Raw genomic sequence first — 54,966 nt, 5'->3', positions numbered from 1 at the left:
CCAGGACCCGCCGAGCACCCGCAACGGGTCCCGCCCGCACCACCAGGCCCCGAGGGCGACCACGAGCACCCCGGCCCCGCGCACGGCGGCGAACACCCCGAGGGCGCGGAGTGCGGTGGGCGCGGCGCCCGCGCGCACCTCCGGCGGCCGTGCGGGGGCAGTGCCGACCGTCGGCGTCGTCACCATGGGGAGACCCTATGAGGACGAGGCCCCGAAGCCCGTTCGGCCACGCTCTCCGTCCCCGGGTTCGCCCGGAACGAGGCCGCGGGGACGGGGCCACCTCACGCGGGCGGTGGGACCTCACGCGACGGCGGTGCCTTCGAGCTCGACCAGTTGGCCCGGGATCGCCAGGCGCGTCACCCCGAGCATCGTGGTGGTCGGCGCGCCCCGTTGGTCTCCCTGGTGCTCCTGCCGCGCCGGGGCGGTCGGCTCACCGCGGACGCTCTGGCCCGCGAGCTGGAGTTTTCCACCCGCACGGTGGTGCGCGACATCGAGGCACTGTCCGCGGCCGGCGTCCCGGTCTACGCCGAGCGCGGCCGGCACGGCGGGTTTCCCCTGTTGCCCGGTTTCCGGACCGCGCTCACCGGGCTGACCGGACAGGCCGACGCGGACGGCCTGCCGCGGCTGGAGGTGACCTTCCAGGACGCGCGCCACGCCGAGTGGGCCCTGTGGCAGCACGCCCCGCACGCGGAGGTCCTGGCCCCGCAGTGGCTGCGCACCGCCCTGCACGACCGCGCCGCCGCGATCACCGCCCGCTACGGCGGGTCCTCCCCCGTCCGCGATCCCTGATCGGCTCGGTCGGCCTCGGTCGCGCTCGGTCGTCCTCGTCGCGCTCAGCCGGCCAGGTGTCGCAGTCGATCGGCCGCCTCGTGGAGGACCTCGTCCTTCTTGCAGAAGGTGAAGCGGACTTGGCTGCGGCCGGCGTCCGGATCGTCGTAGAAGACGGAGTTGGGGATGGCCACCACCCCGCACCGCTCGGGCAGGGCGCGGCAGAAGGCGTAGGCGTCCTTCTCGCCGAAGGGGGTGATGTCGGTGGTGATGAAGTACGTGCCCTGGGGCTGGTGGACCTCGAACCCGGCCGCCCGCAGGCCGTCGCCGAGCAGGTCGCGCTTGCGTTGCAGGTCGGCGCGGAAGCCGTCGAAGTACGCGTCCGGCAGCCGCAACGCCTCGGCGATCGCGTACTGGAAGGGGCCCGCGCTCACGTACGTCAGGTACTGCTTGGCGGTCCGGACCGCGGCGACGAGCGGGCCGGACGCCGTGACCCAGCCGACCTTCCATCCGGTGAAGGAGAACGTTTTGCCGCTGGAGGAAATGGAGACGGTCCGCTCGCGCATGCCGGGGAAGCCGGCGATCGGGACGTGCGCGGCGCCGTCGAAGGCCAGGTGTTCATACACCTCGTCGGTGACGACGAGCAGGTCGTGTGCGACGGCGAGCGCGGCGATGGCGCCCAGTTCCTCGGTGGTGAGGACCGTGCCGGTCGGGTTGTGCGGGGTGTTGAGGAGCAGGAGGCGCGTGCGCGGGGTGATCTTGGCGCGCAGCTCGTCCAGGTCCGGGCGGAAGGAGGGGGCGCGCAGGGTGAGCGGGACGCGCGTCGCGCCGGCCATCGCGATGCAGGCGGCGTAGGAGTCGTAGAAGGGCTCGAAGGCGATCACCTCGTCGCCGGGCTCCAGGAGCGCCAGCATGGTGGCGGCGATGGCCTCGGTGGCGCCGGCGGTGACCAGGACCTCGCTGTCGGGGTCGAAGGACAGCCCGTAGAAGCGCTGTTGGTGCTCGCAGACGGCGGCGCGCAGTTCGGGGACGCCTGGGCCGGGCGGGTACTGGTTGCCCTTCCCGTCCCGCAGCGCGCGGACGGCGGCCTCGCGGATCTCCTCGGGGCCGTCGGTGTCGGGGAAGCCCTGGCCCAGGTTGATCGCGCCCGTCGCGGTCGCCAGCGCCGACATCTCCGCGAAGATCGTCGTACCGAGTCCGTCCAGCCGTCGGTTCAGCAGTGGCCTGGCGCTCATGTCTCCACCGTTCTCACTCGGGTACCCGTCGATTCTCCGGGGACCATCCTGGCCCATGGCGGGCCGTCGCCCCAGGCCGTCCCGGGGTCAACCTCTGGAGTTGCTCAAGTGTGCTTTGGCCGGAGTGGCCTGCGGGCATCACCCCGGCACGCGGGCCGCGGGGGTCCCGCTCCCCGGGAGACCGGGGTGTCGGAGAGGGGTGAGGAGACATGGTCCTTGCCGTGGTTTTCGTGGCGGTGGTGGCGGGGGCCGTCATCTGGATCGCCAAGCACTTCGGTGGTGGTGGCGGTGGCGGCGGGTCGTCCTCGGGCGGCTGGTGGGCCGGCGGCTCGGGTTCGTCCTCGTCCTGCGGCTCGTCGTCCAGCTCGTGCGGCTCGTCGTCCAGCTCCTGCGGCTCGTCCAGCTCGTGCGGTTCGTCCTCGTCCTGCGGTGGCGGTGGCTGCGGGTCCAGCTGACACTGGTACGAGGTGCCCGGACCCACCGGGACGTGTCGCGAGCTGGGACAACTTCCCTCGTACGTCTACTTGTTCGGGCCGGCGTTACGGCGTACGGGCGGCATGTTGTTGAACACGTGAACTGTGTAGCCCCCGGGGGGATGTAAACCCCGTCAAGTTGGGTAAAAACGCTGTGAGTGCCGTGCCTTTCATGATTCCCTCGGTTGAGTAGACCAGTCCTCGGACCTCCCTGGACTTCCTGTGGACCCGTGCCGGTGTCCCCCCACCCGTTGACTACCGCTGGCGGGCCCCGGCCCATCTCCCTCGCGCGTTTGCGGAGCCGACTCATGCTCACGACCCTCCAGACCACTTACACCGACACGCGTGCCGCCGATCTCGCCTGGGCCCTGGGTCGCGATCGGCTGCCCGCCCTGGCCGTACTGAACCTCCAGCTCGACGACGCCAAGGTGGAGTTGCGCCTGCTCGGGGCCTCCCACCAGGTGCTCTTGGAGGAGGGCGAGGTCCTGTGCTCCGAGACCGTCGCCTGCATGCCCGGCAGCAGCACACCGCTGCCGCTGGGCGTGGCCAAACGGGTGGGCGACTGGGAGTACGAGTTCGCCGCGCGGGTCGAGACCCTGTCGCAGGGCTCGTTCGCCGGGCGCGCCCAAGAGCTGCTCGCGCTGGTCGCCGATCACCCGAACGGGCTCGCCGGGACCTTCCCGGGCAGCCCGCACGCCTTCACCGCCCTCCTCGCCCAGCGTTGCGAGGGGCAGGTGCGGTGGCGGACCTGGCACGCCTACCCGCAGGAGGGCCAGTTGGTGGCCACCCGCACCCGGGTGGGCGTACGGATGGGCGCCCCGGTCTGACGTCGGGTCCGGCGCCGGGGTCCGTGGCGGGCCCGACGGCCGGTCGGGGGGCTCCGGGGCGCCCGGGGTGTCCTCCGGCTCGCGGGGTTGCGGGTCGATTACGCCAACTGGCGGGATCAGTGCGCCACTTGCACCCATGTGGGTGACAGGGTGTGGGTGGGTGGTGACGTACGGTTCGCTTCATGATCGACCGTTCCGCCCCCCGCGGGGTGCTCCCGGCGCCGGAGCCGCAGGGTGCGAAGACCGCCTCGGCCGGCCTCCCCGTACCGCCCCGGACCGGCCGGTTCCTCGTGCTGGCCACCGTGTTCGTGTGCGCGGCCTGCGGGCTCGTATACGAACTGGAGCTGCTCGCGCTCGGCTCGTACCTCATCGGGGACTCCGTCACCCAGGCGTCCGTCGTGCTGTCCGTGATGGTCTTCGCCATGGGCGTCGGCTCCCTCCTCGCCAAACGGCTGCGCCGCCGCCCCGCCTTCGGCTTCGGCGCCATCGAGGCGGGGCTCGCCCTGCTCGGCGGGTTCTCCGCCATGGCCCTGTACGCGAGCTTCGCCTGGCTGGGGGAGTCCCGACCCGCGCTGGTCGGGTTCTCCTTCGCGATCGGCGTGCTCATCGGCGCGGAGATCCCGCTGCTGATGGTCCTCATCCAGCGCATCCGCAGACAGGACGCGGGCGGGGCGGTGGCGGACCTCTTCGCCGCGGACTACGTCGGCGCCCTGGTCGGCGGGCTCGCCTTCCCCTTCCTGCTGCTCCCGGTGTTCGGCCAGCTCACCGGCGCCATGCTGACCGGCACCGTCAACGCGGCCGTCGGGGGCGGGCTCGTCCTGTGGCTGTTCCGCCGCGACCTCAGCCGACGCTGCCGCTGGTTGCTCATCGCCGCGAACGTCTTCGTCCTGGCCGTCCTCGCCGCCGGGACCGTCCTGGCCGACGACTTCGAGCGCGTCGCCCGCACCGCCGTCTACGGGGGCGAGGTGCGGGTCGCCGTGCAGACCGGGGTGCAGGAGCTGGTGATGACCGGCCCGCCCACCGGCTCCCCCCGCTCCCTCGACCTCTACCTCGACGGCCGGCTGCGGGTCAGCGGCTACGACGAGTACCGCTACCACGAGGCCCTGGTCCACCCCGCGATGACCGGCCCGCACCGCCGCGTCCTGGTCCTCGGCGGCGGCGACGGGCTCGCCGCCCGCGAGGTGCTCCGCTACCGGGACGTCGACTCCGTCACCGTCGTCGAGCTCGATCCGGGCGTGGTGCGCCTGGCCCGCACCGACCCGATGCTCTCCGCGCTGAACGGGCGGGCCTTCGAGGACCCCCGGCTCGTCGTCGTCACCGAGGACGCCTTCCACTGGCTGCGCGGCCCCGCGGCCCGGGACCGCTTCGACGTCATCGTCTCCGACCTCCCCGACCCCGGGATCACCCCGAGCACGAAGCTCTACTCGCAGGAGTTCTACGGGCTCGCCGCGCGCGCCCTGAACCCGGGCGGCCGGCTCGCGGTCCACGCGGGGCCCCTGACCACGCGACCGCGTACGTACTGGACCGTCGAGTCCACCCTCGGCGCGGCGGGCCTGCTCACCACCCCCTACAGCGCGGGCGGCCGTCTCTCGGGCTTCGCCGCGGGCCCCGACCGCACCCCCGGCGGCGACACCGCCGTCCCCCCGCAGGACTGGGGCTTCGTCCTCGCCGCCCGCGACCGGGCCCCCGAGCTGCGGGTGGACCGCGACACGCCCGCCCTGCGCGCCGTGTCCACGCGGGCTCTCCAGGACGCCGCCCGTGACGCCGCCCGGGTCCGCCCGGCCGCACTGCCGCCCTCCACGCTCCCGCACCCCCGCTACTCCTGAGCGCTCCGGGCGGCCGGGTCCCGTCGTGGCCGTGTGCAGGGGTGGCCCGCCTCGGTAGGCTCGACCACATGGAGCATCAGGTGTTCGTTCCGGTAGCCGCAGAAGACCTCCGCGCAGTGCTGCGCGACCCCGCCCGGGTGGCCCGCCTGGTTCCCGGGCTCCAGCAGGACGCCGACACCGCCGCCGGGCCCCTCGCCGGCCGGCTCAAGGTGCGCGTCGGCGGCCACACCGTGACCTACCGGGGAGCCCTCACCGTCTCCGAGCCGGAGCCCGGCCGCTTCACCGCCGAGGGCGAGGGCGTCGAGGTGCGCGGCAGCGGGGCCGTGAAGTGCTCCGTCGGGCTGCTGCTCGTCCCGCACGAGGACGGGACGCGGTTGGAGTTCACCGCCGGGGCCACCGCCGACGGGCGCGCCGCCGGCTTCGACCCCGCGGCCACCGCCACCGCCGTCCGTCGCCTGCTGGACCGGCTCGGGGGGAACCTGGGCGTCGCCGCGACCGCCGGCGCCGAGGCGGAGGCCGACCCCGTCGCGCAGGCCGAGGAGGCCGAGGAAGCCGCCGGGAAGGGCCCGACCGCCGGGCCGGACTCCGGGGAGGAGGTCACCGAGGTCACCGCCTCCGTCTTCGAGACCGACGTGCCGCCCCCGTCCCTCGACCCTTTCCTCGCCGACGAGTTGGAGGCCCTCCCCGCCCCGGAAGGGCCCGCCCGCCCCCCGGCCGAGGCCGCACACGCCCGCCGCACCATGATCGGTCGCAGCGCCGAGGAGGTCGACCACGCGCCGCCGCGCGGCCGTTACGCCCCGGTCCCGGCCCCGTCCGCCGGGTCCGCCGGGGGCGGGATGCGCTGGGTGGCACCGGCCGCGGCCCTCGCGGTGGCCTCGGCGGTCGTCGTCGGACGGGCGTTGCGCCGACGGCGCTGACCCGCCGTAGGGTCGCCGTATGACCACGCGACTGAGCGCCGGCGGCGCCGAACTGACCATCGACCAGGAAAACGGCTGCCGGATCAGCAGTCTGCGCATCGACGGCACCGAGCTGCTGCGCCAGGGACCGCACTTCGGGGCCTTCCCGATGGTCCCCTGGTGCGGGCGCACCGAGAACGGACGGTTCCGCGACGGCGCCACCGTCCACCAGTTGCCCCTGAACCACCCCCCGCACGCCATCCACGGCTTCGCCCGCGACGCCGCCTGGAAGACCGCCACGGTGACCGACACCGGGGCGGCCTTCACGTACGACCTGGTCGATCCCTGGCCCTACGCCGGTCGGGTGACACAGGTCTTCGAGCTGTCCGAGCACGCGCTGACGATCTCGCTGGGCGTGGAGACGTACGAGGACTCCTTCCCGGCCCAGGCGGGCTGGCACCCCTGGTTCAACCGGGTCCTGGTCACCGACGGGGCCGAGGCGCAGATCTCCTTCGACCCGTCCTGGCAGGAGGAGCGCGGCGAGGACCACCTCCCCACCGGCCGCCGCCTCGAGCCGACCGCGGGCCCCTGGGACGACTGCTTCGGCATGCCGCACGGGGTCGACGTCACCCTCAGCTGGCCCGGGACCCTGGAGCTGCGGGTCACCAGCCGGGCCGAATGGGTGGTCGTCTACGACGAGCAGCCCGAGGCCGTCTGCGTGGAGCCGCAGTCCGGCCCCCCGAACGGTCTGAACAGCCTTCCGCAGCTGGTCACGCCCGTGGACCCGCTCGAAGTCTCCACGACGTGGACCTGGAAGCGGCTCGTCTAGGGTCCGGGGTCGGGCCTTGGGCCGGGTCCGGGGTCGGGCCTGTGGTCGGGTCCGGGGCCGCCCGGGTGGCGCCGCGTCGTCGCCCTCGTCGCCCTCGTCGAAGGAGTGGGCGGGCCGCAATTAAGCTCAGCGTCATGACTGACGTACGCGATGCGCTTTTGCAGCAGATCAAGGACAAGGCCGTCGTGCACGGCAAGGTGACGCTCTCCTCCGGCATGGAGGCCGACTACTACATCGACCTCCGCCGGGTCACCCTCGACGGCGAGGCCGCCCCGATGGTCGGGCAGGTCATGCTCGACCTCACCGCCGACCTGGACTTCGACTGCGTCGGCGGCCTGACCCTGGGCGCCGACCCGGTGGCCACCTCGATGCTGCACGCCTCCGCCGCGCGCGGGCAGCGCCTGGACGCGTTCGTCGTCCGCAAGGCCCAGAAGGCGCACGGCATGCAGCGCCGCATCGAGGGCACCGACGTGAAGGGCAAGCGCTGCCTGGTCGTCGAGGACACCTCCACCACCGGTGGCTCCCCGCTGACGGCCGTCGAGGCCGTCCGCGAGGCGGGCGGCGAGGTCGTCGCCGTCGCCACGATCGTGGACCGGGGCGCCACCGGGGCCATCGAGGGCGCCGGTCTGACCTACCTCACCGGCTACCAGCTGGGCGACCTCGGCCTGTCCTGAACCACGCCGTCCGACGCGGCCGGTCGCATGACCGGCCCGCGTGACCGGCCCGCGCGGCCGTCTCACGTAGCCGTCTCGAATGGCGGTCACCCCTGAGGTCGAGCGGTGGACGGGGCGCGGTGGAGCCGGCTGCGGCACAACTGGTGACGAAGGTCCCCGGAAGTCCTGGATCCGGTCCTGACCTGGCCTTTTCCGAGAGGGCGGAGTGTTTCACGTGAAACACTCCGCCCTCTTGCGTCGGTATCGGGTGCCACGCGGGGTGGAGTGTCGCGCGGAGTCTGGAAGGATAGGCGCGACGGTGACGTCGCCCCCAGGTCAGGGCCCGCAATAAGCACACTCCCCGCACATCCAAGGAGCGGACAGATGCCCATCGCAACCCCCGAGGTCTACAACGAGATGCTCGACCGGGCGAAGGCAGGCAAGTTCGCCTACCCGGCCATCAACGTGACCTCGACCCAGACCCTGCACGCTGCGCTGCGCGGCTTCGCGGAGGCCGAGAGCGACGGCATCATCCAGATCTCCACCGGTGGTGCGGAGTTCCTGGGCGGCCAGTACAAGAAGGAAATGGTCACGGGCGCGGTCGCCCTGGCCGAGTTCGCGCACATCGTCGCCGCCAAGTACGACATCACGGTCGCGCTGCACACGGACCACTGCCCCAAGGACAAGCTGGACGGTTACGTCCGCCCGCTCCTGGAGGTCTCCGCCGAGCGCGTGGCCCGTGGCCTGAACCCGCTCTTCCAGTCGCACATGTGGGACGGCTCCGCCGAGACCCTGGCCGACAACCTGGCCATCGGCCAGGAGCTGCTCGCCAAGGCCGCCGCCGCGAAGATCATCCTTGAGGTCGAGATCACCCCGACCGGTGGCGAGGAGGACGGCGTCACCCACGAGATCAACGACGAGCTGTACACCACCGTCGACGACGCGCTGCGCACCGCCGAGGCCCTCGGCCTGGGCGAGAAGGGCCGCTACCTGCTGGCCGCCTCCTTCGGCAACGTGCACGGCGTCTACAAGCCGGGCAACGTGGTCCTGCGTCCGGAGCTCCTCAAGGACCTCCAGGCCGGCGTCGGCGAGAAGTACGGCAAGTCCTCGCCGTTCGACTTCGTCTTCCACGGCGGTTCGGGCTCCACCGCCGAGGAGATCGCCACCGCGCTGGAGAACGGCGTCGTGAAGATGAACCTCGACACCGACACCCAGTACGCCTTCACCCGCCCGGTCGCGGACCACATGTTCCGCAACTACGACGGTGTCCTGAAGGTCGACGGCGAGGTCGGCACCAAGTCCACCTACGACCCGCGCACCTGGGGCAAGCTCGCCGAGGCCGGCATGGCCAAGCGCGTCACCGAGGCCTGCGGCAACCTGCGCTCCACGGGTACCCGGCTGAAGTAGTCCGCGAAGGATCCGAAAAGGGGTCCGTCGGTCCGTCACGGACCGGCGGACCCCTTTTCGGTTCGCCGGCGGCTCCCGCAGTGGCGCACCGGCCCCGCACCCTCCCTTGACCCCTCGTCGGGCGGAACCTAGGTTCAAGATCGACGAGGATGGAAAACACCTGGTCGGACGGGGGCGGCGGAATGCGCGGGGGCGACGGGGACGGGGACGACACGGGGGACGACGGGGGCGGCGGACCGCACCGGACGGCCCCGCCCGACGGCGCGCTCGCCGTACTGGAGCTGCTCGCGGCGGCGGCCCCGCAGAGCGCCTACGACACCCTCGTGGCCCGGGCCCACGCCACCGGAGCCGACGAGGCGGCGCTCGCCCCGCTGCACCGGGCGGTGGAGCTGGCCCGCTCGGTACGGGCCCGCGCGAGCCGCGGCAAGCAGCACGCGGCGGCCCTGACCGCCCTCGTCGACACCGCGCACGACCTGACCTCCCCGTACGACATCGACGGGCTGCTCCGACTGATCACCCGCCGCGCCCGACGCCTCCTCGGCTTCGACATGGCCTGGCTGTCGCTCTCCCGCCCGGACGGATCCGCGTACGTCCGCACCAGCGAGGGCGAGACCACCGCGCTGAACGTCGGCCTCGAACTGGGCACCGGCCGGGGTCTCGGCAGCATCGCCCAGGCCCGCCGCTCCCCGGTCTGGACCGCCGACTACCTCGCCGACCCGGCCATCCCGCACGCCCCCGGCATCGACTCCGTCGTGCGGGCCGAGGGGCTGCACGCGATCATCGCGGTGCCGCTGCGGCGCGGCGACTCCACCCTCGGCGCCCTCTACGGGTCCGACCGCGCCGTACGGCAGTTCACCCCCGACGAGATCGGCGTCATGCTGTCCCTCGCCGACCTCGCGGCCGTCGCCATCGAGAAGGCCCGCCTGCTGGAGCAGACCCGCGAGGAGGTCGCCGCGCTGGAGGCCCAGGGCTCGCGCACCCGCAGCGCCCTCACCCGGGTCCGGCACCGGTGGGAGTGCCACGCCCGGTTGGCCGGGCTGGTCCTCGACGGGGCCGGCCTGGCCACCCTCGCCCGCGCCACCGCCGACGCGCTGGACGGGGTGGTCCAGGTCCGCGACCCGGGCGGGCGGCCCCTCACCGCCACCGGGGAACTGCCCGAACTGGACGAGGAGTCGGTGGCGAAGGTGGCCCTCCAGGCGCTCACCGACCGGCGCCCCGTCCGACTGCCGGAGGGCGGCAGCGGGGACGCGGGCCCGGACGGGAGCCGGGAAGGGGGCGGGAGCGGCGGTGCGGACGGCGGGGGCGGCCTGTGGCTGGCGCCCGTCCTCGCGGGCGCCGAGGACCTCGGGGCGCTGCTGCTGCGGGCGTCGGCCCCGCTCGCGGAGGAGGACGTACGGCTGCTGCGCCTCGCGGCGCAGTCCGTGGCCTCCCTGATGCTGATCCAGCGGGGCGCCGCCACCGCCGAGGGACCCGTCCACGACGAGCTGCTCGCCGAGCTGCTGGAGCGGCCCCACTCGGTCGACCCGCAGCTGCTGGAGCGCGCCCGGCGGATCGGCATCGACCTCGACCGTCCGCACGTGGTGGTCGTCGCCCGGCCCGAGGGCGCAGACCTGGCCAAGGCCGCCGCCTGGGCCTCCTCGTACGCGTACCGGACGGGCGGCCTCAAGGGGGTGCGCCGGGGCTGCGTGGTCCTGGTGCTGCCCGCCGGCGACGCCTCCGCCACCGCCCACCGGGCCTCCGCGGAACTGTCCCCGCTGCTCGGGCACCCCGTGTCCACCGGCGCCGCCGGCCCCACCGCCGAACCGGGGGACATCGCCCGGGTGTACGCCGAGGCCATGCGTTGCCTCGACGCCCTGACCGCCCTCGACGGGGTCGGCGGCACGGCCTCCCTGGCCGAACTGGGCTTCGTCGGCCTGCTGCTGTCCGCCGACCACGACGTCGACTCCTTCGTCGCCGCGAGCATAGGCCCGGTCCTGGAGTACGACGCCGAGCGGCTGACGGAGCTGACCCGCACCGTCGAGGCGTACTTCGCCTCGGGCGGCAGCCCCACCCGCGCCGCCCAGGTCCTGCACGTGCACCCCAACACGGTCTCCCGCCGGTTGGAGCGCATCGCCGGACTGCTCGGCCCCCGTTGGCAGGAGCCCGCGCGGGCGCTGGAGATCCAGATGGCGCTGCGCCTGCGCAAGGCCCGCGCGGTCCTCCACGACCGCCGCGCCGACGGCTCCCCGCGTACGGGCGGCGCCCCGGCAGGCGCCCGTACGGAAGGAGCCGCCCGGACGGATCAGGCCTGAGCGCCCCGCGCACCCTCGCCGGCGCCGGCTGCGGGGCCGGTGAGGGCGCGGGCGGCGTGCGCGACCGAGGCCAGGGTGAGGTGCCGGTGCCAGCCGGGCAGCGCCCGCCCCGCGAAGTCGCGCAGGCCCGCCTCCCGCCCGCTGTGCTCGGCGGCGAAGCCGACCCGCAGCCCCTGCTTCGTCAGGCGCAGCAGGGGCCCCACGGGCAGCCGTACGAGGTCGGTGAGCCACATCCGCGAGGGCGCGCGGAGCGGGTCCGCCCACTCGCCGACCAGCAGCAGGTGGCGCCGCCGCGCCGGCGAGGGGTCCGGCATCATCACGCGCACCGCCACCGCGAGGGTGCCGCGGTGGCGGCCCCCCGGGTGCGCCGCGCCGGGATCGGTCCACTCCACCGGGGTGCCGAGCCCCTTCACCGCTTGGAGGACCTCCCGCGCACCGCGGACGCCGGCGCCGTAGCCGGGCAGGGCCGGGTCGGTGACCAGCAGCGGGGTGGAGCCGGCCGCGCGGGCGATGACGGGCAGCCCGGCCGCGGCGAAGCGGTTCATCGTGGAGCGGGTGCCGATCCCCCGGACGTCGAGGACCACCGGCCGGGGCGCGTTGCCGCTGCCGAGCACCGTCTCGATGACGGCCCCGACCGCGGACTCCTCGTACGCGGACGGGCCGGCCGGAGCCTCGCCCTCGGGCGGGACCCGCGTGGCAGGGAGGAACATCCGCCACCCGACCGGCGTCACCAGGGCGGGTGAGGCGAACCAGGTCCCGAAGGCCTGCTGCCCCCGGAACATCTGTCCCCGGTGCGGATCGAAGCGGTGCGCCACGCCCACCGAGTGCTCCCCGCCCTTGGGGATGGCCAGCGGCTGCGCCACCCAGGCGGTCTGCGGGGCGGCGCGGGCTCCCAGGTATCCGGCCAGGGCGGCGCGGATCGGCTCCCAGTCCCAGGTGGAGCCGGAGATGAAGTGGTGCATGCTCTGCTCGGTGGCCGTCCCGCCGACCTGCCCGGCGATCCCGCGCATCGACTTGCGGCCCGGGAGCGCCAGCAGCCCCCGGACGTACTGCCGGCCCTTCTCCCGCTGGTCCTTGCGGCGCAGGGAGGCCAGGACGACGGAGCACAGCTCGTCGGCCACGGCGACGAGGTCCGCCTCCGCTCCGGTGGCCGTTCCCGTCGCTCCCGCCTGCCCGGACCGTCCCGTCTGCCCTGCCTGCCCGGCCTGTCCCGCCTGCCCGGACCGTCCCGTCTGTCCCGCCCGTGTGTTCGTCCCCGCGTCCACCCTCGTGTCCGTACCCGTCCTACTGCCCATGATCGTTCCCACGACATGCCCCCTCGGCGTGCTTCGAATGCCCCCCAACCGTCCGTCGCCGACCCCCCGCCCGGGGAGGTGTTCCGGCCACCGGACCCGGTCGAAAGGTGGTGGCCTCCCCACAACCCGGCCCGCGTCCGGCCATGCGTCCCTCCGGCGGGTTCCCCACCCGTTCGGGCACGCCGCCGCCGTGAGGGCACACTGAACCCATGTCGATTCACCAGAACCTGCTCGGGGGCCCCGCCCCCACCCACCTGCCCGACGAGCCCGGCCCCCGCGAGGCCCTCGCCGCCGGCACCGACCCGGCCGAGGTGGCCGCCGCCCACCCGACGTCCTCCCTCGCCTGGGCCGCCCTCGCGGACCGGGCCTTCGCCGCCGGGAGCACCGTCGAGTCGTACGCGTACGCCCGTACGGGCTACCACCGCGGCCTCGACTCGCTGCGCCGCGCCGGCTGGAAGGGCCACGGCCCGGTGCCGTGGGAGCACGAGCCCAACCGCGGCTTCCTGCGCGCCCTGCACGCCCTGGCCCGCGCGGCCGGCGCGATCGACGAGAAGGAGGAGTACGAGCGCTGCTCGACCTTCCTGCGGGACTCCTCCGCGACGGCGGCGGACACCCTCGCGTAGGGGACACGCTCGGGTAACCGTCGTCCGGCTGCCCTAGAGGGGTTCCGGATCCCCTGTTTATGATGCGAGCAGGGGACCGGGGCTCCACTTACCTCACCGGAAGGAGCGGACCGCTACCCGGAAGCACGTGTCGAGGAGACAGAAATGTCGCAAGCCCTTGATGCCTCCGGAGCCGGTTCGGACACCCCGAACCTCGACTTCGCCGGCACCACCCCCTACGAGGACTACGTCCAGGCCGACGTCCTCACCCACCTCCAGCACCTGCGCTCGGACGACCCCGGCGAGATGGTGTTCCTCGTGACCACCCAGGTCATGGAGCTGTGGTTCACGGTCATCGTCCACGAGTGGGAGACCGCCGCCCGCGCCCTGCGCGAGGACGACATCCCCGTCGCGATGGACGCGCTGAAACGATCCCTCCGCGAGCTGGAGGCCCTCAACGCCTCTTGGCGCCCCCTGGCCCAGCTCACCCCCGGCCAGTTCAACTCCTACCGTTCGGCGCTCGGCGAAGGTTCAGGCTTCCAGTCCGCGATGTACCGCCGGATGGAGTTCCTGCTCGGCGACAAGTCGGCCTCGATGCTGGTCCCGCACCGCGGCGCCCCGCGCGTCCACGGCGAGCTGGAGAAGGCCCTCCAGGAGCCCAGCCTCTACGACGAGACCCTGCGCCTGCTCGCCCGTCGCGGCCTGCCCGTCCCGCCCGAGGTCCTGACCCGCGACCTGGCCCTGCGGTACGAGCCCTCGCCCGCGGTCGAGGCCGTCTGGACGGGCCTGTACGCCGAGCCCGCCGGCGACCAGGGCGACCTGCACCGCCTCGGCGAGGTGCTGACGGACGTCGCCGAGCTGGTCTGGCGCTGGCGCAACGACCACCTCGTCGCCACCCGACGCGCGATGGGCGCGAAGACCGGCACCGGCGGCTCCGCCGGGGTGGCCTGGCTGGAGAAGCGCGCCACGAAGAACGTCTTCCCCGAGCTGTGGACGGCGCGCAGCTATGTCTGACGCGACCGCGAACCGGGTCGGGACACCCGCGCGGGCCGCCGACTCGGCCGACTCGGCCGACTTCGCCGGCCTCGCCGCACGCGCCGCCCGCCTCGACGCCGAGGACGGCCTCGGCAAGCTGCGCGAGCGCTTCGCCCTCCCCGAGGACCTCGTCTACCTCGACGGCAACTCCCTCGGCGCCCTTCCGGCCGCCGTACCGGGCGCCGTGGACGACGTCATACGCCGCCAGTGGGGCGAACTGCTCATCCGCTCCTGGGACGAGAGCGGCTGGTGGACCGCCCCCGAGCGGATCGGCGACCTCCTCGCCCCGCTCGTCGGCGCCGCCGCCGGCCAGGTGACCGTCGGGGACTCCACCAGCGTCAACCTGTTCAAGGCGCTGGTCGGCGCCGCCCGGCTGGCGGCCCCCGGCCGCACCCGGATGCTCGTCGACGCCGCCACCTTCCCGACGGACGGCTACATCGCCGCCTCGGCCGCCCGGATGACCGGTCTGGAGGTCGTCCCGGTCGAGCCGGGCGAGGTCCTCGGCGCGCTCGGCGACGACACCGCCGTGGTGCTGCTCAACCACGTCGACTACCGTTCCGGCCGCCTCCACGACCTGCCCGCCCTCACCGCCGCCGTCCACGCGGCCGGTGCGCTCGTCGTCTGGGACCTGTGCCACTCCGCCGGCGCCCTGCCGGTCGGGCTCGACGCGCACGGGGTCGACCTCGCGGTGGGCTGCACGTACAAGTACCTCAACGGCGGCCCCGGCGCCCCCGCCTACCTGTACGTGGCCGCCCGCCACCAAGACGCCTTCGACTCGCCGCTGCCCGGCTGGAACAGCCACGCCGAGCCCTTCGCGATGACGCCGGAGTACGTGCCCGCCCGGGGCGCGGCCCGGGCGCGGGTCGGGACGCCGGACATCCTGTCCATGCTGGCCCTGGAGGCGGCCCTCGGCGTGTGGGAGGGGGTGCGGATCGAGGAGGTCCGCGCCAAGTCCCTCGCGCTGACGGACTTCTTCCTGGAGTGCGTGGCCGCGTACGTCCCGGCGGGGAAGGTCGAGGCCGTCACCCCGCGGGAGCACGGGGAGCGCGGCAGCCAGGTCTCGCTGCGGTGCGCGAACGCCCGCGAGGTCATGGCCGAGCTGATCGCGCGCGGGGTCGTCGGGGACTTCCGGGCCCCCGATGTGCTGCGTTTCGGGTTCACCCCGCTGTACGTCGGATTCGCCGACGCCGAGCGCGCGGCGCGCACTCTGGGTCACATTTTCGGGTGACGGGGGCGCATTAGGCAGCGAAACGTCACTGCGACCGGCGGGCGGGGCTACGGCCCCGCCCGCCCTCGTACGGGCCCGTCCCGGCGGTTGGCGGCGGGTTCCGGGCTGATACGGTCCCGCTCTGCCGGATGACCGGAACAACCGGAACATCTGTCCCCGCTGTCCCACGCGTTACCCGAGAGGTTGGCCCGATGACGGACCCCGCAGTCGAACGGGACGCCGCCGAGGCCGCCTCGGCCTTCGCGCACCCCCCGGTGGCTCCGGACGCGAGCGCCTCGTACGGGGAACACCCCGACCAGGTCGTCGACTTCTACGCCCCGCGCGGGGACCCGGCCGGTCCGGCGCCGCTGGTCGTCCTGCTGCACGGCGGGGCCTGGCGGGCCCCCTACGACCGGCACCACGTCACCCCCTTCGCGGACTTCCTGGCCCGGCGGGGTTTCGCGGTGGCCAACGTCGAGTACCGACGCGGGAGTTCGCTGCCGCACCAGGGCGCCGGCGGCCCGGTGGCGGGACGCTGGCCGGAGACCTTCGACGACGTCGCCGCCGCCATGGACGCCCTGCCGCGCCTGGTCACGGCCGCCTTCCCCGCCGCCGACCCGCACCGCACGGTGGTCACGGGGCACTCCGCCGGCGGCCACCTCGCGCTGTGGGCCGCCGCCCGGCACGTCCTGCCGGCCGGCTCCCCGTGGAGGCTGCCTTCCCCGCCGCCGCTGCGGGGCGTGGTGGCACTGGCCCCCATCGCGGACTTCGCGGTGGCGGAGGAACTCGACGTCTGCGGCGGCGCGTCCGCGCAGCTCCTGGGCGGACCGGAGCACTGGGCGGCCCGCCTCCCGCACGCCGACCCCGCCGCCCTCCTCCCGACGGGCATCGCCACCGCCGTGGTCCAGGGGCGCGAGGACATCGTGGTCCCGGAGGCGGTCGCGGAGTCGTACGTGGCCGCTGCCGCGAAGGCGGGCGAGATGGTCGGCCTGACCCTCCTGGACGGGGTCGGTCACTTCCCGCTGATCGACCCGGCGGCGGACGCCTGCGCGGTGGTCTGCGAGGAGATCTCCCAGCTGGCCTGGTAGAGCCCGACGGCGCGGTGCAGGAGCAGCGCGTGCACGAAGCGGGCCTCGTGGGTGGGCGGACACCGCCAAGCGAGCGGCCAAGCCCCGTCGAGGCACGGCACGGGCAGGTACGTGGTCCGCCGGGGGCCCGAGGTGAGCCGGGTGAACCCGGGCGGCCACATCCGGTACTGGGCGGACCCGACCGGGATCAGGAAGTAGACCGGCCGCCGCCCGTTGCTCTGCTCAAGGATCGGCCCGGGGTCACCCCCTGTGAGCATGACGAGGAGATCGGCGAGATCCCTTCCCATGTCACCGTCCACACGTAGCGCGTCAAACAGCACCCCGGCCTTGCGGATGGCGACCCCGTCGGCCGGAACCCAGCTGGGGGCGGGGGAGTTGGGGGCGTCACTTTCAGTGTTCATGGGTCAAGGGTGGTGGGCCGGCACTACCGTTTTCCAGGGCGTGGACTCAAGGGCTCTGAATGGTAGAAACTCGGGCTGCGCTGGTCGTGTTCGGTTGAGTTCGGTTGAGTTCGAGGGTGATCCGATGGCGAAGTCGGCGAACAAGGAATCGGCGGGGGGCGCGGCCCGGCTGGTGGCGCATTTGGTGAAGGCGTTCCGTGAACGGGAGCGGCTGACCCAGAAGGAGTTGGGCGGCCTGTTGGGTTACTCGGCGGCGGCGGTCAGCGCGGTGGAGACGGGTGCGCAGCCCGCAAGCGACGAAATGTTGGTTGGCCTGGAGGCCAACATCGGTGCGGGTTTGGGTGTGTTCGAGGCCGCTCGCGAGCTGGTCCGACTGGACAAGTACCCGGTGCAGTTCCAGGGCTACATCGCTTTGGAAGAGAAGGCCCTGACCTTGTCGGTGTACGAGCCTCACGTGATCAACGGGCTGTTCCAGACGAGGGAATACGCCCATGCCCTCATCGCCGGCGGTTATCCCGTCCTGTCGGATCATCGGGTCGAGGAGCTGGTCGAGGCCAGGATGGATCGCACGGCGCTTTTCGAACGGGATCCCGTGATGCTCATCGAGCTGATCCTGGACGAGTCGGCGCTGGCGCGGGGCATCGGCTGCGCCACCGTCATGGGTGCCCAGCTGACGCGTCTGGCTCACCTGGGTAGGCGCCGCAACGTCACCGTCCAGGTTCTGCCGCTCGAATGCGGCTTCTCGGGCGAGCATGCCGGCGCCCGTGGAGGAATGACGCTCCTGGAAACCGCTGAACACGAACGGCTCGTCTACATGGAAGCCCAGGACGAGAGCCTCGTGATCAGTGACCCGGCCAAGGTGAGCATGTATTCACAGCGGTATGCGAAGATCCGCGCACAGGCCCTTGGTCCACGTGAATCGTTGGGCCTCATCGAGCGGTTGGCGGGAGAGCGACAATGATCACCCCCCTGCGGTGGTTCAAGTCCAGCTACAGCAGCGACGCGGGCGGCCAATGCGTCGAGGTCGCCTATACCTGGCGGAAGTCGAGCCACAGCGACTCCAGCGGCGGCGCGTGCGTCGAGATCGCGGCCTGTCCCCACGCCGTCCACGTCCGGGACTCCAAGAATCCCGGGCCCACCCTCAGCCTCGCCCCCGCCGCGTGGGCGGGCTTCGCCGGGTGGGCGGCGGGGTCGTAGGTCCCGGGCCGGGTGTCAGTTCTTGGGATCGGTCGGCTTGTGGCCCGGGTAGACGTGGTCCGGGGCCACGATGGAGGTGACCGCCTCGCCGAACAGGGTGCTCGGTTCCTGGCCGCCGACCGTGACGTCGGTGTTCAGCTCGATCACCATCGTGGCATCGGCCTCGGGGAGGTAGACGGTCAGGGTCTCGTAGCCGGGGATCGACCCGTTGTGGCCGATCCAGCCCTGGACGTTGAAGATGCCCAGGCCGTAGGAGGCGCCGGGGATGACCCCGATGGGCTGTGTCTTCAGGCGCTCGGCCTGGGTCGCGGGCTTCAACAGGGTGCCCGTGGCGACGGTCTTCGCCCAACTGCGCAGGTCATGGAGGTTGGAGATCATCGCTCCGGCGGCCCAGGCCCAGGACGGGTCCCAGTTCGTGGAGTTCACGATCTTCCCCGAGAGGCTCTGGTTCGTGTAGCCCTGCGGGTGCGGGTCGGGGTACTGCTTGCCGGTCGGGAACAGGGTGCCGCCCAGGTTGGCCGGCACGAGGACGTCCTGGTTGATGACCTCGCGCAGCGGCCGGCCGGTGATCTTCTCGATCACCAGGCCGAGCAGGATCAGGTTGGTGTTGGAGTACTCGAACTTGGCGTCCGGAGCGAAGTTCACCGGGTGCTTGAAGGAGTACGCGAGCAGGTCCTTCGGCGTGAAGACGCGGTCGGGGTTCGTCAGGAGGGCCTTGTCGAAGGCGGGGTCCTCGCTGTAGTTGAAGAGCCCGCTGCGCATGCCCGCCAGCTCCCGCAGCGTGATCTTGTCGCCGCTCGGGACGCCGGAGACGTACTTTCCGATGGGATCGTCCAGGCCGACCTTCCCCTGGTCGACCAGCTGGAGCAGGGCCGTGACCGTGAACGTCTTGGTCTCGCTGCCGATGCGGAAGTTCAGGTCGGTCTTCATCGGTGCGCCGGTCGCCTTGTCGGCCACGCCGAAGGCCTTCACGTAGCTGCCCTTGCCGGGGGCCCACAGGCCCACGACCGCGCCCGGGACCTTGGTCTCGCGCAGGGTCTTGGCGATGGCCGCGTCCAGCTTGGCCTTGACGGCCGGCGTCAGCTCGACGAACCCGTTGTCGGCGGACGGTGACGGAGTGGCGGCCGCGTATGCGGCGCTCGCGCCCAACGGGGTGATGAGGGCGGTCGTCGCGGCGGCAGCCACGCAGGCCCGGCGCAGACGTACGAGGGTTGGGTTCACCGCACAGCCTCCTGTCGTCCGGGGGAGCCGGAAGGCACTTCTCAGGCTAGGGCCGAGTGGGTGAAGGCGCGCGTCGGCCCCGTGGCCTCTCGGCGGGCACGCCGAAGGGGCGGGACGCGTGGGCGTCCCGCCCCTTCGGGGGTGTGCGGTGGGGCCTGGTGCCTAGAGGAACGAGTTGATCTCGATCGTCTCGGTGCGGCCGGGGCCGACGCCGATGGCGGAGATCGGGGCGCCCGACATCTCCTCCAGGGCCTTCACGTACGCCTGGGCGTTCTTGGGGAGGTCCGCGAAGGTCTTGGCCTTCGTGATGTCCTCGGACCAGCCCGGGAGGGTTTCGTAGATCGGCTTCGCGTGGTGGAAGTCGGTCTGCGAGTAGGGGAGCTCCTCGACGCGCTTGCCGTCGATCTCGTACGCGACGCAGACGGGGATCTCCTCCCAGCCGGTCAGCACGTCCAGCTTGGTGAGGAAGAAGTCCGTCAGGCCGTTCACGCGGGTCGCGTAGCGGGCGATCGGGGCGTCGAACCAGCCACAGCGACGGTCGCGGCCGGTGGTCACACCGCGCTCGCCACCGATGCGGCGCAGGGCCTCGCCGTCCTCGTCGAACAGCTCGGTCGGGAACGGACCCGCGCCGACACGCGTGGTGTAGGCCTTGAGGATGCCGATGACGCGGCTGATCTTCGTCGGGCCGACGCCCGCACCGGTGCAGGCGCCACCGGCGGTCGGGTTCGAGGAGGTGACGAAGGGGTACGTGCCGTGGTCGACGTCGAGCAGCGTGCCCTGGCCGCCCTCGAAGAGCACGACCTTGTTCTCGTCGAGCGCGTTGTTGATGATCAGGGTGGTGTCGGCGACGTAGCCCTTGATCTGCTCCGCGTACTGGAGCATCTCCTCGACGATCGCGCCGGCCTCGATCGCGCGGCGGTTGTACAGCTTCGTGAGGAGCTGGTTCTTGCCCTCCAGCGCCGCTTCGACCTTCTGGGTGAGGATCGACTCGTCGTAGAGGTCCTGGATCCGGATGCCGACGCGGTTGATCTTGTCCGCGTAGGTCGGGCCGATGCCGCGACCGGTCGTGCCGATCTTCCGCTTGCCGAGGAAGCGCTCGCCGACCTTGTCGAGGGTGACGTTGTACGGCGTGATGACGTGCGCGTTACCGCTGATCAGCAGCTTCGAGGTGTCGATGCCGCGCTCGTTCAGGCCGCGCAGCTCGGAGAGCAGGACGGCCGGGTCGACGACGACACCGTTGCCGATGACCGGGGTGCATCCGGGGGAGAGGATGCCGGAAGGGAGAAGGTGCAGCGCGTACTTCTGGTCGCCCACGACGACCGTGTGGCCGGCGTTGTTGCCACCCTGGTAGCGCACTACATAGTCAACGGATCCACCGAGCAGGTCGGTGGCCTTTCCCTTGCCCTCGTCACCCCACTGAGCTCCGAGCAGCACAAGAGCGGGCACAGGCGTACACCTCTTCCGGATGGGGCATGTCCAAGGTCAGGGGGCGTACGACGATGTACACCGCAGGCTGAGCCGTCGGACCGGGTGCCCCGGAATAGACGAAGGCCCTGGCGCAATAGCGCAAGGGCCTCTTGCACAAAGATGCTACCCGAGGAAGGACCGAGGTGTCGGCTCCAGAGCCCGCCATGAGCCAAGCGGGTGCGCCGGTAGGCGGCCTGCTCGTGCTCGTCGACCCGGTCGCCCGCCGTCTTGACGGCGAGTCCGTGCGAATCGCGAAGGATGTGTTGTCAGCGGGGGCATCGGCGAAAATCTGCCTTCCCGATTCGCAGGAGGAATTCGCGCGGGCCCTCGCCCGCCGGGGCCATCGTCGGCCCGTGATCGTGGGTGACGATCGGGCGCTGGTGCGCGCCGTGGGCCTGCTGCACCGGGAACGGGGGCTCGGGGAGGCGACCGTCTCGCTGGTTCCGGTGGGGCCGGTGGCCTCCCTGTCACTGGCCCGGTCGCTCGGCGTGCCGCTGTCGGCGGTGCTGGCCGCGCGCGCCGCCCTGGACGGGATCCCGCGGCCCTTGGACCTCCTCGTGGACGACAGCGACGGGGTGGTGCTGGGCGGGCTGCGGATCCCGCGGCTGCCGCGCTCCGCGCCGCCGTCGCGCTGGGGCGGGACGTACCGCTCCCTGCTGCGCACGCTGCGGCCCGAGCCGGAGGCGTTGGCGTACCGGCTCCGGGTGGAGGCGGACGGGGTGGTGCTGGTGGACCTGGACCAGCCGGTCGAGGACGTCGCCGTACGGACCGGGCAGGGCGGCGGCGCCGTGGAGGTCGTCGTCCGGGTGGCGGGATCCGGACCGCTGACGGGGCGGGCCGAGGTCGTGACGGTGTCCGGGTCGGACTTCCGCTACCGCGCCGACCACGCCCCGGCCGGGCCCGTGCGCAGGCGTACGTGGACCCGGCGGGCGGGGGCGTGGTCGCTGACACTGCCGAAGGAGACGACCTGGCCGTCCTGACCCGGCCGGTTCGACCCGGCTGTTTTGACCTAGCGCGAGGCGGCGAGGTCCGTGGCCGCGGCTTCGATCAGGTCGGTGACGGGGCCGGGCTGTGAGGCCAGGGAGGCGTGCGAGGCGTCCAGCTCGATGGTCTTGCGGGGGTTGATCCGTTCGGCCATCATCCGCTCGGTGTCCGGGTGGATCATGCGGTCGGCGGTGGACACCTGGTACCAGGAGGGCTTCGCGCGCCAGGCGGGCTCGCCGGTGACCGGGTCGCCGAAGGTGGAGCCGAGCGGGGCCTTCTGGGTCACGGCCATGACGCGCGCCTCCTCCTCGGAGAGGTCCTGCGCGAAGCTCTCGCGGAAGACGTCCCGCCCGATCCAGAGGTAGCCGTCGGAGTCCGGGGCGATGTTCGCGAAGGCGGCGGGCGGGCGCTGCTCGCTGAGGGCGCCGGGGCTCTCGTCGGTGTCGGGGGCGAAGGCGGCGATGTAGACCAGGCCCGCCACGTTCGCCAGGGTGCCCGCCTGGGTGATGACCGCGCCGCCGTAGGAGTGGCCGACCAGCAGGACCGGTCCGTCGATCTGGCGGACCATCTTCCGGGTGCGCTCGGCGTCGTCCGCGAGGGAGGTCAAGGGATTCTCGACGGCGTGGAGGTCCTCGAAGCCGCGTCGGTGGAGTTCGGTGATCACCTTGGCCCAGTGGGCGGCGCCGCCCCAGAAGCCGTGGACGAGGACGATGGCGGGCTTGGACGTGTCGGCCATGACGGGCCTTTCTCGGAGGGGGCTCGGAGGAGACACGGAGGGGGCTCGGGGGGCCGGGCATCGAGCGGGTCAGGGGCGGGCGCAACGGATCTGGCGGTGTCGGGTCGGGCGTCGGCGGGTCACATGGGTTCGAGGACGGACAGGACGTTCCCGGCCGGGTCCTTGAACCAGGCGATGGTCGGCCCCCTCGGGTCGCGGACGACGCCCTTGTCGTCGGTGCCCTCGGCGAACGCGGGGTACCGCTCGAAGTCGACCCCGCGCGCGGTCAGCGCGTCGACCGCCGCCGCGACGTCGGGCACGGGGAAGTTCAGGATGGTGAAGCTCGCGGGCGCGTGGTCGTCCTTCGGGTACACCAACACCGTGGTGTCGCCCGCGAGGTGCAGGAGGAGCATGCCGTTCTCCTCGGAGACGCGCAGGCCCAGGGTGTCGCCGTAGAACGCCTTGGCCCTGGCGATGTCGTTCACCGAGAACCCGCTGAATGCCTTGGTGTCTTCGAACATGACCGGTCCTTCGACATGTCGACCTGCGGGGACCCCTCCTTCATCGTCCCCCCGGGGCCGGCACCCGTCGAACGGACGGGACGGCCTGGGCGCACGTCGAGGAGACCCCGGGCGCCGTGGAGTTCCGCGACACCGAACTCTGCGACGCCTCGGCCGCCACCGGCCCGCGTTACGGCAGGTCGAGGTCGAGGTCGAGGGTGGCTCGGTGGACGCGCCAGCGGTCCATCATGAGGAGCATCTCGCCCTGGAGGAACTCGAAGAACGCCGCAGTCTCCGCGACCCGCGCCCCCGCCGGAGTGCCCTCGCCCAGGCCGGCCGCGCCGTCGCGCAGGGTCTTCTCCCAGAGGGTGAGCACCTGGTCCCGGCGGGTGAAGGTCTCGTACCAGAGCTCGTTGTGCAGGACGTAGCGGTCGCGGCGGGAGCCCGGCTCGCGCTCCCGGCTGACCATGTTGACCTGCGTCAGGTACGCCACCGCGCCCGAGACCGCCGCCGGGCTGATCCGGAGCGATCCGCCCAGCTCGGCCGAGGTCATCGCTCCGCCGTCACTCGCGAGGAGCCGTGCGAAGACCCGGGCCGCCATGCGCTGCATGCCCGCCTCGGTGAGCTGCGCGGCGAACCGCTCCACGAAGCGGGAGACCGCTTCCTCGTCCCGTACGTCCATTGCTTCCGCCACCCCACCGACTCTACGCCAGACTTCACATCCTTCCCGACCTTCATAATTTTGTGAAAGTAGCGTACGTTCGGAAGCATGACGAAGGCCATCAGCGTCGCCGGACTCCACAAGTCGTTCGGCCGCGCGTCCGCTCTGAACGGGCTCGATCTCGACGTCGCCCCCGGCGAGGTGCACGGCTTCCTCGGCCCCAACGGCTCCGGCAAGTCCACCACCATCCGGATCCTCCTCGGCCTGCTGCGCGCCGACGCGGGAACCGCCACCCTGCTCGGCGGCGACCCCTGGGCCGACGCCGTCTCCCTCCACCGCCGCATCGCCTACGTGCCCGGCGACGTCACCCTCTGGCGCAACCTCTCCGGCGGCGAGGTCATCGACCTCCACGGGCGGCTGCGCGGCGGACTCGACCCGGCCCGGCGCGCCGAGCTGATCGAGCGGTTCGAACTGGACCCGACCAAGAAGGGCCGTACGTACTCCAAGGGCAACCGGCAGAAGGTCGCCCTCGTCGCGGCCTTCGCCTCCGACGCCGAACTGTTCGTCCTCGACGAGCCCACCTCGGGCCTCGACCCCCTCATGGAGGAGGTCTTCCAGAGGTGCGTCACCGAGGCCCGCGACGCCGGCCGGACCGTCCTGCTCAGCTCGCACGTCCTGAACGAGGTCGAGACCCTCTGCGACCGGGTCAGCATCATCCGCGCCGGCCGCACCGTGGAGAGCGGCACCCTCGCCGAGCTGCGCCACCTCACGCGTACGGTCCTCACCGCCGAGCTGTCCGCGCCGCCGAACGGCCTCGCGCGGCTGCCCGGCGTGCACGACGTGGACGTGCGCGGGCTGCGCGTCAGCCTCCGGGTCGACGCCGGCGCACTGGACGCCGTACTGCGCTCCCTGACCGCCTCCGGCGTCCGCTCGCTGACCTCGACCCCGCCCACGCTGGAGGAACTGTTCCTGCGGCACTACGCGCAAGGGGCGCGGCCATGAGGGGAACTCCGCTCGCCGGGACCGGCGCCCTGCTGCGCTTGGCCCTGCGCCGCGACCGGGTGCTGATCCCGGTGTGGGTGCTCGCCACGGCGGGACTGGTGGTGAGCATGCCCCGCTCGCTCGGAGCCGTCTACGGGACCGCCGCCGAACGGGCCGCCACCGCCGTTTCCATGAACGCCAACGGCTCCATGCGCGCCCTGTACGGGCCCGTCTTCGGGGATTCCCTCGGCGCCCTGACCGCCTGGCGCATCGGCGTCTACGGGGCGCTGCTCGCCGCCGTGACCGGCCTCACCGTGGTCGTACGGCACACCCGCGAGGAGGAGGAGAGCGGTCGTCAGGAACTGCTCCGCGCCGGTGTGGTGGGGCGCGCGGCCCCGCTCACGGCCGCGCTGCTGGCCGCCCTCGTGGCCGAGTCGGCCCTCGCGCTGCTCGTGGCCGGCGGGCTCGCGGGTCACGGCGCGGCCGGGGCGCTCGCGCTGGGCGCGGCCATCGGGGGCGCCGGGCTGGTCTTCGCGGGGGTCGCGGCCGTCGCCGCGCAACTGACGGAGAGCGCCCGGGCCGCGAAGGGGCTCACGGCCGCCGCGCTGGGCGCCGCGTACGTCCTGAAGGCGGCCGGGGACGCGGGCACGCCCGGCGGGGAGTCGGCCCTGACCCGGCTGTCGCCGCTGGGCTGGGTGGAGTACGTACGGCCCTTCGCCGGCGAACGCTGGTGGGTGCTCGCCCTGTTCGCCGCCGCCGCGACGGTCTCGACGTGCGCCGCGTACGTCCTCGCGGGACGCCGGGACCTCGGCATGAGCTTCCTGCCGGCCCGGCCCGGTCCCGCCGTCGGACGCCTCGGGTCGGCGGGCGCGCTGGCCCGGCGGCTCCAACGCGGCGGCCTCCTCGGCTGGAGCGCGGCCTTCCTCGCCGCCGGGACCGCCTTCGGGAGGATGGCGAGCGGGGCCGCCGAGGTGGTCGGCGGCAACGAGAAGACCCGTCGGATCATCGAGCGGATGGGCGGCCAGAGCGGGCTCACCGAAGCCTTCCTCGCGGCCATGGCCGGGCTGTTCGGGCTGGTCGCCGCCCTGTACGTGGTCTCCTGCGCGCTGCGCCCGTACGCCGAGGAGACCTCCGGGCGCGCCGAGCCGCTCCTCGCGGGCCCCGTGGGGCGGCTGCGCTGGGCCGGCGGGTACCTCGCCGTCGCCTTCGGGGGCTCCGCGCTGATCCTGGCGGTGGCCGGGGTCGGGCTGGGGCTGGGCCACGGTTCCGCCGTCGGCCCGACGATCGGGGCCTGCCTGGCGCAACTCCCGGCGGTGTGGACGGTCGGGGCCGTCACCGTCCTGCTGTACGGGCTCGCCCCGAGGCTCGCGCCGGCGTCCTGGGGCGTGGCCGGGGTGCTGCTGGCCCTCGGCTGGGTCGGCCCGGCCCTCGACCTCCCCCGGGCGGCGCTGAACCTCTCGCCCTTCGCCCACCTGCCCAAACTCCCGGGCCCGGCCGGTCCGGACTGGACCGTGCTGCTCGCCCTGACGGCGGTGGCCGCGGTCCTCACGGCGGCCGGTCTCGCCGCGCTGCGCCGCCGCGACCTCGCAGGGTAGACCGGCCCGCACGGCCGCGTGGGCATCCTCGGAATATCGCCCGTACACCGATCGCCGGCGGGATGTACTGCCGTACGGACTGCCCTCCGCCGGGGGAGGGCACGGCAGTCGGGGCGTACGTGTGATGGGCGCAGATCTGGTCCGGGAGTCCGCCTCGGCGGGCCGCGTGGTGCTGTGGGAGGAGTCGGCGCGCGACGGCGCGCAGGCGAAGACCCTGATGGGCGCCGACTTCAGGGTCCGGCTGGCACGGGAACAGGGGCGGATCTTCGGGGCGGACGGGCCGCGCCACGTGGTGTTCGCGGCAGGCTTCCCGGCCGTGTGCGCCGAGGAGTTCGAAGCCGTACGGCGGGTCGCGCGGGAGGCCGAGGGCGCGGTGAGCGTGGCCGCGGTGTGCCGGGCCACCCGGGACGACGTACGCCAGGCCGTCGCCTCGGTGCGGGGGAGCGCGCACGCCCGGGTGATGGTCGTGGCGCCGGCCTCCGAGGCCATGGCCCGGGTGATGACCCACACCGGTGCCGCCGGGGCGCTGGCCGCCGCGGTCGACCTGGTCAAGGCGGCCCGGGACCAGGACGACGCCGTGGCCCTCGACGTCTGCTTCGCCGACGCCTCGCGCGCCGACCACGGCCTGATGGGCCGGTACGCGGCGGAGACGACCGCCGCCGGAGCGGGCGTGGTGGTCCTCGCCGACACGGTGGGGGAGCAACTGCCGCAGCAGGTCGAGGGAATGTTCACGGCCGTCCGGTCGGCCGCCGGCGCGGACACCGTGCTCGCCTCCCACCTCCACAACGACCTCGGGCTGGGGCTCGCCAACACCCTCGGGGCGCTGCGGGCCGGGGTCCGGGTGCTGTCCAGCGCCTGGCTGGGCCTGGCGGAGCGCAGCGGCATGGTCGCGACCGAGCAACTGCTCTTCCTGCTGGCCTACCGGGCGGACCGGACGCGTGAGTTGCTGGGACTCGGGGCGGCGGGGTTGGTGGGGTCGGTGGGCGTGGCGGGGTCGGTGGGGTTGGCGGGGGCCGGGGCGCGGGTGGGGGGTGACGGGGGTGGGCCGTGGTGGACCGAGCCGGATCTGACCCGGCTCCCGGGGATCGCCCGGATGGTGTCGGACGAGACCGGGGTGCCGCTCACCGTGACCACCCCCATCGTCGGCTCGGGGGTGGGCAGCATCTCCACCGGCACTCCGTTCGTGCACCCCGAGCTGTTCCAGCCCTTCGATCCGGAGCGTCTCCTCGGCATCGAACCCCAGGTGGTGCCGACCCAGTTGGCCAGCGCCCGCGTGGTCACCGCCGTCGCCGCCCGACTCGGGCACACCCTCGACGCCGGGCAGGCGCGGGCCGCGATGGCCTGGGTGAAGGCCCGGGCCTTCCGCACGGGGCGGGCCGTCGTGGACGAGGCCGCCTTCGCCGCCTACCTGGACGGCCTCCTGCACGGCTCGGCCGATGCGACGGGAGCTGCCTCGTGAACGCGGGCACGGGGGAAGGGTTCGGGGCCGGGGCCGGGGCCGGGGCCAGTGGCGGGGCCGTGGGTGGGGCCGTGGGTGGGGATGCGGCTCGGTGGTGGTTGGGGCGCGGGGCGGGGGTGGTCCTGCCCAACCCGGCTCCGCTGACGCACGTCGTGGCGGGGACCGATCCGTCCGCCGTCAACACCGCGAAGGGGCGGCCCGCCGGCCAGGCCGTCGCGCTCTGGTCCCACGACCGGGCCACCTTCGCCGAGGTGGCGGGCGTACTGGACCTGTCGGACCGCCACACCTCCCTGGCCGGGCTGTTGTTGGAGGAGGAGCGGGTGACGCTGCTGGTCCCCGTCCGGACCGGTCCGGGGCGCCCCGAATGGCTGGCTCCGGCGACCAAGGACGGCTGGACCCTGTTGTTCGGGACCCGTTGGGAGCCGCTGCTCCCCGTACTGGATCCGTTCCCGGTCCTGTACGTCTCCAGCGCCAACCGCACCGGTCTGCCGCCCGCCGGCTGCGTCGCGGCGGCCCTGGAGATGTTCCCGTCGACCCCCGTCCTGGGCGATGACGCGGGTGCGGAGGCGGGCACGGACCCCGGCGCCGGCGCGGCCGTGGGGCGACGGGCCACGACCACCCTGCGCCTGGACCGGGACGGCGGGCTGACCCTCCACCGCCACGGGGCGCAGGACCACCCGTACCCGACGGCGGAGGCCTACCTCGCCCACCTCCGCGACCGGCCCCGCTTCCGCGGCCTGCTCTAGAACTCCACCAGCAGTTCGCGCAGGCCGCGGATCACGTACCCGTCGTGCCAGGCCGGCTCCCGGACCAGGCGAGGGGGTGGCAGGCCCGGGGGCAGGAGGGCGGCGAAGGACGAGGTCAGTTCCAGGCGGGCGAGGGGCGCGCCCAGGCAGTAGTGGATGCCGGCGCCGAAGGTGAGGTGCGGGTTGTCGGCGCGGGTGAGGTCGAGGTCGTCGGGGTTCTCGAAGCGGGCCGGGTCCCGGTTCGCGGACCCGAAGAGGAGCGCGACCTCGGCCCCGCGGGGGATCAGGGTGTCACCGATCCGGATGTCGTCGAGCACCCAGCGTTCGAACATTTGTAGGGGTGTGTCGAAACGCATGAGTTCATCCACAGCTGTGGATAACTTTTCGAGATTCGGAAATCCGGGGTCGGAGCGAAGGGCTTCGAGCTGCTCGGGATGACGGAAGAGGGCCCACCAGCCGTTCACCGTCGTGTTGACGGTCGCCTCGTGCCCGGCGTTCAGCAGCAGGACGCAGGTGGAGATCATCTCCTGCTCGCTGAGCCGGCCGTCGTCGTCGTGGGCGGCGATCAGGCCGGAGATCAGATCGGAGCCCGGGCGTCCGCGCCGGACGGCGATCAGCTCCCGCAGGTACGCGCTGAACTCCACACTCGCCGCCACCGCCCGACGAGCCGTTTCCAGGGACGGCTTCAGCTCGAACATCCCGCAGATGTCCGCCGACCAGGGCCGCAGCAGCCCCCGGTCCGACTCGGGGATCCCCAGCAGCTCCGCGATCACCGCCACCGGAAGCGGCTCGGCGACCGCCGTCAGCAGATCCCCGCCTCCGGCGGCCCGCAGAGCGTCCGTCAGCTCCCCGGCCAGCCGGCGGACGGACGGCGCGAGCCGCTCCACGGTCCTCGGGGTGAAGGCCTTCGCCACCAACCTGCGCACCCGCGCGTGCGCGGGATCCTCCAAGTCCAGCAGGCCGTTGCCGTTCAGCACGTGGAAGGGCTCGTGCTCGGGCGGAGGCGCCTCCTGCCCGAACTCCTCGTGGCCGAAGCGGTGCAGATACGTACGCCCCAACCGCCGGTCCCGCAGCAAGGCGCTCACATCGGCGTGATGCGGCACCAGCCACTGCCCGGTCGCCTCCGACCACACCGCCCGCCCTTGCGCCCGCAGCTCCCGGTAGGCGGGGTACGGATCGGCGACGAAGGCGGCGTCCCACGGATCGAACTTCATCCCGGCAGCCTAAGCCGGAGTCACCAGCCTGGTCTCGTAGGCGTACACGGCCGCCTGGGTGCGGTCCCGCAGGCCCAGCTTCACCAGGATCCGACTCACATGGGTCTTGATCGTGGACTCCGCCACCAGCAGCCGGTCCGCTATCTCCGCGTTGGACAGCCCCTGCGCGATCAGTACCAGGACCTCCGTCTCACGCTCCGTCAGTTCCGTCACCCCGGCCGGATCGGGCGATTTCGGCGCGTCCGACAATTTCGAGAACTCCACGATCAGCCGCTTCGTCACCGAAGGGGCCAGCAGGGCCTCGCCGGCCGCGACCACCCGCACGCCCTCCGCCAACTGCCGGGCCGAGGCGTCCTTGAGCAGGAACCCGGACGCCCCCGCCCGCAGGGCCTGGTACACGTACTCGTCGAGGTCGAAGGTCGTCAGGACCAACACCTTCGCGTCCGTGTCGGCCGCCACGATCTGCCGGGTCGCCTCCAGACCGTTCATCTCCGGCATCCGGATGTCCATCAGCACCACGTCCGGCCGCAGAGCGGCCACCTGGGCGATGGCCTGACGGCCGTCGACCGCCTCCCCGACCACCTCGATGCCCTCCATCGCGTTCAGCAGGACGGAGAAGCCCTCACGCACCATCATCTGGTCGTCGACGATCAACACCCGGATCGTCATGACGGCTCGTCCTGCGGTCGCGGCCGGGCGGACACCGGTATGAAGACCGCGACCTCGTACCCGCCTTCCGGACTCTCGCCGGCCGTCATTTCCCCTTCCAACATGGCCACCCGCTCCCGCATCCCGGTGATTCCGTGCCCGGCCCCCGGCGAAGGAGCCACGTCCCCCACCGCCGGACCGTTGACGACCCGTATCCCCAGACCGCCCAGCACGTACGAGACCTCCACCGCGGCCACCGCCCCCGGCGCGTGCCTCAGGCTGTTGCTCAACGCCTCCTGGATGATCCGGTACGCCGACAGCTCCACACCCTGCGGCAGCTCGCGCACCGCACCCGTGACGGTCTTCTCCACACTCAGGCCGGCCTCCCGCACATTGGCCAGCAATCCGTCGAGCGAGGCCAACGTGGGTTGCGGGGCGTCCGGTGCCTCGTAGTCCGAGGACCGCACCACACCCAACACCCGCCGCAGCTCGGTCAGCGCCGCCACCGCGTTCTCCCGGATGGTGACGAACGCCGCCTCCAGCTCCGGCGGCGGATTCTTCACCCGGTACGGGGCGGCTTCCGCCTGGATCGCCACCACCGACATGTGGTGCGCGACCACGTCGTGCAACTCCCGGGCGATCGTCGTCCGCTCCTCCAAGAGGGTGCGCCGGTCCCGCTCGAATGCCGTCACCTCCAGCTGCGCCGTGACCTCCTGCTTCGCGTCGCGGCGGGTGTTGCGGACGGTGATGGCCAACAGCCCGATCGCGAGCATGAAGGCGATCGGCGCCACCGCCACGCCCCGGTCGTCACCGAGCAGGGCGGGCAGGGCCGTCCCGTAGACCACGGTGATGACCCACATCCACGCGGCGACCCGGGGGCGGGTCCGCATCGCGACGAACAGGACCACGGCGAGATAGGCGAGGAAGGTGCTCGGCGACCAGGGCCAGGTGATGTCCCGGTCAGTGAAGATCGAGAGCACCGTGGTGACCGCCAGCGCCGCCCAGAAGGCGGCCACCGGCCGCACCAGGGTCAGCAGGACCGGCACCGCGGCCATCAGCCCCATCACCAGCGACTGGAGCGGGGGTATGGAACCCAGGTTGCTGACCCCCGCCAGCGGGACGACGATGAAGGCCGTGGCCGCCACCACCGCGTGCGGAAGGAAGCGGGCATTCGCCCGCATCGACTTCGGCAGGTGCCGGATCATCCGCCCGTTCGTAGGCATCGGGGCGAGCGGCCGGTAGTGGAACACGTCGGTGAAGAGGTCGTCGCGCAGGCTCTGGATGAAGCCCGAAGCCATCCGCAATTCGGGTGGCCGGGGGGTGGCCCCGGGGGTCGTCTCGGTCATGTTCAAACCGTAGGCGGCCCGCTCTCTCGCCCGCGTCGGCGTCAAAGGGGATTTCCCGGGGTCCCCCGCAAGTACTACGCGGGGCCCTCAGTAGCCCGTCGGACGGATCAGGCCCGTCTCGTACGCGAACACCGCGGCCTGGGTGCGGTCCCGCAGGCCCAGCTTCACCAGGATCCGACTCACATGGGTCTTCACGGTCTGCTCGGCGACGATCAGGTGCTGTGCGATCTCCGCGTTGGACAGGCCCTGGGCGATCAGCGACAGCACCTCGGTCTCCCGCTCGGTCAGCTCGTCGATCCGCGTCTTGGAGGGAGCCCGCGGCGCTCCCATCCGGGAGAACTCGGTGAGCAGCCGCTTGGTGATGTTCGGCGACAAGAGGGCCTCACCGGCCGCCACCACCCGTACCGCCTCCGCCAACTGATCGGCCGAGGCGTCCTTCAACAGGAAGCCGGAGGCCCCCGCGCGCAGGGCCTGGTAGACGTACTCGTCGAGGTCGAAGGTGGTCAACACCAGCACCTTCACCGCCGAACCCGGCACGCCCGTGATGAGGGAGGTGGCCTCGATCCCGCCCATCCCCGGCATACGGATGTCCATCAGGACCACGTCCGGCTCCAGCTCGGCCACCTGCGCGACGGCAGCGGCGCCGTCCACCGCCTGACCGACCACCTCTATGTCCGGCTGGGTGTTCAACAGCACGGTGAATCCCTGCCGGACCATCACCTGGTCGTCGGCGATCATCACCCGGATCGGAGTGCTCATATGTCCTTCTTCGGTTCGGAGGAGGAGCCGCCGGGCGGGTCCATGGGAAGTACGGCGCTCACCTCGTAGCCGCCCTCGGGGCGGGGACCGGCGGCCAGCTCGCCCCCCAGCATGCCCGCCCGCTCCCGCATGCCGAGCAGCCCGTGCCCGGCGCCCTGCGAGACCGGGACCGGCCGCGTCGGGGCGGTGTTGGCGATGCACAGGTGCAGGTCTCGCGGCCCGTAGGCGATCCCCACCTCCACCCGTGAACCAGGGGCGTGACGGAGACAGTTGCTCAAGGCCTCCTGCACGATCCGGTACGCGGTGAGTTCCACCCCCGGCGTCAGCGGACGCCGTAGGCCCGCCACCTCGGTGGTGACGTCCAACCCCGCCCCCCGGACGTTGTCCACCAGGGCGCCCAACTCGGCCAGAGTGGGCTGCGGGTGATGCGGATCGGCGGGATCGTCGGCGGACTCGGAACGCAGCACCCCCAGCACCCGACGCAACTCCGTCAGCGCTTCGAGGGCGTTCTGTCGGATGCCCGCCAGGTTCTCCTTCAGCTCCTCCGACGGGTTCTCCACCAGGTGCGGTGCGACCTGTGCCTGGATGGAGATCACCGACATGTGGTGGGCGACGACGTCGTGCAGCTCCCGGGCGATCCGGCTGCGCTCCTCCAACAGGGTCCGGCGGGCCCTTTCCTCCTCGGTCAGCGTCTCCTGCACGACGAGCTGCCCCCGGGCCAGTCGCAGCGCGCGCATCGCGTACCCGAGGAGGCCGGCGACGACGAACGCGATGGCGGCCACGAAGAAGCTGGATGAGCTGCCCTGCGGCTTGAGGGAGATCTCGACCAGGCCCGTGCCGGCCAAGGGGATGGTCACGATCAGGGCCGTGATCCGGGCCGGCACGCGGAGGGCGGCCAGCAGGATCACCGCGGCGTAGGCGAGGTAGCCGACCGGCATCCAAGGCCAGGGCTGCCCATTCCAGTACGGGAGGTTGGCCGCCGTGGCGGGGTAGTCGATGGGCTTGCCGGGCCAGTCCCAATCCTGCTTGACCTGGATCCGGAGTGTCCAGGCGAGCAGCGCGCCCGCGATCAGGCCCAGCCACCAGCCGGCCATGGGGCGCAGCATCGCGAGGACGATGGGCACCCCGGTCAGCAGGGACAAGGCCACGGCGGGGCCGCCGGTGACGTCGTAGTTGTCATCGAGCTGCATGTTGGTGAGGAAGGCGAAGTACACGGCGACGTAGACGACCAGCACGTGGGGCAGCAGGGCCAGCCAGCGGGGCCGGGACATCCGGGGGAGCGGGTCACGCCGCAGGGTGAACAGCTCCTGAGTCAGGCCGCGGTGCGCGGCCGGGCCGGAGGACGACAGTGCGCTCTGCGGCGCGGGCTGATGGGTCACACGGGCCACCCTAGGCACGGGAACCCACCCGGGCTCCGGAGGGAGGCCGGGGTGCCCGCCGGGCCGGGCGATCCCCGACAGCGGTGCCGGACAAGGCTGTTGCCGCCGTCGCTGCGGTGGCCGAAGGCGTGCTCGTTCCCGGGAGCGGGATGACACGACCGGCCCGGCCACCGCGTTCGCGGGGCTGCTCGTAGACGTGGAAGGCGGCCCAGCAGACGGCCAACGCGGCGGCGAACACGGGGAGCCACATCAGTCGGGCCGCGACCCACCCGGCGGAGTCCGGAGCGGTGTGCAGCCCGGGGAGGTCGGTGGAGAACAACATCCCCAGCGCGGTGACGGACATCATCGCGGTCTGGTGCCAGAGGAAGACGGTCATGGCCGACAGGTTCATCAGGGCCACCTTGGCCCACGTCCGAGGGCGTGCCATGGCCCGCGCGAGCGGCTCGCGCAACAGCAGGGCCAGTCCGCACTGGGCCAGGCCGAAGGTGACGGCGGCCAGCGTCGGCGGGTTCAGGTTGGAGACGGCCGCCCCCGGAACCCCCACCATGGAGGCCGGGTACCCGCCCCACACGATCAGCACGACGGTGGCGGCCACGCCCCCGCCCAGCAGGAACAGGGCCGGGCGGCGCCGGGTGAACGCGCCCCGGGACCAGGCGGCCCCCAACGTGTAGGGGACGAGCCAGCCGGCGGCGACATTGACCCAGCCGATCCATTCGGGCCCGCCGAAGCCGAACCGCCACACATCCACCCCCGCCACGACGGCCACCGGCCACACCGGAGCGAGCCGGGCGACGAGCGGGGTCGCGGCCGTCAGCGCCGCGAAGACGAGCAGGAACCACAGGGGCGACCACACCAACTTGAGCAGCGTCCGCACGGTGTCCGGCCCCGCCCCGCCCAGCAGCAGAGCCCCCGCCACGAGGGCCCACAGCGCGACCACCGCCGCCACCGGCCGGAACAGCCGCCCGAGGCGCTGCCCCACCCAGGTCCCGTAGGACACCCCACGGGCCCGCGCCGACGCGTACCCCTGAGCGGCGACATGACCGCCGACCAGGAAGAACACGGCCAGGGTCTGGAACACCCAGGAGACCGGGGCCAGCCAGGGCATGTGGGCCAGCGGACTGGCGCCCCGCAGATCGCCACCGGAGGCGTTCAGCGCGGTCACCAGCCAGTGCCCGAGCACCACACCCAGGATCGCGAAGGCCCTCAGGGCGTCCACGCTCCGGTCCCGGTGGGCCGGGGTCGCGCGGTCGACGCGGTCCGCGAGGGCGGACCAGCGGGAGCGGAGCTCAGGCATGAGGGGCCTCCGGGCCGAGGGCGGAGGGGACGCTCCGCGCGGGGTTGCTCGTGTGGGTGCTCGGGGTGGTGGTGGGAGGCCCGAGAACGATGCGGGCCAGGCTGTCGAGGGAGCGGGTGCCGGGCTTGAGGTAGTCGCTGTGCCGGACGGCGCCGGCGGCGAAGGGCCGGGCACCGAAGGCCGGGTCCACGGGATCGGTGCCGAACCCGACCCCGGCGAAGCGGACATGGGGGACGTTGCCGATCCAGTCCCCGCTGCCCCGGCCCGCCCACACCCGGGCTCCGGTCGGGAGCCGGTCGGCGGACGGGACGCCCGTGCCCGGGCTGCCGTAGAGCACCACGTCACTCACCTCAGGGCCGGTCGCCGTACGGGCGCACACCACCGAGCCGTACGAATGGCACAGCAGCGAGATGTGGACCCCGGGCGTGGCCAGTCTCCGCAACCGGCTGAGGAACGGCTCCAGTTCGGCGGCGGCCTCTTCGGCGCGGGTGCTGGTCAGGACGGTCGTGCCGACGGTCTCGGGGGTGTCGTACCCGAGCCAGGCGACCACCGCCGAGCGGGGCTGTTCGGCCCGGAGGCGCTCGTGGAGGGAGAGCGCCCCTTCGCGAAAGCGCTGGTAGGTGTCGAGGGTGGTGTCCGAGCCGGGTATCAGGACGGCGACCCGCTCGGCGCTCGCCAGATCCCCGAACACCTCCACGGCCCGACCCCGCCCCCGCCCGTCGAACGAGAGGAACCGGCCCGGGCCCTGCGGCGGCGCCGCCATCGCCCGCAGCTTCGCCGCCCTCTCGTCGCGCCCCGCGTCCTGAGCCATCCGGACCGCCTCCGCGAGGTTGCCGAGATTCGCGGCGTAGCGGTCCTGAGCGCTCGCGCTCTCGGAGAACGCCACCGCCGCGGGCGCCGGGACCGGCGGCGAAGCGGCCGCCGTCACCGGCACCACCACTGCCCCGGCCACGAGGCAGGCCAACAGAACACGGCGCGCACGTCCCCTGCGGGCGCCCCCGACCCCGCCCCCGGTCGCGGGCGCGGTTCCATCGGCCTCTGCTTCCGCCGCTGTCTCTGCCGCTGTCTCTGCCTCTGCGTTTGCCCTTGCGGCGGCGCGGATCCCCCTGCTCATGACGGCGGCCCTCTCCCTGGTCCCTCGCTCCGAGCGGGCAATCGCACGCTCTGGTAACGAAGTTAGGAATCAGGAGCCCTCGCCCGCGTCACGCTGCGGACCGGACCTCACACGTAGCTCTCAGGTATGACGACCACTACCTGAGAACCAGCTCCAGCCCCCATGACCGGCCCACAACCAAACCCACCACCAAACCCGCAACAGCCCCACAACACCCCACCACCGCCCTAGGGTCGGGGGATGGAAGAGACCGGCACCGACTGGCGCGACGACCGCATCGGCAGCGCTCACCGCGGCGAGAACCCCACCGTCCTGCGCCGTCTCGACTCCGGCTTCGCCGTCATCGGAGACCGGCAGTTCCTGCCCGGATACTCGCTCCTGCTCGTCGACGACCCCGCCGTGAGCCGCCTCTCGGGCCTGCCTCGGGCGCGCCGCACCGCCTACCTCGCCGACCTGGACCGCCTCGCCGAGGCCGTCGAGCGTGCCTGCGCCCGCCTCGACCCGGCCTTCCGCCGCGTGAACATCGAGATCCTGGGCAACGCCGACCCGTACCTCCACGCGCACATCTGGCCCCGCTACGACTGGGAGCCGGCGGACCGGCTCACCCGTCCGGTGTGGCTCTACGAGGACGAGGAGTGTTGGCGCGGGCTACGGCACGCCCTGGCACCCCGCCACGACGGGCTGCGCGCCGCCGTCACCGAAGAACTGGACCGGCTCACCGGCTGACGGCCCGGCCCGCAGCCCCGGGCAGCCACAGGGCCCACGGGGCCTACAGGGCCCACGTGGCGTACGGGGCCTCATAGTCCTCAAGGCCTACGAAGCCGAGGCGGCCACCCGGATCCCGAACCCGATCAGGACCGCACCCGTCACCCGGTCCATCGTCCGGCGGACGCTCGGGCGCGAGAAGAAGGGCCGGGCGCGGGAGAGGACGTGGACGTACGCGCCGAGCCAGAGCACGGTCAGCAGGACGTGGACCAGGACCAGCAGCGCCATCCCCGCCGCGGGCCGCAGGCCCGGCGGCGCCAGGGTGGGCAGCAGGCCGGTGTAGAACACGGCGATCTTCGGGTTGAGGGCGTTGCAGAGCAGCCCGGTGCGCCACCCGCCGCCGGCGCGTCCGGATCCGCCGTCATCCCCGTCGTCCGCGCCCCCGCCGCCCCCGCGCCGCAGGGCCTGCACGCCGAGCAGGCACAGGTACGCCGCCCCGACGAGCTTGACCGCGAGGTACACGCCGCCCGAGGCGGCCGGCAGCGCCGCGAGCCCGGCGACCGTGAGGGTGCCCCAGAGCAGGAGCCCGACGGCGATCCCGCCGACGGTGCGCAAACCGTCGGCCGGGCCCCGCAGGACGGCGCGCCGGGTCACGACGGCCATGTCGGGGCCCGGTACCAGCGTCAGCAGGGCCAGCACCCCCGTCGCCACGAGGAGTTGGGTGAACATGCAGGTCAGTCTGCCACCAGGGGTTCGGCCAGGGGCTCGACGTAGCCCGCCCGCCAGCGTGGCGCGGGGTCCTGTCCGGGGCTCGTCCAGTACTCCCGCGCACCGACGATCACCCCGTCCCGGACGGTCCACAGGGAGACGGCCCGGTAGAGGACGTGGTCCTCGGGGATCTCCACCTCGGTGACGACGAGGTCTCCGTCCGCGAGGATCCGCAGGACCTCGACCGAGCCGATGGACCTCTCGACGCCGACGGTGCCGGGAGCGCCGACGGTGCCGGCAGTGCCGACGGCGCCGTCCGGGCCCGGGCCGGCGTCCGTGCCGTCGTCCTCGTCGCTCAGCACGGCGATGAAGTTGGCCCGCCCCACGATCCGCTCGCCGCTGACCGGCCATTCGATGACCGCGTCCTCGGCGACGAGCCCGGCGACGCCGCCCCAGTCGCGTGCCTCGATCCGCTCCCACAGCTGTGCCACTACCTTCAACGGCTCCATGTGCGGCAGTGTGCGACGGGGCCCTCCCGCGCAACAAGCTTTGCTTGCAGGCTTATTGACTTCGACACAATCGGCTGCGGGAGTGTCGCGGGGCGGACCGGGTCACGGCAGGGGACGGGCTTCCAAGGCGTTCAGGGCCTGGCACAGGCGCTCCAGTGTCCGGGCCGTCTCCGCGAAGGCCTCTTCGCCCAGCTCCTCCGCCAGGGCGGCCGCCAGCGCGGAGTGGCCCGGATCGATGCGGGCCATCGCGGCCCGCCCCGCCTCCGTCGGCCGGAGCAGTTTCGCGCGGCGGTGGGCCGGGTTGGGGAGGTACTCGGCGAGCCCCTTGGCGGCCAGCAGGTCCGCGACGCGCTGCACGCTCTGCCGGGTGATCCCCATGGACCGGGCGATGCCGGCCACAGGCAAGGGCTCCGCCACCACCGCGCCCAGCACCTGCCACCAGGCCGCCGTCAACCCGGCCGGGCGCGCCAGTTCCTCCGAGACCGCGAGGAACCTGCCGTTCAGCTGGAACACGCCGAGCGCGGTACGACTCAGCAGGTCCTGCCGTTCGCGCGCATCCCCCGGACCGGCCGCAGCCGCAGCCGCATCCCCCGGACCGGCCGCAGTCTCCGCAGCCCCCGGCGAGTCCCCCTCCCGCTCGTCCTCCGGATCAGGCATTTCCCGCCTCCGCCGCCTCCATGAGGACCGGGTACGCGCTCACGTCCGAGTCGTGGAAGAGCCGGTACCACGCGTCCACCACCTCCGGCGCGTAGACGTCGAGGCGGGTGAACACCTCCCGGGCGAACGCCACCGGCTCGGTCGGCCCCGCCGTGATCAGGTCGCCCGACGTGACCGCGTCGGCCTCCACGTACCGGCCGGCGCCCCCGTAGCCCGGCTGACCGGCCAGGTAGAAGGAGGCCCCGCTCGTGTGCGGTCGGTCGTCGAGCAGCCCCGCGCGGGCCAGTCCCGCCGTGGCCCCGCAGATCGCCGCGACCGGCACGCCCGCCGCCAGGAAGGCGCCCGCCGCGGCCGCGAAGGGGGCCAGTTCCTCGCCCGAGTCCCACAGCTCGGCGCCCGTGAGGATCAGCAGGGCGGAGTCCTCGGGGCGCAGGTCGGCCAGGGAGAGGTCGGGCAGGATGCGGACGCCGCCCATGGTGGTGACCGGCTTTCCCGCGTCGAGGCCGACCGTGCGGACCTCGTGGCCGCGCTGGGTGAGGTGCGCGGTGGTGTGGCCGGTCTCCCAGTCCGCGTACGTGTCGTAGACCGCGAGGTGGACGGGCTTGCGGGGGGTCTCGCTCATGGTGCTCGCCTCCGATGGTGCCGGTTCTCGGGTTCGGAACGACGCGCTCCGCAGGCTCTCCGGCGCACATCGCGACTACGACAACAGGCTGTCAACAAGACAGCACACTGTCAATGGGTTCAACCCGCCACCCCCGAAGGTCGCCCGACAGACTGCCGAGGGCGGCCCCCCACCCCCATACAGTCCGCCGATATCCCTCCCCACCTGCGCACTTCTAGCGTGACGGCATGACCCCTCATGTCACCGGCGCGACCGTCAAGGCCGCCGACCGCGCTCACGTCTTCCACTCGTGGTCCGCCCAGGCCCTGATCGACCCGCTGGCCGTCGCCGGGGCCGAGGGCTCGTACTTCTGGGACTACGACGGGAACCGCTTCCTCGACTTCTCCTCCCAGCTGGTGAACACCAACATCGGCCACCAGCACCCCAAGGTCGTCGCCGCCGTCCAGGAGCAGGCCGCCAAGCTCTGCACCCTCGCGCCCGGCTTCGCCGTCGACGTCCGCTCCGAGGCCGCACGCCTCATCGCCGAGCGGACCCCGGGCGACCTCGACAGGATCTTCTTCACCAACGGCGGCGCCGAGGCCGTCGAGAACGCCGTACGGATGGCCCGGCTGCACACCGGCCGTCAGAAGGTGCTCTCGACCTACCGCTCGTACCACGGCGCCACCTCCGCCGCGATCAACCTCACCGGCGACCCGCGCCGCTGGCCCTCCGACACCGCCTCGGCCGGCGTCGTGCACTTCTGGGGCCCGTTCCTCTACCGCTCGCCCTTCCACGCGACGACCGAGGCCGAGGAGTGCGCACGCGCCCTCGCGCACCTCGCCGACACCCTCGCCTTCGAGGGCCCGCAGACCGTCGCCGCGATCATCCTGGAGTCGGTGCCCGGCACCGCCGGGATCATGAGCCCGCCCCCCGGCTACCTGGCCGGCGTGCGCGAGCTCTGCGACCGCCACGGGATCGTCTTCATCCTCGACGAGGTCATGTCGGGCTTCGGCCGCACCGGCAAGTGGTTCGCCGTCGAGCACTGGGACGTCACCCCCGACCTGATCACCTTCGCCAAGGGCGTCAACAGCGGGTACGTGCCCCTCGGCGGAGTCGCGATCTCGGACGCGATCGCCGAGACCTTCGCCACGCGCCCCTACCCGGGCGGACTGACCTACTCCGGTCACCCGCTCGCCTGCGCCGCCGCCGTCGCCACGATCCGGGCGATGGAGGAGGAGGGCATCGTCGAGAACGCCGCCCGCATCGGCTCCGACGTGATCGGCCCCGGGCTCGCCGAGATCGCCGAACGGCACCCCTCCGTCGGCGAGGTCCGTGGACTCGGCACCTTCTGGGCGCTGGAACTCGTACGCAACAAGGAGACGCGCGAGCCGCTCGTCCCCTACAACGCGGCCGGCGCCGCGAACGCGCCCATGGCCGAGTTCGCGGCGGCCTGCAAGGCCTCCGGCCTCTGGCCGTTCGTGAACATGAACCGGACGCACGTCGTCCCCCCGTGCACGGTCACGGAGGCCGAGGTCAAGGAGGGTCTGGCCCTCCTCGACGAGGCGCTCACGGTGGCCGACCGGCACACCGACAACGGCTGATCGTCCGAATACCGGTCGGTTGATCCGTATAACGGCTATCAACCGATCGGTTTCAGCCGCTCTCCCTGGCCTAAGGTGTCCGAAGATCTGCGCAGGATCTCAGGAGCCCCAGGGAGGAGACGGACCCCTATGCCAGGCAGCGGAGCTGTCACCCGCAACACACTTCGGCAGCAGATCGCGGACGCGCTGCGCGACGAGGTGCTCGCGGGCCGCCTGCCACCCGGCAAGGAGTTCACGGTCAAGCAGATCGCCGAGCAGTACGAGGTCTCGGCGACCCCGGTGCGCGAGGCGCTGGTCGACCTCGCCGCGCAGGGACTGCTGGAATCGGTGCAGCACCGGGGCTTCCGGGTCCGCGTCTACTCCGTCGACGACTTCCGGGGCATGATCGAGGCCCGGACGCTGATACTCGACGGGATATTCCGCAGGATGGTCGAGCGCGGGGTCGCGGCCGGCGCGAGCGAGATGCTGGTGTCGGTGCGCCGCCGGGCCGAGGAGGCCCGCCGGGCCGTGCTGAGCGGCTCGCTGGAAGTGCTGATCGGCTACGACCTGAGGTTCTGGCGGGAGCTGAGCGGGCTCGTCGGCAACACCTACATCTCCGAGTTCCTGCACCGGATCCGCGTGCAGTGCTGGGTCTTCTCCGTCCCGCACCTCCAAGAGGCGGTCGAGCTGCGGACCGCGCTCTGGGACGGCCACAACGAGCTGGTCGAGGCCGTGACGCGGGCCGACGCGGACGAGGTGCGGCGGATCGTGCGCGCCTACAACCAGCACGGCCTGGACTGGGCCGCGAGCCTCTGAGGACCCCTGAGGACCCCTGAGGACCCCTGAGGACCCGCGCCGCCGACCGGGACGTCGACCGGGATCCCGACCGCGCCGCCGCCCGTGACGCCCACCGTGCCGGGCCCGCGCCGGCACCGTCCCCTGCGCACCCCTTCGCTGAGCGTGTCCGGAGCACTACGCTTGCCCGATCGGCGGCAACGACTGATCGGAGCCCGCGTGGCCTGTGACCTGTGGCTGGTCCCCCTTGTCGACGTGCTGTGCCACAGCCCCGACAACCCCTTCGCGGAAGAGATCGCCTCGTACGACAAAGCGCTGGGCCAGGCCGGACTGCCGTCCGTGCCGGTCTTCGCCTACATGCCGGGCCTGAGCGGGGACGTCGCCCCGGTGGCCGGCTTCGACTACGACGCCCTGCATTTCCTGAGGCGGGCCTACCTGCTCCAGATCTGCGGGTTGCCGGTGACGCCGGTGGACGAGCTGGGCGGGGACTACGAGCAGCTGCTGGAGATGTTCGAGCCCACGGCCCAGCAGTCGCACCTGGTGTGGCACTACGACCACGCGGGGGCGTACGTCCCCGTGGACTTCGCGGCTCCGCTCGCCAACGAGGAGCTGCTGGCCGGGGGCGGACCGCTGGGTTCCGCCCAGGGGCTGTTGCGGGAGCTGGTCTTCGTGGCGCCCGCGATCGGGATAGACCCCGGGAATCCGCCGGCGGCCCCCGCCCCGCCCGGCCGGCCGACCTCGCTGGAGGAACCGGCGGGACCGGTTCCGTACGACGACAACCCCTTCGCGCGTGAACGGCACGTGTGGCTGGGCCTGCACGCGGCGGCGACCCGGAGCCTCGGCCAAGGCTCGATGATCATCTTCAGCTGAGCCGGCGCGGAACCCGGAGCGGGCCGGAGCAGGCAGCGGGCGGGAGCCGGTAGCCGGCCCGGGGGCGGCGTCCGCCCCGCCCCCGGCTCAGCGCGGCTGCTCCGGGGGCCGCTGGCGCGGCATGTTCGGGCGGGTGCCCGGCGGGAGCGGGAAGCGGGCCGGCGGGACGTACGCGTCCGGGCGGGCCGCCGAACCTGCCAGGGACTGCATCACCAGCGGCGCCGGTCCGGCCCGGAACTCCACCATCCAGTCCGCCGTCTCCGAGCGCACCAGATCCGTGACGTCCTCCGAGAACCGCCGCAGCACCGTCAGGCAGCGCTCGGCGGCCTCGCTCGCGGTGCCCTCCGTCGGGCCGAGCACCTCGCGGACGTTCTCCGAGGCCCAGTCGAACTGGAGCGTTTGGAGCCGCCTCTGCACCGCCTGGGCCGTCGCCACGTCCCGCATCCACCCGGACGTCAGCCCGAAGAACCGGTCGCAGGCCATGCAGGCGGCGGCGAGCAGCAGCGACAGGTACCCGTACGGGGCGACGCCCGGAGCCGAGCCCGTCAGCTCCAGCAGCGGCATCGCGGCGCCCGCGACGGCGCCGAGGGCCGCGCCGACCCGCAGGGCGCGGGCGCCGCGGCGCTTCCACGCCCGGTCGCACAGGTACCACTCGGCGGTGCGCAGCGCGTCCTCCTCCACCCGCCGGTAGAGCTCGTCGAGCCGCTCGGCGGGCTCACCCCAGTCCCCGAGGGGGAACGGCCGGCCGGTGAGGTCGCCGTCGCCGTCCTCCGCGGGATCCCGGGGTGGCCCCTCGGGCTGCATCTCCGGCTGACTCACCCGGCACTCCCTCTGGCTGCGCTGACGTGTCGTGGTGCGCGTGTGCGCAATGGTGCGCATGCTCTTCCATGGTCTTCCTACCTTCGAATGACGTGCGATGGACGACGAATCCCGGGTTTTCCGCCCGCAGGGAGGTCCTCAACAGGCACGCCCGCACTCCCACTCTCACTCGAAAGAGTTGGTCCTCCCGGCGTAGGGCGCGGCGCCCGGGGAGCACGTAGGCTCGGATTGACCGAGCGTTCCCGAAGGTCGTCGTCGCGTACGACCCGACGTGTGGAGTGAGTACCTGTGATTCCCGGTGGTGGTCAGCCCGACATGCAGCAGCTGCTCCAGCAGGCCCAGAAGATGCAGCAGGACCTCGCGTCGGCCCAGGAAGAGCTGGCACAGGCCGAGGTGGAGGGCCAGGCGGGCGGCGGCCTCGTCAAGGCGACCGTCACCGGTGCCGGTGAGCTGCTCGCCCTGGTGATCGACCCGAAGGCCGTGGATCCGGACGACACGGAGACCCTGGCCGACCTGGTGGTCGCGGCGGTGCAGGCGGCCAACGAGAATGCGCAGGCGCTCCAGCAGCAGGCCCTGGGCCCGCTGGCCCAAGGCCTGGGCGGCGGCAGCGGCATCCCCGGCCTCCCCTTCTGACCCCGGCCCCGACCCCAGCACCGATTCCGACCCGAAGACGAAAGAAGGCAGTCCGTTGTACGAAGGCGTGGTCCAGGACCTGATCGACGAACTGGGCAGGCTGCCCGGCGTCGGGCCCAAGAGCGCGCAGCGGATCGCCTTCCACATCCTGCAGGCGGAGCCCACCGACGTCCGCCGCCTCGCGCACGCGCTGCTTGAGGTCAAGGACAAGGTCCGCTTCTGCGCGGTCTGCGGGAACGTGGCGCAGGAGGAGCGGTGCGGCATCTGCCGCGACCCGCGCCGCGACACCACGGTCATCTGCGTGGTCGAGGAGCCGAAGGACGTGGTCGCGGTCGAGCGGACGCGTGAGTTCCGGGGCAAGTACCACGTCCTGGGCGGCGCGATCAGCCCGATCGAGGGCGTCGGACCGGACGACCTGCGCATCCGCGAGCTGCTGACGCGACTGGCGGACGGGACGGTCACCGAGCTGATCCTGGCGACCGACCCGAACCTGGAGGGCGAGGCGACCGCCACCTACCTCGCCCGCATGATCAAGCCCATGGGCCTCAAGGTCACCCGCCTGGCCAGCGGGCTCCCCGTCGGGGGAGATCTGGAGTACGCGGACGAGGTCACGCTCGGGCGGGCCTTTGAAGGAAGGCGACTTCTCGATGTCTGACGCAACGCTGCACGCCCTGGCCCAGGATCCGGACGACTTCGCCGCCTCGATCGCGGACCAGATCGGGTCCTTCATCGTGGCCGTCGCCGAGGTGGCCAAGGGCGAGGACCCGGACAGTGCCGTGCCCTTCCTCCTCCTGGAGGTCTCCCAGCTGCTGCTGGCGGGCGGACGGCTGGGCGCGTACCAGGACGTCCTGCCCGAGGAACGCTACGAGCCCGACCTGGGCCCGGAGCCGGACGTGGACGACCTGCGCGAGCGCTTCGCCGTGATGCTGGAGCCGGTCGACGTCTACTCCGAGGTCTTCGACCCGTACGAGCCGCGCAAGGCCCCGGTCGCGCACCGGATCTCCGACGACCTGGCCGACGTGGTCGCCGACCTGCGGCACGGACTCATCCACCACGAGGCCGGCCGGATCACCGAGGCCCTGTGGTGGTGGCAGTTCTCGTACTTCACCAACTGGGGTCCGACGGCGTCGGCCACCCTGCGCGCCCTCCAGTCGCTGATCGCCCACGTGCGCCTGGATCAGCCGCTGGCCGCTCTCGACGGTCTCGACACGGACGAGGACCTCACCGAGGAGGAGCTCGCCGAGCAGGCCGGGATGGTCATGGCGGAGGAACTGGGCGGCCTCGGCCGCGCCTGAGCCGCCCGGGGGTGTCCGGGGGGTGTACGGGAGCCCTCCGCTGGGCAACCGCGAGGGCGGAACAATGATCTTTTCGTCTCATGATGCGGTACGAGGCGGTCGTATCCCGACCGCTCGTTAGACTGCACCGAAATGAGACGGACCGAGCGAGGAGCGCACGTGGGCCTTGTCGTGCAGAAGTACGGGGGTTCCTCCGTAGCCGATGCCGAAGGCATCAAGCGTGTTGCCAAGCGGATCGTGGACGCCAAGAAGAACGGCCACCAGGTGGTCGTCGTGGTTTCCGCGATGGGCGACACGACGGACGAGCTGATCGATCTCGCCGAGCAGGTATCCCCGATGCCTGCCGGCCGCGAATTCGACATGCTGCTGACCGCCGGAGAGCGGATCTCCATGGCCCTGCTGGCCATGGCGATCAAAAACCTGGGCCACGAGGCCCAGTCGTTCACCGGTAGCCAGGCAGGCGTGATCACCGACTCCGTCCACAACAAGGCGCGCATCATCGATGTGACGCCGGGCCGGATCCGCACCGCGCTGGACGAGGGCAACATCGCCATCGTCGCCGGTTTCCAGGGCGTGTCCGCGGACTCCAAGGACATCACCACCCTGGGTCGCGGCGGCTCGGACACCACGGCCGTCGCGCTCGCCGCGGCGCTGGACGCCGAGGTCTGCGAGATCTACACCGATGTCGACGGCGTCTTCACCGCGGACCCCCGCGTCGTGAAGAAGGCCCGCAAGATCGACTGGATCTCCTCCGAGGACATGCTGGAGCTGGCGGCCTCCGGTTCCAAGGTGCTGCTGCACCGCTGCGTCGAGTACGCCCGCCGCTACAACATCCCGATCCACGTCCGGTCGTCCTTCTCGGGACTGCCGGGCACCTGGGTCAGCAACGAGAATCCGCAAGGGGACGCGCAGGTGGAGCACGCCATCATCTCCGGAGTCGCGCACGACGTCTCCGAAGCCAAGATCACCGTCGTCGGGGTCCCGGACAAGCCGGGCGAGGCCGCGGCGATCTTCCGCGCCATCGCGGACGCCGAGATCAACATCGACATGATCGTCCAGAACGTGTCGGCGGCCTCCACGGGCCTCACCGACATCTCCTTCACCCTCCCCAAGGCCGAGGGCCACAAGGCCATCGACGCCCTGGAGAAGGCGAAGGGTCAGATCGGCTTCGACTCCCTGCGCTACGACGACCAGATCGGCAAGATCTCCCTGGTCGGCGCGGGCATGAAGACGAACCCGGGCGTCACCGCCTCCTTCTTCCAGGCGCTGTCCGACGCGGGCGTGAACATCGAGCTGATCTCGACCTCCGAGATCCGCATCTCGGTCGTCACCCGCCAGGACGACGTCAACGAGGCCGTTCGCGCCGTGCACTCGGCCTTCGGACTCGACACCGACGCCGAGGCCGTCGTCTACGGAGGCACCGGGCGATGACGCCACCCCGGTCCTCCGGCCCGGCGCTCGCCGTGGTCGGGGCGACCGGAGCCGTCGGCTCTGTACTGCTCCAGATCCTGTCCCAGCGGGCGGACGTCTGGGGCGACATCCGCCTGATCGCCTCCTCGCGCTCGGCCGGCCGCGTGCTGGTCGTCCGCGGCGAGGAGACCGAGGTGATCGCCCTCTCCGAGGACGCCTTCGAGGGCCTCGGCGGGGGCGACATCGTGCTCTTCCTGACCCCGGCCGAGGTGTCGGCGCGCTGGGCCCCCGTCGCCACCGCGCGCGGAGCCGTCGTCGTCGACCAGTCCGCCGCCTTCCGGCAGGACCCCGAGGTGCCCCTGGTGGTGCCCGAGGTGAACGCCCATGCCGTACGGATCCGCCCGCGCGGGATCGTCGCCGGCCCGGACTGCGTCACCGCCGCGATGATCGCCGCCGTGGGCGCGCTGCACGCCGAATACGGGCTGGCCGAGCTGGCCCTCTCCTCGTACCAGGCCGCAGGTGCGGCGGGCCGGGCCGGCATCGAGACCCTGCGCAGGCAGCTCGCCCTGGTCGCGGGGGGCACCCTGGGCGAGCAGCCCGGGGACGTGCGCCGCGCCGTGGGCGAGGACACCGGCCCCTTCGCCGCGCCGCTCGCGCTGAACGTGGTGCCGTGGTCCGGTGAACTCCGCGAGGGCGGTTGGTCCTCGCACGAGCTGGCCGTACGGGCGGAGACCCGTCGGATACTCGGGCTGGAGAAGCTGCCGATCGCGGTGACCTGCGTACAGGTGCCCGTGGTGAGCGGCCACTCGTTGACCGTCCGGGCCCGTTTCGAGCGCGAGGTGGACGCGGCGCACGCCCGGGAGATCCTGGAGGCCGCTCCCGGGGTGGTGCTCGTCGACGATCCGGCGGTGGGGGAGTTCCCCACGCCCGTGGACGCGGCGGGGACGGATCCCGCCTGGGTGGGACGAGTGCGGGCCTCGCTCGACGACGCCCGGTCCCTGGAGTTCTTCGTGTGCGCGGACAACCTTCGCAAGGGCGCCGCCCTCAACGCGGCGCAGATCTCGGAACTGATCGCGGGTGAATTCGCGTAATTCGCTTTGTAGGATCGGTGGCGATCCCTTGATCAAGGTGATGGCCCGACTGCCGCCGGGATGAATTGGGGCAATCGGGAAGAGCGGGTGCGTATGAAGGCAATGCGAATATTGCTGGTTACTCTGCCTCGCGCGTACAACCCTGACGGGGGGACGCGTGTCCAACCGGCGTGGCAGAGGCTCTCTTGGATTACGCCGTCGTACCCGGGCGCACCGGCGCCGCTTCCCCGCGCCTCCTTCCAGGCGCGCTCGGCGGCTTCCCCGTGATCGTTCCCGTTCCGCCGACGAGCGTGCCCTCGCCGTCGCCCCGTGTGCGAGCGACCCCCGGCGGCCGGGTACCCGGACCCCGGGACGGCGCGGACGCCGCCGTCACCCAGGTCGCCGCCGTTCCGGTGGCCGAGGCCCCGACCGCGGACGCGGCCGGGGCGGAGAGCGCGAAGCCGGTCGTCGCCGGCACCACGGTCGACCACCTGACCGCGACCTACCAGGCGCACTACCGCTCCCTCCTCGGGCTCGCCGCCCTCCTCCTCGACGACACCGCCTCCTGCGAGGACGTCGTCCAAGAGGCCTTCATCCGCGTCCACTCGGCCCGCAACCGGGTCCGGGACCGGGACAAGACCCTGGCGTACCTCCGTCAGACCGTCGTCAACCTCTCGCGTTCCGCGCTGCGCCGCCGCATCCTCGGCCTCAAGCTGCTGTCGAAGCCGATGCCGGACATGGCCAGCGCGGAAGAGGGGGCGTACGACCAGCTGGAGCGCGACGACCTGATCAAGTGCATGCGGGGGCTCCAGCGGCGCCAGCGCGAGGTGTTGGTGCTGCGCTACTTCGCGGACATGACGGAGGTCCAGGTCGCCGAGACGCTCGGGATCTCCCTCGGCTCGGTCAAGGCGTACGGATCGCGGGGCATTGCCGCCCTGAGGGTGGCGATGGAGGCTGCGCAGTCATGAGCGACGAAGACCGTAAGAACCCGCTGGACCGGCTGGACCGGCTGGGCGGCCCGTCGGGATTCAGGGCGGGATCGGGAGCGGGACCCGGATTCGGCGCGGGCTTCTCCATCGGCGCGACGACGGACGCGACGACCGGCACGCCGAGCGGTGGGACGGCCGGCGCGACGGCCATCGGCGCGACGACCGGTTCGGGGACCGACGCCACGGACGAGGAGCAGGCCCTGCGGGGGCTGTTCGCCGGAGCCGTCCAAGGGCTGGAGCCCTCGCACGGCGCTTTGGAGCGGCTGCGGCACGCCGTGCCCGCCCGCCGGGCCCGCAAACGGCAGGCGCTCGTCGGAGCGGCCGCCGCGGCGCTGCTGGCCGGCACCGCGATCCCGGCCGCGCTCCACCTGGGCCGGGACCCCGAAGGCACCACCGGGCACTCGGCCATGGCCGGGCACGGCGAGACCCAGCCCGGCAAGAGCGGCGGCTCCTCCGACCCCCACCAGAACGACACAGGGGCCGGTGAAGGACGCCCCTCGCCGGCGAAGTCCGGCGGTACGGGGGCGCCGGCGGGCGGCGCCGGCGGGCCGACCCCGAGCGCCAGTGGTTCCCCGTCCGACGTCACCTCGGCGGGCCCGACCGGCACCACGGCGGACGCCGGCACCCTGGCCGGTACGGGTCCGGGCGCGTTCCCCCCGGCGGGAGGGGCGGCGCAGGGAGTCCCCGGATGCACCGCCGACCAGCTGGGTGTGCTCGGCGGCACCCGGTCCCCGGAGGCCGACGGCCGGGTCTACGGCAGCTTCAAGGTCACCAACGTCTCCGCCAAGGGCTGTCTCGTCACCGGCCCCGACACTGTCACGGCCGCCCGGCTGGGCTCGCCCCCGCCGCCCGTGCCGGGTCCGGCGGTGACGGTGAGCGGCCACACGGCGGGGGACCCGGCGAGCGGACTGCTCCCGGACCCCTCCACCGAGGCGCCCACGCTGGTGCTGGAACCCAACACGTCGTACGAGGTGCGCTTCGCCTGGGTGCCGTCCGCGGAATCCTGTTCGGCCTCCTCGCCCGGCTCCTCGGCGAAGCCCCCCGAGGGCGGTTCGGCGCAGCCCCCGGCCGGCGCGAGCGGCGGCGATGCCGCCGGAACCGCGGCCGCGGACCAGCAGGACGGCGCGGCGCCGCAACCGTCCGGAGTGGCCGTCACGCACGTCCCCGGCACCCCGCCGGAGGGTGCGCAGATCACCCGGACCACCGTCGCCACGGCCTGCGGCGGGGTGGTCTACCGGACGGGCATCATCCCGCCGGGCGCGCCGTAACGGAGGCCGGCGCGGGCTCGGCGGGCTCGGCCTCGGGCTCGTTGCCGGGGGAGTCCTCCGCCGGAAGCAGCCCGGCCTCGGCGTCGCGCAGGGTCTCGACCTCGCGCCGGTAGAGCCGGAACCACATGAAGAGCACGAAGGCGACGAAGACGAACCACTCGCCCGTGTAGCCGAGGTTCTGGAAGGCCTTGAGGTCCAGTCCGGTGTTGAGCGGGGCCTTCGCCGGTACCGGCACCATCCCGTCGGCGGGGGTCCGGACCGTCAGCCAGGCGTCGTACAGCGGGTCCTGCACCAGGTTGACCAGGGTGGCGGACCCGATCACCCCGAGCTGCCCCGGAGGCAGTCCGCCCTGGGAGTGCACGCCCTTGGTGCCGGAGTTCTCCGAGGCCTGAAGGGCTCCGGTCACCTCGACCCGCCCGGTCGGCGGGGCCGGGACCCGCGCCCCGTCCGCCGTACCCGGCAGCCAGCCCCGCACCACCGGGACGGTCCTGCCGCTGTCGGTCTTCAGCAGGGTCAGGACGTAGAAGCCGTTCTTCCCGTCGAGCGCCCGGTCCGGGACCACCAGTTGCCGGCCGTACTCCCCGGCCACCGACGCCGTACGACCGGAGGTCTCCGTGTCCACCGGGAGTAGGGAGTCGAGCGGCGCGGCCGGCTGGTCGGCGGGGCGCTCGGCGCTCGCCTCCCGGTGGCTGCCGACGCGGTCCTCGAACCGGCCGAGCTGCCAGCTCCCCATGAACAGGCAGAAGGGGATGGCGAGCGCGACGAAGACGTTGATCCCCCACCAGCGCGGGGTCAGGAGAAACCGGTGCACCCCACCACCGTACGGGGACCGCACCGCAAGCCCGCCCCCGGGGCTCGGCTCCCACCCGGCAGGAGGAGCGCCCCGGAGGCGGACCGGATGCCGGACTCAGCGCGGCAGGTGCTTCAGCGCGAACTCCAGATCCATCCGCACCTGCTTGATCCGCTCCTCCACGACCAGCGAGCCGTGCCCGGCGTCGTAGCGGTACACCTCGTGGACCGCGCCGCGCGCCGCCAGCCGGTCGACGTAGTTCTCGATCTGCCGGATCGGGCAACGCGGGTCGTTGACCCCGGCCGCGATGTGCACGGGCGCCTTGACCGCGTCCACGTAGGTCAGCGGGGAGGAGGCCGCGAAACGGTCCGGGACCTCCTCCGGCGTGCCGCCGAAGAGGGTGCGGTCCAGGGCCTTCAGCGCCTCCATCTCGTCGTGGTACGCCGTCACGTAGTCCGCGACCGGTACGGCGGCCAGGCCGACCGCCCAGTCGTCGGGCCGCGTCCCGAGGCCGAGCAGGGTGAGGTACCCGCCCCAGGAACCGCCCGAGAGCACGAGCCGCGCCGGGTCGGCCAGGCCGGAGGCGACGGCCCACTCCCGGACCGCCGACACGTCCTCCAGCTCGATCAGGCCGACCCGGTGCTTGAGGGCGTCCGTCCACTCGCGGCCGTAGCCGGTCGAGCCCCGGTAGTTGACCCTGACCACCGCGAAGCCGTGGTCCAACCAGGCCGCCGGGGTGGCCAGGAAGGAGTCGCTGTCGTGCCAGGTGGGCCCGCCGTGGATCTCGAAGATCGTCGGGAAGGGGCCCTCGCCGTGGCCCACCGGCCGCTGGGCCAGGGCGTGGACCCGGCCGCCGGGGCCCTCGACCCACACGTCCTCCACCGGGACGGAGCCCGGCGGCCGGAAGCCGGGCGCGTCGAGCACGACCCCGCCCGCCGTGGACCGGATGGTGGCCGGCTCGGCCGCCGAGGACCACTGGTACTCCACCGTCCCGTCCGGGCGGGCGCTCGCACCCGACACCGACCCCGGGGGCGTGTCCACCCGTACGAGTTCCCGCGCGGCCAGGTCGTAGCGCCACAGCTCGCTGCGCGCCTCGAAGCTGTGCGCGATGAGCAGCGCGGTCCCGTCCGGGTACCACTCGGCGCTCACGTCACCCGGCAGCTCGATCGGCAGGTCCTCTTCGGCCCCGGTGGCGGTGTCCCACACCATCGGCTCCCAGCGCCCGCGCCGCTGGTGGCCCACGAGCAGTCGGGTGTCACCGGCGACGGGGGCGAAGCCGAGCACTTCCAGGCCCCGCTCCTGCGTGCCGCCGTGCGAGTCGTCCAGCTCGGCCACGGTGGTCCCGTCGAGGGTGACCACGCGCAGCGCCGAGTGCATGGCGTCGCCGTGCTCGGTGTGCTCGATCGCGAGGAGGGTCCCGTCGTGGGACAGGTCGCCCACACCGGCCGACTCGCGGTGGCGGTAGACGACGGTGGGGGCGCTGCCGTCGGGGCGCACGACGTGGACGGTCGAGCCGTCCTCGTCGGTGGACCGGCCCACGACCGCCGTGCCGTCGCGGCCGATCGCGAGCCCGGCCGGGTAGGAGGGCTCCAGGCCCGGGGTGGCGGGCTCGTCGGGGCCGCCCGCGAAGGGCTGGCGCACCCAGGTGCCGAACTCGTCGCCGTCGGTGTCGGAGAACCACCAGATCCACTCGCCGTCGGGGGAGAGGGTGCCGTCGGTGGTGCCGTTGGGGCGGTCGGTGGCCTGGCGCCGGTCGCCGGTGGCGCGGTCCCAGGCGTAGAGCTCGTAGGTCCCGGTGGCGTTCGACACGAAGAGCGAGCGGTCCGGGGCGTCCTCGGCCCATTCGGGCAGCCCGACGCGCGGGGCACGGAAGCGCTTCTCCCAGTCGGGCATGGTCGGGGTGTCGGGGTGGTCGCCGGAGGTCAGATCGCTGTCGCTGGTCATGCCCTCCATTCTTGCCGTACGCGCGCCGGCAATGCGTGGGGATGCGTCGCCGACGCCTCCGGACGCGTCGGCGACGTCTCCGGACGTACGGGGACGTTTCGGATCGGGGCCGGCCCCGCACACGCCTCGATGTTTCACGTGAAACAAGCGGGCGCGTGCGTACGCTGACCGCATGCGGATGATCGTCCGGGGCGCCCGGCTGCCCCACACCCAGGGCCTGTCCGACGTCGAGGTCGCCGAGGACGGCCGCATCGCGCGGGTGCTCCCGCACGACGACCAGAAGGAACCGCCCGCCACCGGTGTGCTGATCGAGGCGCACGGCGGTCTGCTCACGGCCCCGTTCGTGGAACCCCACATCCACCTCGACACCGCCCTGACCGCCGGACAACCGCGCGCGAACGCCTCCGGGACCCTGTGGGAGGGCATCGCCTGCTGGAGCGAGCGCAAGCGGACCCTGACCCGCGAGGACGTGATCGCGCGGGCCACCGAGGTGCTGCGCTGGCAGGCGGCCCACGGCGTCCTGCACGTCCGTACGCACTGCGACATCACCGACCCGTCCCTCACCGCGCTCGACGCGCTGCTGGAGGTCCGCGACCGGGTGCGGGACATCATGAGCCTGCAGATCGTGGCGTTCCCGCAGGAGGGCATCGTCTCCTTCCCGGACGGCGAGGCCCTGTTGCGCGAGGCGGTGCGGCGCGGGGCGGACGTGGTCGGTGCGATCCCGCACTTCGAGGACACCAGGGAGGACGGAGTGGCCTCCCTGCACACCGCCTTCGCGCTCGCCGAGGAACACGGGTTGCGTCTCGACGCCCACTGCGACGAGATCGACGACGAACAGTCCCGCTTCGTGGAGGTGCTGGCCACCCTCGCGCTGCGCTCCGGCCTGCGCGAGCGCGCCACGGCCTCGCACACGACGGCGATGGGCTCCTACGGGGGCGCGTACAGCTTCAAGCTCCAGCGGCTGCTGGCGCGCTCGGGCATCAACCTCGTCTCGAACCCCTTCGCCAACCTCAACCTCCAGGGCCGCTTCGACGCCTATCCCCGGCGGCGCGGACTCACCCAGGTCAAGGAGATGCTGGCCGCCGGGGTGAACGTGGCCTTCGGCCACGACGACGTGATGGACCCCTGGAACGCCCTCGGTACCGCGAACCCCCTCCAGACCGCCCTGGTCGGTCTGTACGCCGCCCAGCTCACCGGCGCCGACGAGATCCCGCAGGCCTTCTCGATGGTGACGGACCGTGCGGCGCGGGTGCTCGGCCTCGGGCCCTCGGAGTACGGCATCACGCAGGGCGCCCCCGCCTCCTTCGTGCTGCTGCCCGCCCCCACGCCCGAAGAGGCGATCCGCCGCCAGGTCCGGCCCCGCTACGTCGTCTCGCGCGGCAGCGTCCTCGCCGAGACCCGGCCGGCGCCGACCCGCCTCAACTGGCCCGGGGAGCCCCCGTCCGACGTGGACTTCACCCGGACGATCTAGGGTGCGCCCATGACGTGGACCCTTCACAACCTCGATTCCGACACGGCCCGTTCGGCCTACGGGATCGCCTCGGAGTACGCGGACGCCGCCCTCCTCAACCACTCCGTCCGCTCCTACGCCTTCGGCGCCGAGTACGCCCGTGTGCACGGGCTCTCGTACGACGCCGAACTCCTCTACGTCAGCGCCCTGCTGCACGACCTGGGCCTGACCCCGCCCTTCGACAGCCACACCCTGCCCTTCGAGGAGGCGGGCGGGCACGTGGCCCGACTGTTCACGGCCGGGCTGGGCTGGACGCCGCAGCGGCGGGCCCGCGCGGAGGAGGTCGTCGTGCTGCACATGCGCGACGACGTCACCGCCGCCGAGGACGTGGAGAGCCATCTTCTCCAAGTGGGCACGAGCGCGGACGTGTCCGGCCTGCGCGTGGCCGACTTCGACCCGGCGTTCCGCGCCGGTCTGCTCGCGGAGTACCCGCGCCTCGGGTTCGGCGCGGCCTTCCTCGCCCTGGTGGAGGACCAGGCCGTACGCAAGCCGAAGTGCGCGGCCGCGGCGTACGTGGCGAGCGGCGCGGCCGGCCGCATCGCGGCCAACCCGCTCGACCACTGACGAGCCCGCCCGAGACGTCCTAAGGGCTGTCCCGTAATCCGTGGTGGGCGCGCGGCGTCGGCTACGGCACCTCGCCGCGTTGTCGGAACGCCCGAATACGTCCAGTATTCGGGCGTCCCTCCGCCTTGCGATGCAC

Annotated in this window: 55 protein-coding genes and 1 pseudogene (1 of these 56 only partly in view); 32 read left to right on the top strand and 24 right to left on the bottom strand. The window is 72.8% G+C overall.

The genetic code is table 11. The features are described from left to right. Positions 1–186 carry the 5' end (the start) of a hypothetical protein gene (locus ACIOD1_RS17645; protein ID WP_401903169.1) on the bottom strand. Its footprint begins 960 nt before the window's first position, so only the first 186 of its 1,146 coding nucleotides appear in the window; it begins with the start codon at positions 184–186; the stop codon falls past the left edge of the window. A gap of 114 nt (positions 187–300) precedes the next feature. After that, a pseudogene (locus ACIOD1_RS17640) lies at positions 301–384 on the bottom strand (RidA family protein); the annotation flags it as partial. Positions 385–402: 18 nt separating this feature from the next. Here ACIOD1_RS17640 and ACIOD1_RS17635 point away from each other — a divergent pair. Then, positions 403–789, top strand: coding sequence for an HTH domain-containing protein (locus ACIOD1_RS17635; RefSeq protein ID WP_401903166.1), 387 nt, complete (start codon positions 403–405; stop codon positions 787–789). A gap of 44 nt (positions 790–833) precedes the next feature. Here ACIOD1_RS17635 and ACIOD1_RS17630 read toward each other — a convergent pair whose 3' ends face one another. Then, positions 834–2,003: a pyridoxal phosphate-dependent aminotransferase gene (locus ACIOD1_RS17630; protein WP_401903163.1), complete on the bottom strand. Its 1,170-nt coding sequence runs from the start codon at positions 2,001–2,003 to the stop codon at positions 834–836. Between the two features lie 781 nt (positions 2,004–2,784). Here ACIOD1_RS17630 and ACIOD1_RS17625 point away from each other — a divergent pair. The 7 genes from ACIOD1_RS17625 to ACIOD1_RS17595 all read left to right on the top strand — a co-directional run bounded on the left by ACIOD1_RS17625 (position 2,785) and on the right by ACIOD1_RS17595 (position 11,205). Then, on the top strand, positions 2,785–3,303 hold the full coding sequence (locus ACIOD1_RS17625) for a DUF2617 family protein (protein WP_365615720.1): 519 nt from the start codon (positions 2,785–2,787) through the stop codon (positions 3,301–3,303). Positions 3,304–3,485: 182 nt separating this feature from the next. Continuing rightward, the gene (locus ACIOD1_RS17620) at positions 3,486–5,129 is read left to right on the top strand and encodes a polyamine aminopropyltransferase (protein WP_401903160.1); all 1,644 of its coding nucleotides are present in this window, start codon (positions 3,486–3,488) and stop codon (positions 5,127–5,129) included. A 68-nt stretch (positions 5,130–5,197) separates the two neighbouring features. Then, complete coding sequence (locus ACIOD1_RS17615; RefSeq protein WP_365615714.1) at positions 5,198–6,046, top strand: SRPBCC family protein; 849 nt, start codon at positions 5,198–5,200, stop codon at positions 6,044–6,046. A gap of 19 nt (positions 6,047–6,065) precedes the next feature. Continuing rightward, positions 6,066–6,854: an aldose 1-epimerase gene (locus tag ACIOD1_RS17610; protein WP_401903157.1), complete on the top strand. Its 789-nt coding sequence runs from the start codon at positions 6,066–6,068 to the stop codon at positions 6,852–6,854. 134 nt (positions 6,855–6,988) lie between these two features. After that, the gene (gene pyrE / locus ACIOD1_RS17605) at positions 6,989–7,528 is read left to right on the top strand and encodes an orotate phosphoribosyltransferase (RefSeq protein WP_365615708.1); all 540 of its coding nucleotides are present in this window, start codon (positions 6,989–6,991) and stop codon (positions 7,526–7,528) included. A 363-nt stretch (positions 7,529–7,891) separates the two neighbouring features. Next, on the top strand, positions 7,892–8,914 hold the full coding sequence (gene fbaA / locus ACIOD1_RS17600; RefSeq protein ID WP_365615705.1) for a class II fructose-bisphosphate aldolase: 1,023 nt from the start codon (positions 7,892–7,894) through the stop codon (positions 8,912–8,914). 149 nt (positions 8,915–9,063) lie between these two features. Then, on the top strand, positions 9,064–11,205 hold the full coding sequence (locus ACIOD1_RS17595) for a helix-turn-helix domain-containing protein (protein ID WP_401903155.1): 2,142 nt from the start codon (positions 9,064–9,066) through the stop codon (positions 11,203–11,205). Here the strand turns inward: ACIOD1_RS17595 and ACIOD1_RS17590 are convergent. Next, positions 11,196–12,500: a transposase gene (locus ACIOD1_RS17590; protein WP_365615699.1), complete on the bottom strand. Its 1,305-nt coding sequence runs from the start codon at positions 12,498–12,500 to the stop codon at positions 11,196–11,198. The genes ACIOD1_RS17595 and ACIOD1_RS17590 overlap by 10 nt on opposite strands. Before the next feature lie 209 nt (positions 12,501–12,709). Between ACIOD1_RS17590 and ACIOD1_RS17585 the strand changes: the two genes are divergently transcribed. The 4 genes from ACIOD1_RS17585 (at position 12,710) to ACIOD1_RS17570 (ending at position 16,432) form a co-directional block, all read left to right on the top strand. Beyond that, positions 12,710–13,123, top strand: coding sequence for a DUF3151 domain-containing protein (locus ACIOD1_RS17585; protein WP_365615696.1), 414 nt, complete (start codon positions 12,710–12,712; stop codon positions 13,121–13,123). A 144-nt stretch (positions 13,124–13,267) separates the two neighbouring features. After that, entirely contained in the window at positions 13,268–14,116 is an 849-nt protein-coding gene (locus tag ACIOD1_RS17580; protein WP_365615693.1) for a tryptophan 2,3-dioxygenase family protein, read from the top strand. After that, entirely contained in the window at positions 14,109–15,365 is a 1,257-nt protein-coding gene (kynU, locus tag ACIOD1_RS17575; RefSeq protein WP_401903152.1) for a kynureninase, read from the top strand. The genes ACIOD1_RS17580 and kynU overlap by 8 nt, the downstream gene beginning before the upstream one ends. A 191-nt stretch (positions 15,366–15,556) precedes the next feature. Further along, positions 15,557–16,432: an alpha/beta hydrolase gene (locus ACIOD1_RS17570; protein ID WP_365615688.1), complete on the top strand. Its 876-nt coding sequence runs from the start codon at positions 15,557–15,559 to the stop codon at positions 16,430–16,432. Here the strand turns inward: ACIOD1_RS17570 and ACIOD1_RS17565 are convergent. Then, positions 16,357–16,833 (bottom strand): hypothetical protein, encoded by a 477-nt coding sequence (locus ACIOD1_RS17565; RefSeq protein WP_401903149.1) that lies wholly within the window; start codon positions 16,831–16,833, stop codon positions 16,357–16,359. The two genes, ACIOD1_RS17570 and ACIOD1_RS17565, sit on opposite strands and share 76 nt — an antisense overlap. A gap of 124 nt (positions 16,834–16,957) precedes the next feature. On the opposite strand from ACIOD1_RS17565, the gene ACIOD1_RS17560 reads away from it, so the two are divergent. Next, positions 16,958–17,794 carry a Scr1 family TA system antitoxin-like transcriptional regulator gene (locus ACIOD1_RS17560; RefSeq protein WP_401903146.1) on the top strand — a complete coding sequence of 279 codons (837 nt, stop codon included), beginning with the start codon at positions 16,958–16,960 and terminating at the stop codon, positions 17,792–17,794. Continuing rightward, positions 17,791–18,030, top strand: coding sequence for a DUF397 domain-containing protein (locus ACIOD1_RS17555; protein ID WP_401903144.1), 240 nt, complete (start codon positions 17,791–17,793; stop codon positions 18,028–18,030). Before ACIOD1_RS17560 ends, ACIOD1_RS17555 begins: the two co-directional genes overlap by 4 nt. Positions 18,031–18,045: 15 nt before the next feature. Here the strand turns inward: ACIOD1_RS17555 and ACIOD1_RS17550 are convergent, their stop codons facing one another. Both ACIOD1_RS17550 and ACIOD1_RS17545 read right to left on the bottom strand, forming a co-directional pair. Next, positions 18,046–19,251, bottom strand: a complete 1,206-nt coding sequence (locus ACIOD1_RS17550; RefSeq protein ID WP_365615676.1) for a serine hydrolase domain-containing protein — start codon at positions 19,249–19,251, stop codon at positions 18,046–18,048. Positions 19,252–19,413: 162 nt separating this feature from the next. Continuing rightward, positions 19,414–20,697, bottom strand: coding sequence for an adenylosuccinate synthase (locus tag ACIOD1_RS17545; RefSeq protein WP_365615673.1), 1,284 nt, complete (start codon positions 20,695–20,697; stop codon positions 19,414–19,416). Between the two features lie 185 nt (positions 20,698–20,882). On the opposite strand from ACIOD1_RS17545, the gene ACIOD1_RS17540 reads away from it, so the two are divergent. Further along, the gene (locus ACIOD1_RS17540; RefSeq protein ID WP_401903142.1) at positions 20,883–21,698 is read left to right on the top strand and encodes a diacylglycerol kinase; all 816 of its coding nucleotides are present in this window, start codon (positions 20,883–20,885) and stop codon (positions 21,696–21,698) included. A 29-nt stretch (positions 21,699–21,727) separates the two neighbouring features. On the opposite strand, the gene ACIOD1_RS17535 is transcribed toward ACIOD1_RS17540, so the two are convergent. From ACIOD1_RS17535 to ACIOD1_RS17525, 3 genes are all read right to left on the bottom strand, one after another. Continuing rightward, on the bottom strand, positions 21,728–22,438 hold the full coding sequence (locus ACIOD1_RS17535; protein ID WP_401903140.1) for an alpha/beta hydrolase: 711 nt from the start codon (positions 22,436–22,438) through the stop codon (positions 21,728–21,730). 119 nt (positions 22,439–22,557) lie between these two features. Next, on the bottom strand, positions 22,558–22,938 hold the full coding sequence (locus ACIOD1_RS17530) for a VOC family protein (protein ID WP_365615664.1): 381 nt from the start codon (positions 22,936–22,938) through the stop codon (positions 22,558–22,560). Between the two features lie 169 nt (positions 22,939–23,107). After that, complete coding sequence (locus ACIOD1_RS17525; protein WP_365616203.1) at positions 23,108–23,599, bottom strand: MarR family transcriptional regulator; 492 nt, start codon at positions 23,597–23,599, stop codon at positions 23,108–23,110. Between the two features lie 87 nt (positions 23,600–23,686). Between ACIOD1_RS17525 and ACIOD1_RS17520 the strand changes: the two genes are divergently transcribed. The 4 genes from ACIOD1_RS17520 (at position 23,687) to ACIOD1_RS17505 (ending at position 28,359) form a co-directional block, all read left to right on the top strand. After that, entirely contained in the window at positions 23,687–24,580 is an 894-nt protein-coding gene (locus tag ACIOD1_RS17520; RefSeq protein ID WP_401903137.1) for an ATP-binding cassette domain-containing protein, read from the top strand. Then, positions 24,577–26,154: an ABC transporter permease gene (locus ACIOD1_RS17515; protein WP_401903134.1), complete on the top strand. Its 1,578-nt coding sequence runs from the start codon at positions 24,577–24,579 to the stop codon at positions 26,152–26,154. Before ACIOD1_RS17520 ends, ACIOD1_RS17515 begins: the two co-directional genes overlap by 4 nt. A 124-nt stretch (positions 26,155–26,278) precedes the next feature. Continuing rightward, the gene (locus tag ACIOD1_RS17510) at positions 26,279–27,613 is read left to right on the top strand and encodes a 2-isopropylmalate synthase (protein ID WP_401903131.1); all 1,335 of its coding nucleotides are present in this window, start codon (positions 26,279–26,281) and stop codon (positions 27,611–27,613) included. 116 nt (positions 27,614–27,729) lie between these two features. After that, positions 27,730–28,359 (top strand): hypothetical protein, encoded by a 630-nt coding sequence (locus ACIOD1_RS17505; RefSeq protein WP_401903129.1) that lies wholly within the window; start codon positions 27,730–27,732, stop codon positions 28,357–28,359. On the opposite strand, the gene ACIOD1_RS17500 is transcribed toward ACIOD1_RS17505, so the two are convergent. From ACIOD1_RS17500 to ACIOD1_RS17470, 7 genes are all read right to left on the bottom strand, one after another. Beyond that, the gene (locus ACIOD1_RS17500) at positions 28,356–29,573 is read right to left on the bottom strand and encodes a cytochrome P450 (RefSeq protein WP_365615651.1); all 1,218 of its coding nucleotides are present in this window, start codon (positions 29,571–29,573) and stop codon (positions 28,356–28,358) included. The two genes, ACIOD1_RS17505 and ACIOD1_RS17500, sit on opposite strands and share 4 nt — an antisense overlap. A 9-nt stretch (positions 29,574–29,582) precedes the next feature. Beyond that, the gene (locus ACIOD1_RS17495; RefSeq protein WP_365615648.1) at positions 29,583–30,242 is read right to left on the bottom strand and encodes a response regulator transcription factor; all 660 of its coding nucleotides are present in this window, start codon (positions 30,240–30,242) and stop codon (positions 29,583–29,585) included. Beyond that, positions 30,239–31,567, bottom strand: coding sequence for a histidine kinase (locus ACIOD1_RS17490; protein ID WP_365615645.1), 1,329 nt, complete (start codon positions 31,565–31,567; stop codon positions 30,239–30,241). The genes ACIOD1_RS17495 and ACIOD1_RS17490 overlap by 4 nt, the downstream gene beginning before the upstream one ends. Positions 31,568–31,654: 87 nt before the next feature. After that, positions 31,655–32,326: a response regulator transcription factor gene (locus tag ACIOD1_RS17485; RefSeq protein WP_365615643.1), complete on the bottom strand. Its 672-nt coding sequence runs from the start codon at positions 32,324–32,326 to the stop codon at positions 31,655–31,657. Beyond that, positions 32,323–33,705 (bottom strand): sensor histidine kinase, encoded by a 1,383-nt coding sequence (locus ACIOD1_RS17480; RefSeq protein WP_401903124.1) that lies wholly within the window; start codon positions 33,703–33,705, stop codon positions 32,323–32,325. The genes ACIOD1_RS17485 and ACIOD1_RS17480 overlap by 4 nt, the downstream gene beginning before the upstream one ends. 10 nt (positions 33,706–33,715) lie before the next feature. Beyond that, positions 33,716–34,999: an acyltransferase gene (locus tag ACIOD1_RS17475; protein ID WP_401903122.1), complete on the bottom strand. Its 1,284-nt coding sequence runs from the start codon at positions 34,997–34,999 to the stop codon at positions 33,716–33,718. After that, complete coding sequence (locus ACIOD1_RS17470) at positions 34,992–35,927, bottom strand: alpha/beta hydrolase (protein WP_401903120.1); 936 nt, start codon at positions 35,925–35,927, stop codon at positions 34,992–34,994. The genes ACIOD1_RS17475 and ACIOD1_RS17470 overlap by 8 nt, the downstream gene beginning before the upstream one ends. A 426-nt stretch (positions 35,928–36,353) precedes the next feature. Here ACIOD1_RS17470 and ACIOD1_RS17465 point away from each other — a divergent pair, with 426 nt between their 5' ends. Then, on the top strand, positions 36,354–36,839 hold the full coding sequence (locus ACIOD1_RS17465) for an HIT family protein (RefSeq protein ID WP_401903118.1): 486 nt from the start codon (positions 36,354–36,356) through the stop codon (positions 36,837–36,839). An 87-nt stretch (positions 36,840–36,926) separates the two neighbouring features. On the opposite strand, the gene ACIOD1_RS17460 is transcribed toward ACIOD1_RS17465, so the two are convergent. From ACIOD1_RS17460 to ACIOD1_RS17445, 4 genes are all read right to left on the bottom strand, one after another. After that, positions 36,927–37,547 carry a LysE family translocator gene (locus ACIOD1_RS17460; protein ID WP_401903117.1) on the bottom strand — a complete coding sequence of 207 codons (621 nt, stop codon included), beginning with the start codon at positions 37,545–37,547 and terminating at the stop codon, positions 36,927–36,929. A gap of 5 nt (positions 37,548–37,552) precedes the next feature. Then, positions 37,553–38,035 carry a nuclear transport factor 2 family protein gene (locus ACIOD1_RS17455; protein WP_365615626.1) on the bottom strand — a complete coding sequence of 161 codons (483 nt, stop codon included), beginning with the start codon at positions 38,033–38,035 and terminating at the stop codon, positions 37,553–37,555. A 102-nt stretch (positions 38,036–38,137) separates the two neighbouring features. Then, the gene (locus ACIOD1_RS17450) at positions 38,138–38,692 is read right to left on the bottom strand and encodes a MarR family winged helix-turn-helix transcriptional regulator (protein WP_401903115.1); all 555 of its coding nucleotides are present in this window, start codon (positions 38,690–38,692) and stop codon (positions 38,138–38,140) included. After that, positions 38,685–39,314: a DJ-1/PfpI family protein gene (locus tag ACIOD1_RS17445; RefSeq protein ID WP_401903113.1), complete on the bottom strand. Its 630-nt coding sequence runs from the start codon at positions 39,312–39,314 to the stop codon at positions 38,685–38,687. The genes ACIOD1_RS17450 and ACIOD1_RS17445 overlap by 8 nt, the downstream gene beginning before the upstream one ends. 227 nt (positions 39,315–39,541) lie before the next feature. Here ACIOD1_RS17445 and ACIOD1_RS17440 point away from each other — a divergent pair, with 227 nt between their 5' ends. From ACIOD1_RS17440 to ACIOD1_RS17430, 3 genes are all read left to right on the top strand, one after another. Next, the gene (locus ACIOD1_RS17440) at positions 39,542–40,894 is read left to right on the top strand and encodes an aspartate aminotransferase family protein (protein WP_365615620.1); all 1,353 of its coding nucleotides are present in this window, start codon (positions 39,542–39,544) and stop codon (positions 40,892–40,894) included. Between the two features lie 129 nt (positions 40,895–41,023). Further along, positions 41,024–41,689 carry a GntR family transcriptional regulator gene (locus ACIOD1_RS17435; RefSeq protein ID WP_365615617.1) on the top strand — a complete coding sequence of 222 codons (666 nt, stop codon included), beginning with the start codon at positions 41,024–41,026 and terminating at the stop codon, positions 41,687–41,689. A 198-nt stretch (positions 41,690–41,887) separates the two neighbouring features. Continuing rightward, positions 41,888–42,538: a hypothetical protein gene (locus ACIOD1_RS17430; RefSeq protein ID WP_365615614.1), complete on the top strand. Its 651-nt coding sequence runs from the start codon at positions 41,888–41,890 to the stop codon at positions 42,536–42,538. An 87-nt stretch (positions 42,539–42,625) separates the two neighbouring features. On the opposite strand, the gene ACIOD1_RS17425 is transcribed toward ACIOD1_RS17430, so the two are convergent. After that, positions 42,626–43,357: an SLATT domain-containing protein gene (locus tag ACIOD1_RS17425; protein ID WP_365615611.1), complete on the bottom strand. Its 732-nt coding sequence runs from the start codon at positions 43,355–43,357 to the stop codon at positions 42,626–42,628. Between the two features lie 288 nt (positions 43,358–43,645). On the opposite strand from ACIOD1_RS17425, the gene ACIOD1_RS17420 reads away from it, so the two are divergent. The 7 genes from ACIOD1_RS17420 to ACIOD1_RS17390 all read left to right on the top strand — a co-directional run bounded on the left by ACIOD1_RS17420 (position 43,646) and on the right by ACIOD1_RS17390 (position 50,022). Further along, a complete protein-coding gene (locus tag ACIOD1_RS17420; RefSeq protein ID WP_365615608.1) occupies positions 43,646–43,990 on the top strand; it encodes a YbaB/EbfC family nucleoid-associated protein in 345 nt (114 codons plus the stop codon). A 55-nt stretch (positions 43,991–44,045) separates the two neighbouring features. Further along, complete coding sequence (gene recR / locus ACIOD1_RS17415; RefSeq protein ID WP_053676940.1) at positions 44,046–44,645, top strand: recombination mediator RecR; 600 nt, start codon at positions 44,046–44,048, stop codon at positions 44,643–44,645. Then, positions 44,638–45,285: a DUF5063 domain-containing protein gene (locus ACIOD1_RS17410; RefSeq protein ID WP_401903108.1), complete on the top strand. Its 648-nt coding sequence runs from the start codon at positions 44,638–44,640 to the stop codon at positions 45,283–45,285. Before recR ends, ACIOD1_RS17410 begins: the two co-directional genes overlap by 8 nt. 159 nt (positions 45,286–45,444) lie before the next feature. Then, positions 45,445–46,716, top strand: coding sequence for an aspartate kinase (locus tag ACIOD1_RS17405; RefSeq protein ID WP_365615601.1), 1,272 nt, complete (start codon positions 45,445–45,447; stop codon positions 46,714–46,716). Then, positions 46,713–47,786, top strand: a complete 1,074-nt coding sequence (locus ACIOD1_RS17400; RefSeq protein WP_365615598.1) for an aspartate-semialdehyde dehydrogenase — start codon at positions 46,713–46,715, stop codon at positions 47,784–47,786. The genes ACIOD1_RS17405 and ACIOD1_RS17400 overlap by 4 nt, the downstream gene beginning before the upstream one ends. 311 nt (positions 47,787–48,097) lie before the next feature. Continuing rightward, on the top strand, positions 48,098–48,733 hold the full coding sequence (locus ACIOD1_RS17395) for a SigE family RNA polymerase sigma factor (RefSeq protein ID WP_401903106.1): 636 nt from the start codon (positions 48,098–48,100) through the stop codon (positions 48,731–48,733). Then, positions 48,730–50,022: a hypothetical protein gene (locus ACIOD1_RS17390; protein ID WP_401903104.1), complete on the top strand. Its 1,293-nt coding sequence runs from the start codon at positions 48,730–48,732 to the stop codon at positions 50,020–50,022. The genes ACIOD1_RS17395 and ACIOD1_RS17390 overlap by 4 nt, the downstream gene beginning before the upstream one ends. On the opposite strand, the gene ACIOD1_RS17385 is transcribed toward ACIOD1_RS17390, so the two are convergent. Beyond that, the gene (locus ACIOD1_RS17385; protein ID WP_401903101.1) at positions 50,000–50,833 is read right to left on the bottom strand and encodes an SURF1 family protein; all 834 of its coding nucleotides are present in this window, start codon (positions 50,831–50,833) and stop codon (positions 50,000–50,002) included. The two genes, ACIOD1_RS17390 and ACIOD1_RS17385, sit on opposite strands and share 23 nt — an antisense overlap. 96 nt (positions 50,834–50,929) lie before the next feature. After that, positions 50,930–52,756, bottom strand: coding sequence for a prolyl oligopeptidase family serine peptidase (locus ACIOD1_RS17380; RefSeq protein ID WP_401903100.1), 1,827 nt, complete (start codon positions 52,754–52,756; stop codon positions 50,930–50,932). A 172-nt stretch (positions 52,757–52,928) separates the two neighbouring features. Between ACIOD1_RS17380 and codA the strand changes: the two genes are divergently transcribed. Beyond that, entirely contained in the window at positions 52,929–54,227 is a 1,299-nt protein-coding gene (codA, locus tag ACIOD1_RS17375; RefSeq protein WP_365615586.1) for a cytosine deaminase, read from the top strand. 9 nt (positions 54,228–54,236) lie between these two features. Continuing rightward, positions 54,237–54,830, top strand: a complete 594-nt coding sequence (locus tag ACIOD1_RS17370; RefSeq protein ID WP_365615583.1) for an HD domain-containing protein — start codon at positions 54,237–54,239, stop codon at positions 54,828–54,830. Positions 54,831–54,966 lie beyond the last annotated feature (136 nt).

Source organism: Streptomyces sp. NPDC088097 (assembly GCF_044741845.1).
In the GTDB taxonomy this organism is placed as follows: domain Bacteria; phylum Actinomycetota; class Actinomycetes; order Streptomycetales; family Streptomycetaceae; genus Streptomyces.
The sequence above is the reverse complement of the archived record's forward strand: the minus strand, read 5'-3'. Positions and strand labels throughout refer to the sequence as shown.

Excerpts from the sequence above, each read along its gene's own strand:
- ACIOD1_RS17630 (WP_401903163.1), bottom strand. The coding sequence starts at position 2,003 with ATGAGCGCCAGGCCACTGCTGAACCGACGGCTGGACGGACTCGGTACG.
- ACIOD1_RS17625 (WP_365615720.1), top strand. The coding sequence starts at position 2,785 with ATGCTCACGACCCTCCAGACCACTTACACCGACACGCGTGCCGCCGAT.
- ACIOD1_RS17620 (WP_401903160.1), top strand. The coding sequence starts at position 3,486 with ATGATCGACCGTTCCGCCCCCCGCGGGGTGCTCCCGGCGCCGGAGCCG.
- ACIOD1_RS17615 (WP_365615714.1), top strand. The coding sequence starts at position 5,198 with ATGGAGCATCAGGTGTTCGTTCCGGTAGCCGCAGAAGACCTCCGCGCA.
- ACIOD1_RS17610 (WP_401903157.1), top strand. The coding sequence starts at position 6,066 with ATGACCACGCGACTGAGCGCCGGCGGCGCCGAACTGACCATCGACCAG.
- pyrE (WP_365615708.1), top strand. The coding sequence starts at position 6,989 with ATGACTGACGTACGCGATGCGCTTTTGCAGCAGATCAAGGACAAGGCC.
- fbaA (WP_365615705.1), top strand. The coding sequence starts at position 7,892 with ATGCCCATCGCAACCCCCGAGGTCTACAACGAGATGCTCGACCGGGCG.
- ACIOD1_RS17595 (WP_401903155.1), top strand. The coding sequence starts at position 9,064 with ATGGAAAACACCTGGTCGGACGGGGGCGGCGGAATGCGCGGGGGCGAC.
- ACIOD1_RS17590 (WP_365615699.1), bottom strand. The coding sequence starts at position 12,500 with ATGGGCAGTAGGACGGGTACGGACACGAGGGTGGACGCGGGGACGAAC.
- ACIOD1_RS17585 (WP_365615696.1), top strand. The coding sequence starts at position 12,710 with ATGTCGATTCACCAGAACCTGCTCGGGGGCCCCGCCCCCACCCACCTG.
- ACIOD1_RS17580 (WP_365615693.1), top strand. The coding sequence starts at position 13,268 with ATGTCGCAAGCCCTTGATGCCTCCGGAGCCGGTTCGGACACCCCGAAC.
- kynU (WP_401903152.1), top strand. The coding sequence starts at position 14,109 with ATGTCTGACGCGACCGCGAACCGGGTCGGGACACCCGCGCGGGCCGCC.
- ACIOD1_RS17570 (WP_365615688.1), top strand. The coding sequence starts at position 15,557 with ATGACGGACCCCGCAGTCGAACGGGACGCCGCCGAGGCCGCCTCGGCC.
- ACIOD1_RS17565 (WP_401903149.1), bottom strand. The coding sequence starts at position 16,833 with ATGAACACTGAAAGTGACGCCCCCAACTCCCCCGCCCCCAGCTGGGTT.
- ACIOD1_RS17560 (WP_401903146.1), top strand. The coding sequence starts at position 16,958 with ATGGCGAAGTCGGCGAACAAGGAATCGGCGGGGGGCGCGGCCCGGCTG.
- ACIOD1_RS17555 (WP_401903144.1), top strand. The coding sequence starts at position 17,791 with ATGATCACCCCCCTGCGGTGGTTCAAGTCCAGCTACAGCAGCGACGCG.
- ACIOD1_RS17540 (WP_401903142.1), top strand. The coding sequence starts at position 20,883 with ATGAGCCAAGCGGGTGCGCCGGTAGGCGGCCTGCTCGTGCTCGTCGAC.
- ACIOD1_RS17535 (WP_401903140.1), bottom strand. The coding sequence starts at position 22,438 with ATGGCCGACACGTCCAAGCCCGCCATCGTCCTCGTCCACGGCTTCTGG.
- ACIOD1_RS17530 (WP_365615664.1), bottom strand. The coding sequence starts at position 22,938 with ATGTTCGAAGACACCAAGGCATTCAGCGGGTTCTCGGTGAACGACATC.
- ACIOD1_RS17525 (WP_365616203.1), bottom strand. The coding sequence starts at position 23,599 with ATGGACGTACGGGACGAGGAAGCGGTCTCCCGCTTCGTGGAGCGGTTC.
- ACIOD1_RS17520 (WP_401903137.1), top strand. The coding sequence starts at position 23,687 with ATGACGAAGGCCATCAGCGTCGCCGGACTCCACAAGTCGTTCGGCCGC.
- ACIOD1_RS17515 (WP_401903134.1), top strand. The coding sequence starts at position 24,577 with ATGAGGGGAACTCCGCTCGCCGGGACCGGCGCCCTGCTGCGCTTGGCC.
- ACIOD1_RS17510 (WP_401903131.1), top strand. The coding sequence starts at position 26,279 with ATGGGCGCAGATCTGGTCCGGGAGTCCGCCTCGGCGGGCCGCGTGGTG.
- ACIOD1_RS17500 (WP_365615651.1), bottom strand. The coding sequence starts at position 29,573 with ATGAAGTTCGATCCGTGGGACGCCGCCTTCGTCGCCGATCCGTACCCC.
- ACIOD1_RS17495 (WP_365615648.1), bottom strand. The coding sequence starts at position 30,242 with ATGACGATCCGGGTGTTGATCGTCGACGACCAGATGATGGTGCGTGAG.
- ACIOD1_RS17490 (WP_365615645.1), bottom strand. The coding sequence starts at position 31,567 with ATGACCGAGACGACCCCCGGGGCCACCCCCCGGCCACCCGAATTGCGG.
- ACIOD1_RS17485 (WP_365615643.1), bottom strand. The coding sequence starts at position 32,326 with ATGAGCACTCCGATCCGGGTGATGATCGCCGACGACCAGGTGATGGTC.
- ACIOD1_RS17475 (WP_401903122.1), bottom strand. The coding sequence starts at position 34,999 with ATGCCTGAGCTCCGCTCCCGCTGGTCCGCCCTCGCGGACCGCGTCGAC.
- ACIOD1_RS17465 (WP_401903118.1), top strand. The coding sequence starts at position 36,354 with ATGGAAGAGACCGGCACCGACTGGCGCGACGACCGCATCGGCAGCGCT.
- ACIOD1_RS17460 (WP_401903117.1), bottom strand. The coding sequence starts at position 37,547 with ATGTTCACCCAACTCCTCGTGGCGACGGGGGTGCTGGCCCTGCTGACG.
- ACIOD1_RS17455 (WP_365615626.1), bottom strand. The coding sequence starts at position 38,035 with ATGGAGCCGTTGAAGGTAGTGGCACAGCTGTGGGAGCGGATCGAGGCA.
- ACIOD1_RS17450 (WP_401903115.1), bottom strand. The coding sequence starts at position 38,692 with ATGCCTGATCCGGAGGACGAGCGGGAGGGGGACTCGCCGGGGGCTGCG.
- ACIOD1_RS17445 (WP_401903113.1), bottom strand. The coding sequence starts at position 39,314 with ATGAGCGAGACCCCCCGCAAGCCCGTCCACCTCGCGGTCTACGACACG.
- ACIOD1_RS17440 (WP_365615620.1), top strand. The coding sequence starts at position 39,542 with ATGACCCCTCATGTCACCGGCGCGACCGTCAAGGCCGCCGACCGCGCT.
- ACIOD1_RS17435 (WP_365615617.1), top strand. The coding sequence starts at position 41,024 with ATGCCAGGCAGCGGAGCTGTCACCCGCAACACACTTCGGCAGCAGATC.
- ACIOD1_RS17410 (WP_401903108.1), top strand. The coding sequence starts at position 44,638 with ATGTCTGACGCAACGCTGCACGCCCTGGCCCAGGATCCGGACGACTTC.
- ACIOD1_RS17400 (WP_365615598.1), top strand. The coding sequence starts at position 46,713 with ATGACGCCACCCCGGTCCTCCGGCCCGGCGCTCGCCGTGGTCGGGGCG.
- ACIOD1_RS17390 (WP_401903104.1), top strand. The coding sequence starts at position 48,730 with ATGAGCGACGAAGACCGTAAGAACCCGCTGGACCGGCTGGACCGGCTG.
- ACIOD1_RS17380 (WP_401903100.1), bottom strand. The coding sequence starts at position 52,756 with ATGACCAGCGACAGCGATCTGACCTCCGGCGACCACCCCGACACCCCG.
- codA (WP_365615586.1), top strand. The coding sequence starts at position 52,929 with ATGCGGATGATCGTCCGGGGCGCCCGGCTGCCCCACACCCAGGGCCTG.
- ACIOD1_RS17370 (WP_365615583.1), top strand. The coding sequence starts at position 54,237 with ATGACGTGGACCCTTCACAACCTCGATTCCGACACGGCCCGTTCGGCC.